38 protein-coding genes (1 of these 38 only partly in view) are annotated in these 57,671 nt (G+C 47.7%); 16 read left to right on the top strand and 22 right to left on the bottom strand.

Translation table 11 applies throughout. The features are described 5' to 3' along the window. The first annotated feature begins 178 nt into the window (after positions 1-178). Positions 179-913 (top strand): hypothetical protein, encoded by a 735-nt coding sequence (locus tag LCH85_00595; protein ID MCA0350467.1) that lies wholly within the window; start codon positions 179-181, stop codon positions 911-913. 261 nt (positions 914-1,174) lie between these two features. Next, positions 1,175-2,167, top strand: coding sequence for an ADP-ribosylglycohydrolase family protein (locus tag LCH85_00590; GenBank protein MCA0350466.1), 993 nt, complete (start codon positions 1,175-1,177; stop codon positions 2,165-2,167). Between the two features lie 84 nt (positions 2,168-2,251). Here the strand turns inward: LCH85_00590 and asnS are convergent, their stop codons facing one another. The 4 genes from asnS to LCH85_00570 form a co-directional block, all read right to left on the bottom strand. Further along, positions 2,252-3,595 (bottom strand): asparagine--tRNA ligase, encoded by a 1,344-nt coding sequence (gene asnS / locus LCH85_00585; protein ID MCA0350465.1) that lies wholly within the window; start codon positions 3,593-3,595, stop codon positions 2,252-2,254. Positions 3,596-3,699: 104 nt separating this feature from the next. Further along, positions 3,700-4,431 (bottom strand): hypothetical protein, encoded by a 732-nt coding sequence (locus LCH85_00580; GenBank protein MCA0350464.1) that lies wholly within the window; start codon positions 4,429-4,431, stop codon positions 3,700-3,702. Between the two features lie 548 nt (positions 4,432-4,979). Beyond that, on the bottom strand, positions 4,980-6,140 hold the full coding sequence (locus tag LCH85_00575) for a response regulator (GenBank protein MCA0350463.1): 1,161 nt from the start codon (positions 6,138-6,140) through the stop codon (positions 4,980-4,982). Next, positions 6,137-7,456: a hypothetical protein gene (locus tag LCH85_00570; protein ID MCA0350462.1), complete on the bottom strand. Its 1,320-nt coding sequence runs from the start codon at positions 7,454-7,456 to the stop codon at positions 6,137-6,139. The genes LCH85_00575 and LCH85_00570 overlap by 4 nt, the downstream gene beginning before the upstream one ends. Positions 7,457-7,691: 235 nt before the next feature. On the opposite strand from LCH85_00570, the gene LCH85_00565 reads away from it, so the two are divergent. Beyond that, positions 7,692-8,258: a DUF305 domain-containing protein gene (locus LCH85_00565; GenBank protein MCA0350461.1), complete on the top strand. Its 567-nt coding sequence runs from the start codon at positions 7,692-7,694 to the stop codon at positions 8,256-8,258. 155 nt (positions 8,259-8,413) lie between these two features. On the opposite strand, the gene LCH85_00560 is transcribed toward LCH85_00565, so the two are convergent. Then, positions 8,414-10,639 carry a hypothetical protein gene (locus tag LCH85_00560; protein ID MCA0350460.1) on the bottom strand — a complete coding sequence of 742 codons (2,226 nt, stop codon included), beginning with the start codon at positions 10,637-10,639 and terminating at the stop codon, positions 8,414-8,416. Position 10,640: 1 nt separating this feature from the next. Further along, positions 10,641-12,830 (bottom strand): AAA family ATPase, encoded by a 2,190-nt coding sequence (locus LCH85_00555; protein MCA0350459.1) that lies wholly within the window; start codon positions 12,828-12,830, stop codon positions 10,641-10,643. Between the two features lie 302 nt (positions 12,831-13,132). Here LCH85_00555 and LCH85_00550 point away from each other — a divergent pair, with 302 nt between their 5' ends. Genes LCH85_00550 through LCH85_00535 form a run of 4 tightly spaced genes read left to right on the top strand, consistent with a single transcriptional unit; the run spans position 13,133 to position 21,671 of the window. Beyond that, positions 13,133-14,746 carry a hypothetical protein gene (locus tag LCH85_00550; GenBank protein ID MCA0350458.1) on the top strand — a complete coding sequence of 538 codons (1,614 nt, stop codon included), beginning with the start codon at positions 13,133-13,135 and terminating at the stop codon, positions 14,744-14,746. Between the two features lie 4 nt (positions 14,747-14,750). After that, positions 14,751-15,839: a hypothetical protein gene (locus LCH85_00545; GenBank protein MCA0350457.1), complete on the top strand. Its 1,089-nt coding sequence runs from the start codon at positions 14,751-14,753 to the stop codon at positions 15,837-15,839. Next, on the top strand, positions 15,830-19,069 hold the full coding sequence (locus LCH85_00540) for a hypothetical protein (GenBank protein MCA0350456.1): 3,240 nt from the start codon (positions 15,830-15,832) through the stop codon (positions 19,067-19,069). Before LCH85_00545 ends, LCH85_00540 begins: the two co-directional genes overlap by 10 nt. After that, positions 19,059-21,671, top strand: a complete 2,613-nt coding sequence (locus LCH85_00535; GenBank protein ID MCA0350455.1) for a DUF3962 domain-containing protein — start codon at positions 19,059-19,061, stop codon at positions 21,669-21,671. The genes LCH85_00540 and LCH85_00535 overlap by 11 nt, the downstream gene beginning before the upstream one ends. 196 nt (positions 21,672-21,867) lie before the next feature. On the opposite strand, the gene LCH85_00530 is transcribed toward LCH85_00535, so the two are convergent. After that, positions 21,868-24,426: a cellulose-binding domain-containing protein gene (locus LCH85_00530; GenBank protein ID MCA0350454.1), complete on the bottom strand. Its 2,559-nt coding sequence runs from the start codon at positions 24,424-24,426 to the stop codon at positions 21,868-21,870. A gap of 425 nt (positions 24,427-24,851) precedes the next feature. On the opposite strand from LCH85_00530, the gene LCH85_00525 reads away from it, so the two are divergent. From LCH85_00525 to LCH85_00515, 3 genes are all read left to right on the top strand, one after another. Then, positions 24,852-26,441, top strand: coding sequence for a hypothetical protein (locus LCH85_00525; GenBank protein ID MCA0350453.1), 1,590 nt, complete (start codon positions 24,852-24,854; stop codon positions 26,439-26,441). A gap of 257 nt (positions 26,442-26,698) precedes the next feature. After that, a complete protein-coding gene (locus tag LCH85_00520; GenBank protein MCA0350452.1) occupies positions 26,699-28,720 on the top strand; it encodes a cellulase family glycosylhydrolase in 2,022 nt (673 codons plus the stop codon). Positions 28,721-28,800: 80 nt separating this feature from the next. Continuing rightward, positions 28,801-30,537, top strand: coding sequence for a discoidin domain-containing protein (locus tag LCH85_00515; protein ID MCA0350451.1), 1,737 nt, complete (start codon positions 28,801-28,803; stop codon positions 30,535-30,537). A gap of 208 nt (positions 30,538-30,745) precedes the next feature. Here LCH85_00515 and LCH85_00510 read toward each other — a convergent pair whose 3' ends face one another. Both LCH85_00510 and LCH85_00505 read right to left on the bottom strand, forming a co-directional pair. After that, entirely contained in the window at positions 30,746-31,357 is a 612-nt protein-coding gene (locus LCH85_00510) for a hypothetical protein (protein MCA0350450.1), read from the bottom strand. Next, a complete protein-coding gene (locus tag LCH85_00505) occupies positions 31,332-31,763 on the bottom strand; it encodes a hypothetical protein (GenBank protein MCA0350449.1) in 432 nt (143 codons plus the stop codon). The genes LCH85_00510 and LCH85_00505 overlap by 26 nt, the downstream gene beginning before the upstream one ends. A gap of 417 nt (positions 31,764-32,180) precedes the next feature. Between LCH85_00505 and LCH85_00500 the strand changes: the two genes are divergently transcribed. Then, the gene (locus LCH85_00500; GenBank protein MCA0350448.1) at positions 32,181-32,516 is read left to right on the top strand and encodes a hypothetical protein; all 336 of its coding nucleotides are present in this window, start codon (positions 32,181-32,183) and stop codon (positions 32,514-32,516) included. A 120-nt stretch (positions 32,517-32,636) separates the two neighbouring features. Here the strand turns inward: LCH85_00500 and LCH85_00495 are convergent, their stop codons facing one another. The 3 genes from LCH85_00495 to LCH85_00485 all read right to left on the bottom strand — a co-directional run bounded on the left by LCH85_00495 (position 32,637) and on the right by LCH85_00485 (position 34,214). Further along, positions 32,637-32,789 carry a hypothetical protein gene (locus LCH85_00495; protein MCA0350447.1) on the bottom strand — a complete coding sequence of 51 codons (153 nt, stop codon included), beginning with the start codon at positions 32,787-32,789 and terminating at the stop codon, positions 32,637-32,639. A 122-nt stretch (positions 32,790-32,911) separates the two neighbouring features. Beyond that, positions 32,912-33,652, bottom strand: coding sequence for a hypothetical protein (locus LCH85_00490; GenBank protein MCA0350446.1), 741 nt, complete (start codon positions 33,650-33,652; stop codon positions 32,912-32,914). Further along, positions 33,642-34,214, bottom strand: coding sequence for a sigma-70 family RNA polymerase sigma factor (locus LCH85_00485; protein ID MCA0350445.1), 573 nt, complete (start codon positions 34,212-34,214; stop codon positions 33,642-33,644). Before LCH85_00485 ends, LCH85_00490 begins: the two co-directional genes overlap by 11 nt. Before the next feature lie 341 nt (positions 34,215-34,555). Between LCH85_00485 and LCH85_00480 the strand changes: the two genes are divergently transcribed. Next, positions 34,556-37,639 carry an N-6 DNA methylase gene (locus LCH85_00480; GenBank protein MCA0350444.1) on the top strand — a complete coding sequence of 1,028 codons (3,084 nt, stop codon included), beginning with the start codon at positions 34,556-34,558 and terminating at the stop codon, positions 37,637-37,639. Positions 37,640-37,803: 164 nt separating this feature from the next. On the opposite strand, the gene LCH85_00475 is transcribed toward LCH85_00480, so the two are convergent. The 7 genes from LCH85_00475 to LCH85_00445 form a co-directional block, all read right to left on the bottom strand. Next, complete coding sequence (locus LCH85_00475; protein MCA0350443.1) at positions 37,804-38,664, bottom strand: PPC domain-containing protein; 861 nt, start codon at positions 38,662-38,664, stop codon at positions 37,804-37,806. Positions 38,665-38,833: 169 nt separating this feature from the next. Then, a complete protein-coding gene (locus LCH85_00470; GenBank protein ID MCA0350442.1) occupies positions 38,834-41,101 on the bottom strand; it encodes a TIGR03986 family CRISPR-associated RAMP protein in 2,268 nt (755 codons plus the stop codon). Beyond that, entirely contained in the window at positions 41,085-41,666 is a 582-nt protein-coding gene (locus LCH85_00465; protein MCA0350441.1) for a TIGR03984 family CRISPR-associated protein, read from the bottom strand. The genes LCH85_00470 and LCH85_00465 overlap by 17 nt, the downstream gene beginning before the upstream one ends. Continuing rightward, on the bottom strand, positions 41,644-43,161 hold the full coding sequence (locus tag LCH85_00460; GenBank protein ID MCA0350440.1) for an RAMP superfamily CRISPR-associated protein: 1,518 nt from the start codon (positions 43,159-43,161) through the stop codon (positions 41,644-41,646). Before LCH85_00460 ends, LCH85_00465 begins: the two co-directional genes overlap by 23 nt. A 1-nt stretch (position 43,162) precedes the next feature. Further along, positions 43,163-44,734, bottom strand: coding sequence for a hypothetical protein (locus tag LCH85_00455; protein MCA0350439.1), 1,572 nt, complete (start codon positions 44,732-44,734; stop codon positions 43,163-43,165). Further along, positions 44,731-45,366 carry an RAMP superfamily CRISPR-associated protein gene (locus LCH85_00450; GenBank protein ID MCA0350438.1) on the bottom strand — a complete coding sequence of 212 codons (636 nt, stop codon included), beginning with the start codon at positions 45,364-45,366 and terminating at the stop codon, positions 44,731-44,733. Before LCH85_00450 ends, LCH85_00455 begins: the two co-directional genes overlap by 4 nt. A 1-nt stretch (position 45,367) precedes the next feature. After that, positions 45,368-47,041 (bottom strand): hypothetical protein, encoded by a 1,674-nt coding sequence (locus LCH85_00445; protein MCA0350437.1) that lies wholly within the window; start codon positions 47,039-47,041, stop codon positions 45,368-45,370. 449 nt (positions 47,042-47,490) lie between these two features. Here LCH85_00445 and LCH85_00440 point away from each other — a divergent pair, with 449 nt between their 5' ends. Continuing rightward, complete coding sequence (locus LCH85_00440) at positions 47,491-48,876, top strand: hypothetical protein (protein MCA0350436.1); 1,386 nt, start codon at positions 47,491-47,493, stop codon at positions 48,874-48,876. 174 nt (positions 48,877-49,050) lie between these two features. Here the strand turns inward: LCH85_00440 and LCH85_00435 are convergent, their stop codons facing one another. Next, the gene (locus LCH85_00435; protein ID MCA0350435.1) at positions 49,051-49,983 is read right to left on the bottom strand and encodes an RNA methyltransferase; all 933 of its coding nucleotides are present in this window, start codon (positions 49,981-49,983) and stop codon (positions 49,051-49,053) included. Between the two features lie 102 nt (positions 49,984-50,085). Continuing rightward, positions 50,086-51,636 (bottom strand): glycoside hydrolase family 43 protein, encoded by a 1,551-nt coding sequence (locus LCH85_00430; protein MCA0350434.1) that lies wholly within the window; start codon positions 51,634-51,636, stop codon positions 50,086-50,088. Positions 51,637-51,732: 96 nt separating this feature from the next. On the opposite strand from LCH85_00430, the gene LCH85_00425 reads away from it, so the two are divergent. Both LCH85_00425 and LCH85_00420 read left to right on the top strand, forming a co-directional pair. Further along, positions 51,733-52,380, top strand: a complete 648-nt coding sequence (locus LCH85_00425; protein MCA0350433.1) for a class I SAM-dependent methyltransferase — start codon at positions 51,733-51,735, stop codon at positions 52,378-52,380. Positions 52,381-52,557: 177 nt separating this feature from the next. Continuing rightward, the gene (locus tag LCH85_00420) at positions 52,558-55,335 is read left to right on the top strand and encodes a DUF4982 domain-containing protein (GenBank protein MCA0350432.1); all 2,778 of its coding nucleotides are present in this window, start codon (positions 52,558-52,560) and stop codon (positions 55,333-55,335) included. Here LCH85_00420 and LCH85_00415 read toward each other — a convergent pair. Further along, positions 55,332-55,934: a TetR/AcrR family transcriptional regulator gene (locus LCH85_00415; protein MCA0350431.1), complete on the bottom strand. Its 603-nt coding sequence runs from the start codon at positions 55,932-55,934 to the stop codon at positions 55,332-55,334. The two genes, LCH85_00420 and LCH85_00415, sit on opposite strands and share 4 nt — an antisense overlap. Before the next feature lie 176 nt (positions 55,935-56,110). Here LCH85_00415 and LCH85_00410 point away from each other — a divergent pair, with 176 nt between their 5' ends. Next, a protein-coding gene (locus tag LCH85_00410) for a cytochrome P450 (GenBank protein ID MCA0350430.1) crosses the window boundary here: on the top strand, positions 56,111-57,671 show its 5' end (the start). It continues 1,601 nt past the right edge of the window; only the first 1,561 of its 3,162 coding nucleotides appear in the window; its start codon is at positions 56,111-56,113; its stop codon lies beyond the right edge, outside the window.

Raw genomic sequence — 57,671 nt, 5'->3', positions numbered from 1 at the left:
CAAATCGCTGAAGGCAGTATAGAAAATGATTGTTCAAAGATTATGAAGAACTTTCGAGCAATCTATGAGGGATAAGCCCAATGGCTGAGGGCAATCGGTCTGAGGGCTATGGCTAAATCGCTCAAGCTTGGCTATACTGCCAGCAGATTCAAATTTATTTCGTGAGGAGGATCATCCAATGGCTAAATTAAACCAAATCATTGCGGTTGAAAAAGGGGTAAAAAGCCGCTCATTTTCGGAGTTGACCGAAGCTCACCAAGCTTTACAAAAACAAGCACTCTTAGCTGGAATTAGCCGCACTTATCGCCCAAAAGATGAAGAAGGTGAACAATTACCGCCTGAATCAACCAAAGTGCAAATGCGAGCCGAAGAAATTATTCGCCAAACTAGCGCGATTTTAACCCGTTTATTTGATGTTACTGCCACCAAAGATTGGACAAATTGCGTTGCCAAAGCTGATGTAGTCGTTGATGGGCAAACCTTACTTAAAGATGTTCCAGTTGCTTATTTGCTCTTTTTAGAAAAACAATTAGTCGATTTGCAAACCTTTGTGCGTAAATTACCAACGCTTGATGCTGCCGAAACTTGGAATCTTGATCAATCGAGCGATACTTGGGCAACCGAGCCAGTTCAAACCGTGCGTACCAAAAAAATTCCACGCAACCATGTTAAAGCCGAAGCAACCGAAAAACACCCAGCCCAAGTCGAAGTCTATTATGAAGATGTGATCGTTGGTTATTGGCGCACGATTAAATTCTCAGGGGCTTTGCCAGCTCGTCGTGTCAATGAATTGCTCGAACGGATCAGCAAATTGCAACAATCAGTTAAATTTGCCCGCGAAGAAGCCAATAATACCGAAGCTGTCGAGCAAAAAGTCGGCGAACGCTTCTTGAGCTACTTGTTTGGGGCGTAGCATTTAGGGTTCAGGGGCCAGCGGTTAGGGGTCAGATGTGATCCACGAAGGACATAAAGAGCACGAAGGCTGATTTGGCTATAGTCTATGGGCTTTTGGCTATCGAGATTCTTGTGCTACCACCGCATGCTCCGATAGCCTTTAGCCTACGGCCTTGGCCCCTCATTGCTATGGGCTTTTGGCTATCGAGATTCTTGTGCTACCACCGCATGTCCCGATAGCCCTTAGTCTTCAGCCTAGAGCCTCATTTAAGGTTCTACAATGCAAACAACCATTCCTTGGCAACGCTATGTCGCATGTTTGGTCGGCGCAGCGATTGGCGATGCGCTTGGCACAACGTTAGAATTTCAGCGCCCAGGTACATTTGAGCCAATTAGCGATCTGCTTGGCGGAGGCGTGTTCAATTTGGCTCCCGGCCAATGGACAGACGATACATCTATGTTGTTGTGCCTTGCAGAAAGTCTAATTGAATGTCAGGGATTTGATGCACTTGATCAAATGCAGCGGTATCGGCGTTGGCTCAAAACAGGCCATCTCAGCAGCACTGGTGGCTATATCGATAGCGGGCGCACCATCCGCGAGGCAATTAATTACTTTATTCAAACAGGCGATGCTTTCGCAGGCGACCAAGATCGTTGGTCGGCGGGTAATGGCTCGTTAATGCGCATTGCGCCAATCGCTCTTGCTTATGTCAATAATCCTCAACAGGCTGATGTTTATGCCGCAGCCAGTTCACGCACCACCCACGGCAACCAGGTTGCGATTGATGCCTGTCGTTATTACGTTGGCTTAATCATTGGTGCGTTGTATGGGTTGCCCAAGGCCCAACTTTTAGTCCCCAACTATCATCCAATCCCTGATTATTGGCAACAGCACCCACTTAGCCCTGAAATTGCCGAAATCGCCAGCGGCTCGTTTAAGCAACGCCAACCACCAGAAATTGAAGCTTTGGGCTATGTGCCACGCACGCTTGAAGCAGCGTTATGGGCGTTTTACCACAGCAATTCATTTGAAACAGGCTGTTTATTAGCAGTTAATTTGGGCAATGATGCTGATACGACCGGAGCAATTTATGGGCAACTTGCCGGAGCCTATTATGGTGAAACGACGCTGAGTTTGCCATGGGCCAATAAAATCGCCCTCAAACAAACAATTTGGAAGTTTGCGGTTAAATTGTATCTTTTGGCCTTTTTTAACCACGAAGGACACGAAGCGCACGAAGGGTCAGGATTAAAGTATAATTTTAATGCCTGACCCCTAGCCCTTGAATCCTGATCCCTCTGCGACTCTGCGTTAAAAACTCCCGATTCCCGATCTCCAACAACCGCTCCCCAAAACTTATGGATAAATCCGGTACAGTTGGCGTGGGAAAGGAATCGCCTCGCGGATGTGGCGTGTGCCTGCTAGCCAAGCGACACAGCGTTCGATCCCCATACCAAAGCCTGAGTGCGGCACACTGCCATAACGGCGCAAATCCAAATACCATTGGTAATCGGCGACATCAAGGCCATGTTCACGAATGCGTGCTTCGAGCAACTCGGCATCGTGAATCCGTTGTGAGCCACCGATAATTTCGCCATAGCCTTCGGGCGCGATCAAATCGGCGCAACGCACCACTTCAGGGCGGCCTTCGGCTGGTTGCATATAAAAGGCTTTGACCTTGGTTGGATAGTTGTAAATAAATAATGGCTTATCAAACAAGCTGGCCAAATAGGTTTCGTGGGGAGCGCCAAAGTCATCGCCCCATTCCAAATCAGCTAGTGGTGCATTATCGGGAGCAACGGTTGCTCCAGCGGCCACACCTTGCTTGATTTTTCCAATCGCTTCGTCATAGCTAATGCGAGGGAATGGTGGCACAATATTTTCGAGCTTCGAGGTATCGCGCTCTAAAATTTTGAGATCTTCTTCGCAGCGATCAAGCACGCGTTGGACGATATACGAAACGAAATTTTCTTGTAATTCCATATTATCGTCTTGATCAGCAAAGGCAAATTCTGGCTCGATCATCCAAAATTCGGTCAGGTGGCGACGCGTTTTAGATTTTTCAGCCCGAAAGGTGGGGCCAAAACAATAGACGCGGCCAAAGGTTGCCATACCCGATTCAACATAAAGCTGGCCAGTTTGGGCCAAATAGGCATTACCCAAATCGAAATATTCGGTGGCAAACAAGTCACTGGTGCCTTCAGCAGCGGTTGCCGTAAGAATTGGCGAATCGTAGCGCACAAAATGTTCGCTATTCAAATATTCTTGGGCCGCCGCAATTACTTGTGCACGAATGCGCAGCAAGGCATGTTGTTTGGCGGAGCGCACCCACAGATGGCGATGTTCCATCAAAAATTGGGTGCCATGCTCTTTGGGGGTAATTGGGTAATTTTGGGTTAGATGCACAATTTCGATATCAGTAACATCTAATTCAAAACCCAAGCTCGAGCGTTCGTCGGCGCGAAGTGTACCATGGATATAGCACGAAGATTCTTGAGTTAATTCTTTGGCTCGCGCAAAAACTTCTTCGCTGACATTCTTTTTAAACACCACACATTGAATGGTGGCGGTACCATCGCGTAATTGAATAAAAACCAACTTGCCTTTTTCGGTTTTATGATAGACCCAACCAGCAAGTTTGACCGCTTCGCCAACATGGTCGGCGCTATCGCGGATATACATCGAGGGCAGCAGTGCCATAGATGCTCCTTCCAACAAAACAACACAATGGCGATGCACCAAGGCACCGCCATATTTCTCGCAATAATACCATGTACTGCCGCAACCAACTACTTGAGAAGCAATTATGCCGATTCATCGCCAGCATCAAGTATTGCCAACTCTTCGGCAGTCGGGGTTTGCGAAACCACCTTGCCAAAGATTTCGCGCTCTTTGTTATCGCGAATCATAAAGGCTCGTTTGCGAGCTTCTTCTTCGCCATACTTGCGCACCGACACCGAAGTTCGATGGATTTCATTCGGGCGAGGACACCAAGTTATTTCGTAGACATCGCGCAAATAGACTTCGCCTTTGCGGTTGCGATCCTTGCGGCGTACTCTGGTTACACCAATTTTGCCCGTGGCGTTGCGGCGACTAACCGTGACCACCGGACGATCAGTTCGAGGCTTGCCCAATTCACGTTCAGCCTCATCGCGGAAGTCTAGGGCAGCAGCTAAAGCGCCTTCGCGACCATCGTAGAGCATATCACTGAAGAATTTAACTCGTTGTTGGCCTTTGTAAAACACCCGTACATACCAGCCATGCGTCCGCTTGATCTCACGATCAATCCGGCTGATGCCTTTGTAGTGTACCTCAGGGTCAACCGTTTCAATGTGGGGTCGCCCTCGTTCGCGCTTGATCGAATCGCGATACTCTAAAGCATTGCGCAGCGCATTACCAGAGCCATTGAACGCATTGTCGCTGAAAAACTTGCTGAACAGTTCACCGTCGATCCTCACCCGCACCCACCAACCATACGAATTGGCCTCGACGTTCTCAATCCGTCGGATGTTTTTGTACTTTTGTTGTGTTGCCATATGCATCCTTGTCCGTTGGTGTAGAGCCTCCAAAATACAGCTCTCGTGCGGCCTAAAGCCGTAAAACCTAGCACGATTATAACCTGAAAACTCGTTCTTGAATCTATGCAGTTAGCCCTATCTACATGGGTAGCTTTTGGATCACCACAGTTGGTACGTGGCTTCCTAGCAACTATGGGCAGTTAGCGGGCGAGTGGGGGATGTAAAATAAATCGTTTCAATCCTTGTGGTGAGGGTCTCGATCACCTCATGGATAACACTCGCAAAAAGTGGATCGTAGTTGGTCTAGCCTACATACCATTGTAGCACATTGGTATGACTAATTGCAATATTACGTCAAGCAAGCATCAGTAGCCTTGATCCCAGTGTTTGGATGCGACAATAGCTCTGTAAAAAACGTTGCCAAATCACCTCCCACCGTGGGGTATTTTGCGGGTGATCAATTGTTATGCCCAAAATCCGAGTTAAGCATAACGATTGGGATGGTTCATGGATTGCTCAATCATAAATGCACAAAAGAAATCAATTATGTCAAATAAATAATTTCCTCATGACACGAGGCCATGTTTTTCCAGTCGATAGAGCAATTGATGGCGTGATAAACCCAATAATTCAGCGGCGCGGGTTTTATTACCATTGGCTTGTTGCAAGGCCTGTTGCAATAAACTGCGTTCGACTAATTCAAGTTGCAAGCCGTTTGCGGGCAAAGCAATCGGTTCAACCGTGGCACTTGCTAAATCACGTGGTAAATGTTCAGGCTGAATCCGCTGGCCTTTGGCCGCCAAGCTAGCTCGTTCAAGCACATGGCGCAATCCTGGCAAATTCGCGCTCCATTGGCTTTGTTCAAGCTGCTGGAGCGCCTCAGAACTGAGCATTGATTGGCCCAGCCAATACTCGGCCAACAAGCCAATATCACTGCGGCGCTGGCTGAGTGAGGGGAGATGCAGCGTTGGAATCATTTGATTCGGCGCTTCAAGGCTGGTCAGAAGTACACATGCCGCAAGTTTTCGAGCGAGTAGCCAATCCAACCAGCCTAACCCATGGCGAATAATGATACTGCCTTGGCCCGCCTCGGCCAGTGCCGCCTCAAGCATTGATTCGTTCAACAATGCACCATCAAGCTCAATCAGCGGTGCATGCTGGCGCTGGCTGATAGCATGGGCATACCGCGCTAAGTGAGCCTTGCCCACGCCCGCCTCACCCACCAAAACCAACAAGGGCAAGCGATCGATCATGCGTTCAAGCTGCTCGCGGCAAGCCACCCATGCAGGATGGCTGCCGATCAAATCATTGATCATGCGCTGTTGCTGTTGTTGGCGCAAACGCCGTAGTTCTTGTTGTAGCGCAGCGCGTTCCAAAGCTCGTTGTAGTTTGAATCCAATTTCTTCCAAATCAAAGGGCTTGCGCAAATAATCAGCAGCGCCCAATTGCATGGCCTCAACCGCGCTGGCCACCGTGCCATACGCCGTCAAGATCAAGACAACGACTTCAGGCCAGCGCTCGCGCAAGCGGGCCAAGGTTGCCAAGCCATCCATGCCCTTCAACTTGAGATCGAGAATCACCACATCGGCAGGTTGGCGGCTCATCGCGGCCAAGCCATCGTTGGCATTCGCGGCTACCACCACGTCGTAGCCTTGGTCGCTCAAGGCCTCGCTGAGCACCCAGCGCAAATTGGCTTCATCATCGATAACTAATAGGCGTTTGGTCATTGCTCAGCTCCTTGGTTCACAAGCGGCAAGCGTAAATAGGCTAATGTGCCGCGATCGGGCGCAGGCTCAAGCCGAATTGATCCGCCATGTTCGGCTACGCTGCGTGCCACCAACGCCAAACCCATGCCCGTACCTTCATCGCGAGTTGTAAAAAATGGATCGAAAATCCGTTCGCGAATCGCTGGATCAATCCCTTTGCCTTGATCTTGGATGCGAATTTCGAGCTGGTGGGCCACAACCAAGCTCTGAATCTGAATAATTTGACCAGCTTGGCTGGCTTGTAATGCGTTCAACAAAAGATTTAATAGAATTTGCCAAATTGCATCGCGATCAGCTTCAATCGATAATTCAGGCTCGACGCTAGTTAGTTGGAGTTCAACCCCATATTCTGTGGCCAAAGGCTGACAGGTAGCCACAAATTCAACTAATAATTGGTTGATCGCCAAAGGCTGGCGCTGTAATGCTTGGGGATGAGCATAATCTAACAGTGAACTAATCAGTCGATCCAAACGATCAACCTCGCTATTAATGACGCTGGTATAGCTTGCCAAATGTGGTTGTTGAGCCAATTTGGTTCCCAGCAGTTGGCTGGTGGCTCGCACCACGCCCAAGGGATTACGGGCTTCGTGGGCCAAACCACCAGCCAACTGACCCAAAGCTGCCATCCGTTCAGCCTGACGAATCCGCTCAGCGATGGCTTGTTGTTCGCGAATATCTTCAAACACCAAAACCGCGCCAATCGGCTGGCCTTGCAGATTATGCAAATCGGAGCGCCGCACGGCCAAGGCAATTTGATTGAGTTGGATTTCGCTGTAGCCATTAGTTTGGGGCAGTTGAGCAAGGGCTGGCCTTGGCTCTAATAATGCTTGAGCGGTTGGATTTTGCAATTTCAACTGGTGCTGCTCGATGGTTGCCACGCCGACAGGCAAACTTGTCAATACATCGTGAATATACACATGCAAGGCTTCGGCTCGACTATGGGCTTGCTGTTCGCGCTCGGCCAATGTGCCAACCAAAGCTGCAACTAGCACCAGTGTCGCCATTTCGAGGCCATTATCAAGCAAACTGTTGGCCGCATGCGCATCGAGCCAATGGGCATGTGGCAGATAAACCAATGCAGTGAACAGCGCCAAGCCCATGCCTGCCCAACGACCCCAGATCACCGCCGCCACACCAACAGGCACATAATACAAACTGCGATAAATCGAGTGGTAGGGCAATAGATGGGCACTGGTCAGATAATGCAGCGCCGTGATGATCAACTCGCTGCTAAGCACAAACCACAGCCAATAGCGCTGCTTAATCGATTGAAGCATGATCAGCCTCGTCGTTTAAAGGTTGTTGCTTTTATTGTAAGTTTGTTCTGTTCAGCAAACAATTTTTTACAAAATTTCGATAATTTGATTGCTAAAACCGTAGCAAATGCCACAATCTGTAGCAAATGCCACAGCCCAATGCCGCAAGTTTAGCTCAAATTGACCAAAATTGGCCTGTGCGCAGCAATTTGGCTAGGCTAAAGCTAGTTCAAGTTTAGCTGAAAGGAACCACCAGATGCGGCGATTTATGATGTTTCTCGGTTTATTCGCAGTTTTAACTGGTTGCGGTGCAACCAGCCAAACCAGTTCAAGCACCAATGATCATGGCGCTGATCACGCTACCGAAGCTCCAGCAATGGATCATGGCAGTATGAGCATGAGCGATCTACAATTTCTTGATGGCATGATCGAGCATCATCGCGGGGCAATCGCCATGGCCAAGGATGCTCAAAGCCAAGCCAGCGATCCACGGGTGCAGGAGCTAGCCAAGCAAATTATCGCAGCCCAAGAGCCAGAAATTGTGCAATTGCAGGCCTGGCGCAAAGCATGGTTTGGCGATGCGCCAGCTAGCGATTTAAGTGCGCTGCATATGGGTTCGATGGATGTGCCAGCAGGCAGCAAAAGCTATGATCGCCGCTTTTTAACCGCCATGATTAGCCATCACGATGGGGCGATCGCCATGGCCCAAAGTATCAAAGCGAGCACCCAACGTGCCGAACTCAAAACCTTCGCCGAAGCGGTTATCACAGCCCAAACCGCCGAAAATCAACAAATGGATACTTGGTTGCAAGAAATTAAGTAGGGGCTAGCTAGGGGTTAGGAGTCAGGGACTAGGGGTCAGGGATTAGGAACTTAAATACTTACTTCGTGCTCTTCGTGTCCTTCGTGGATCAAACCCTGACCCCTGAATCCTGACCCCTAGTCCCTTCGTGTCCTTCGTGGATCAACCCCTGACCCCTAAGGAATTAGCTTGATAAAACGCAATAATGCGCCTTCTTCACCAGGCTCGCCGAGGGTCACCGTGCGCACAAATTCGGCTTGCTGGCGACTAATTGAGCCAGAGTGGGCAATTTCATTGCGCAATTTATACAATTGCATCAAATCACTCACTACAGTTTTAAAAGTGGCTTCGCTATGACCAAATGCCATTGCCCGTTGAATAAATATTTTCCAATTAGGATCGTAGCGTTGATTCTTTAATGCATGGTTAACGGTGCCAAAGGTAAACCCTAGGCTTTCGAGCGGGAAGCCTTTATAACGCAACTGCTGATTGCCACCACAGCCATAATACAAGCGCTGTTTGAGTTCATGCTCAACCGCCCGAACATATTGAACTGCCACCGCCGCCCAATCGCTAACTGGGTGTTTCGAAAACTCGCTCCAAGCAAATTCGCCAGAAACCAACATATCCCAAACTGATTGTGGCAGGCCATGTTGATGTTTTTGATAATTGGCATATTTGCCAAACACCCAACCTAATTTGTCTTCAATCGACTGAATATCGGGCTTGATAAAGGCACGATAGCTATCAACCAGCTCGCCAACCCGCTCAAGCAACTGTTGACGAGCTACATCAGCCTCTCCATCAGTAGCCTCAACTGGTACTTGCTGATTCAAATGCTGTTTGAGTTGGTCAATCGCTGTTTGGAGTTGGTCTATATTCAATACGCGTTTGACATATGGCGGTAATTGCTGAATTTGAGCTTGCATAATATGGCAACGTTTGGGGTTGCGCAGACAATCATTCACAGGACTTACCAGATCAACTCGCGATTGATCAATATGTGGTTTGGGGCAGAAGATCAAGCCTTGATTGATCGGAATGGTTGGTTGGCCCTGTTGCGGTCGCCAAGTATCAACGTCGGGCCACGCTCCATGGCAATCGATAGCTGGGCGCTCAGGCAAATAGCCAATTGCATATTCGAGAATTGCGATGATGCCCTGCTCAAGTTGGGCCTGGGCTTGCATTGGCCGAAGCTCAAAAAGTTGAATCTTGGTATCGTTGAATACAATTCCATGATAACGGTCTGGATCAGGCTCAACCGTCGTTTTCAAGCCTTCAATATTTGGCAGAATCAACGCGCCATGATGAGCATCGATCAGTTGTAAATCGCCAAGCATGCGTTTGATCGCACCCGTCGTGCGGCTAGGAGCATTGGTGGTATAACATTTGGCATCAAGAATGACGCTTGGCTCTTGCCAAATCGTGCGTCCATCATACGCAACCTTCAAGCTATTGCGGCGCTTGATCAAATAATCAGGCCGTTCGCCAGGCGCACCAATCCAAGCAAGTTGGGCGGTTGGGGCACGATCGTAGATTAATTCATATTCGTGATCGCGCCATTTAAAGTGTAACTGCAAGCGATCAACACTGACAATTGGCGCAATTAAACAATCCTTGATTTTGAGCAAATCAAGGATTTCTAAGGCTAGCCAGAGTTGATAGAGCAAACCAGCTTGCTCAGCCTTGCCCAAACTGAATGCTGAGGTCGCGCCACTCGCTTGAATATGCAGTTGTTCAAGTTTTTGCAGCCAGACCACCAAATCACGGTAGGCATTCTGCGAACCTGTTGCACTAGCACTTACCTCGGCGATCAGTTCTGGCAAATTGGCCAACTCCGATTCGCGATTAAGTTCTTGCAGATGTGGGCGAGCCAACTCACGCTGAATTCGCTCCAATAATAGGTTGAGATCACGTTGTTCAAGCTCAGTCAAGGGCACATCGCTGAGCATGGTTTCGCTCAAGAGTTGTTCAATCAATTGGCGATAGCGTTGTAGCCCAGCCACGACCAAGCGGTTTTGGGGTGTTGCAAAGCTTCGGCTGCGCAAGGTGGTTTGAAAACTCATCGGCGGCTGATCAGGGAATTGATTCCAGGCTTGTTGCAATGAACGGCCCCAATTAATTTGGCCGCGAATTGGCGAATGTTCGTTGAGATGTTCGCGGGTAGCCTGAAAGCTCATTTGGCGATGAATCCGCGCTAAAATATCATCAAAGAGTTCATCAGCCAGCACCAACACTTTGGTAAGCAGATCGTAGGCTTGCAACAAGGCAATCGGTGGCAAGCTGCTGGCTTGATAAAATTCGCGAAACCGCCCATGAAAGGTTGTTCGATCATGCTGGAGCAGCAGCCGCGCAACCCGCCGTTGCAACTGGGCAGTTAATTCGTCAAGCATTATTGGCATATTAAATCGCCCGCTCTAACAAAAATTGCCGCAAACGTTGCTCAAAGGCTGGCAAAGCAGCGCGTGATTGGTCAGTTTGAAAAATTGCAGTTAAGTTAATTGTTTCAAGTTGGCTTAGGTTCTGCTCAACCAGTGAAGCAATTAAGCTTTGCTCAAGGTAGGGCTTGCCGTCGGCATCACGCACGCTGTGCAAGGCCAATAACTGCGCCGTCCGACGCTTGATACTGATCAATTTACCCAATATTTCGCGATATTGCTGGGCAAAGGCGTTGGCATCGCTGGTTTGCAAGTAGACTAGCAATACTTCAAGTTCATCGGGAAACAGAATTTGCAGTTGGTCGGCGAGACTATCGGCGAAGGCTGCGGCTAAACATGCTCGCCAGGCAGGTTCATCATTGGTTGGAATATTTTGCAGCAAGCCAGCGCCCAAAAATGCGCTAGACCATGCAATCGCTTGGGCCGTGCCAAATTGCCGATACAGCCGAATAACTTCAAATAAACGCCAGCCTTCATCGAAAAGTTGTTCAAGCACTCCAGCATTTTGCCATTGCACAACCCACGGCTGATCAGTCCCTTCAACAATCTGAATCACGCTGCTTAAATCGGCCCATGCCACCTTGGGCAAGCGCTCAAGCACAATTTTGAGCACGCTGGCTTGCTCGGCTGCTCGCTCTTGGCGGGTCGGCGGTAGCACTTCTACAAACACAAAACGCCGTTTCAAAGCTTCGCTCATTTGGTTGAGAAAATGGCGATCAAAGCTGTTGAGTGTGCCGATAATCCGAAAATCTTGGGGAATTGGCAGTGGTTGCGGGCCTAAACGGGTAGGCACGGTCAAACTGCTTTGGCCACCGCCAATCGCCGTCAGCGCTTCACCCAATGCTAAATCGATTGGTGCGCGATTAAATTCATCGATCACCAACCAAACCCCGCGATATTCTTCGGTTTGGCCGCGCCATGAACGTTGCACACGATGGCGTTGGGCTTGTTGCCAGGTTCGAGGATTATTGAGGTCAAGCTGCCAGTTGGCCAAAATGGCGCTAGTCAGTACCCCATAGGTCATCGCATAGCGTAATTGCTCGTCATTGGCAAGAACAGGCTCAATCCCACCAATGACGTGGCGTGGTGTCCATTCATCGGTCGCAGTCGCAATCTGTACAGCATAACTGGTAATCGTTGATAGTTCATGCTGAATGGGCGAAACTGTCGCTGAAAATAGGCTAGGATTCATGGTTTGAACCGTTTCATCCATCCAGAGAATTCGTGGTAACAGGCTCGCAAGTTGCGTTTTACCTGTCCCTGGTGGGCCACTCAAAATCACGTTATAGCCTAATACCAACGCTTGATAGATCCGTTGAATCGTCTCGCGGTCAATTAATAAGTGCTTGCGGATAAGATCGATTTGTGATTGCAAGCGTTCAGGCGCTAAAGCGACTAATGGTTCATCAGGAAAGCTCATAGTTACTCCTTCTAACCAACCTACGAGGTATTGTTGTTGCTGGGTTAGCCAGCTTAAAAATCGCTCGCTCCAAAAGTCGCTGCTACGTGCCAAGGCTGGCACAGTCGCGGCAATCTGATCAATCGCCGCCTGAGCCGCTTGGTAATCAGTGTGAGTACTAATTTGTACTTCATCGTTAGTAAGCCGTAGATTGTCAGTGAGTGGCAAGGCTTGGTGGTCGATTAGAATTTTCAAGCCTTCGCGTAACGATGGCCATGTCACCAAAATATCGTTAACCGGGTCAAGCCAACGGGCTAGCAAGGTTAATAAATAGGGCATAAAGCCCGGCGCTGCTTGTTTACCCCGTTCAAGCTCTTGATTGAGAGCACGCATGTAGGCACTAAAATGCTCGAAGCGAATAGCTACATTCTGATGATTAATGCCATCAAGGTGTTCACGCAGCTCTTGCTCAACTCCAGGCGGATAATTCAAAGCCAGCTTATTTAAGGTCATAGACCAAAAATTAGTTGCCCCCCAATTATCATATTGAGGGTCACGCAAATGCAGATTGAGTTCATGAGTCATCGTTTTGAGATCAATCTGGCCTTGAATAAAGCGATCAATAATTGCTTTGATGATTGGCATGGCTTGGCGACGGCGTTTCCCCAAATCTTTAGCCAAATTAAGGGCCGCTGCATCGTTTAAATAATGTTGGGCAATTGTGCGCAACCGCTGCGCTGGGGTCATTGTTGGCATAGAATTCCTCAATCAAATTAAGCTTAAACTACCAACTGCTATAATCAAACGCTGATCAAATCCAACAATCAATAACAGTAGATTATAGATCAAGCACTATAATTAGTCTTTAAATAAGTGTCATCTTGCATTCTAGCTGATAGAATGTTATGTGTTAGTATTCCTAACAACAAATAAAAGGGTTAATCGCAAGAATTCAAATCAGTATACATGAAGCTTAATGCACATTTGTGCCTATGGTAGTGGCTATACTAAGGCAATTGGGTCTAAGCTACAGTGTAATTAATGTGTGAGGAAACGATATGATCGAGCCAGATTGGATCAGTCCTAGCAGGCTGCGGCCTTTATTCTATAATGATCCAGCAGTAGTATGGTTAGAACACCATGGGGCTAGATACGGCTTCTTCCCTGATGATTCAAGCTATGCCTTGATTAAGTTGTTAGAGCAAAAGGGGAAACAATTCGAGGCAGCTTGGCTCAGTCGTTATGCTTCAGCTGCGCCCAATATCTGTGGTCTTACATCAGGATTAGCCGATCCAGATAGTTTTAATCAATGGCAGACCTTGATTGAACAACAAATTCCGCTGATCGCTCAGGCTCCCTTGATGCTAGCAAACCAAAAGCTCTATGGGATTGCCGATTGTCTGGCACATAGCACATGGCTGCTCGAACACTTTCCACAGCTTGCTCCAGAACTAGCCGATTTACCAGAACACTATCTAATCATCGACCTTAAATTCACCAGTAAGCTCACTACGCCCAGCAAAAAAATCGATTTGGCTTTTTATAGTGCCCAAGTTGAGTTTTATAGCTATATGCTTGGCCAGATTCAGGGCTATCTGCCACACATTGCCCTATTAATTACCCGCGATCAATTACTTGAACCAATGGTGATTCGCTTTCCACATGATCAACCACCCCAGCTTAGCCCTTCGTTAAAGGCCTATTGCGAGCAATATCGCGAGATTGTACTCAATCATGGGCATAATCTGCCATGGCGCCACGAGGCGTTACGCCCCAACTATGCTCATAGCAACGAACGCTGGGCTAGCGCCAAACAACAAATTATGCAGCGCGAACCAGATGGCTCAGTTGAGCAGGTCTGGTATATCGGAGCGGCTGCACGCCAAGAGTTGGCTGCGGCTGAAATTTATTCACTTAAGCAACTTTTAGCTGCTGATCCCAATCAATTGCCCAAAAAAGCCTTGCGCCGACGCGAACCAATGCTGGCAATTTTGCAGGCCAATCGTAGTCAGCAAGCCCTCAAACCAGCAACCGCACGGATCATCTCAGCGCAGCAGCATTTTTTTGTTGATTGTGAATTCTTTAGTAGTGTCAATGTCGATTTTGATCGGGAGTGGCCGCAGCTTCAGGGCAAACCAATGATTTTTATGCTTGGGGTGGGATGGCAAGAACAGGGAGTTTGGCACTATCGTGATTTTATCGCTAGTGAAGAAGAATTTTCTGCTGAACGCCAATTACTTGAGGATTTTTGTGCTTTTTTAGCCCAAAAAAGCCACAACCAACTTGATCAATGTTGTTTATATCATTGGAGTCATGCTGAGAAAACTGCAACCAACAATGCGATTATCCGCCATCAACTTGCAGATAACCATCCATTATGTCAGCTTAATTGGTTTGATTTAGAGCGTCATGTAATTACCCATTGCTGTGCCATCCCTGGAGCTTGGAACTATTCCTTAAAACCATTTGTCCAAGCATTAAGTTGCTACGATTCCCGATTTAGTGCTCCTTGGCCCAACAATCTGAGCGATGGAGGCACAGCCCAAGTTATGGGATGGAACGCCTATCAATGCCCAAACCTATTGGAATCTGACGAAATGGTTTTACTCCGCGAATACCTCGAAGCTGATTGTTTAGGCCTATACCAAGTAGCTAAGTGGCTTGAGGGCTAATCGAATGCCAATTACACAGGATGAAATAACCATGCATCTGATCGCGAGCGGGGTAACAATTATGGCCCAGCGCTTCCGTGAACGCAATGATCTTTACCCATATCCTACATCGTTAGAACGTGGGTTAAATCGCTTAATCCTTGCCGCCCATCGCATGGAACAGCCAGCGCCTCAAGGTATCAATGAGCTTATCGAATGGTGCAGAACCAAGCCATTGCGCCAGTGGCCATTATGTTTGCCAGCCGCAGCAATTGGCGAGACGGATACCTTATTATTTGGCGATTACACCAGCAGTATTTGTGATGAATGGGCCTATGATGCCTCCGATGTTGAGGCTGAAGTTAGTGAACAACGCATTATGCTGGCGGTTCAGCAACTTTGTATCACAAATAATGACCAAGCAGGCTATGTTGCCTTTCGTCGTTTGCTGATTGAGCGACCTGTACTCACTGCCAAAGAATTTCAACACGCCTGCATTCAACCCAACCTCACCCTGATTAGCCAGTTCTTGCGAGCGGCGTATCAAGCAACTCCACTGGGTTGGTCTAGCAATGGTTTGTTTCATTGTTGCAAACGCTGTGGCAATATGTTGCGCCTCGATCGTCAGGCTATGCTCGTTTGTGAAACCCGCCAATGCATCGGATTCACACTCAAACTTGGCAAAACAATCAGCATTGATCAAAACCCATTCTGTCTGATCCGCGGGATTCAACAGTCGGTTCATGCCCCAGGCAAGACTGAAATGAGTTTATTCCAACGGCTCAAAGCCCTAAAGCTCAAGCTGGAATTATGGCCAGCATTTGATCGTTACGATTTACGCCTAAGTTTCCCGAGCGGTTTAGTTTGGGCAATTGACGTGAAAGATTGGAGTAATCCATTTTTATTAGCCCGCAATGTCAAACCATTTGCTGAAGAACCAGCCTGGAATCAGGCCTTCTTTGTGTTTCCGAACGAACGTCAAAAACGCCAACCAGACTATGTACGAGCATTTCTCAATCATGCGCAGCTCGATTCGCGTACTCAAGCGCTAACGAGCAAAAGTTTTATGCAGCGAGTTAAAAATCAACTTGCGCGGGAGGAGCCATGCGGGTAATTCATACATGGTATCTAGCACTCATCAAACAAGTAAAACCGCATTGGATTAAAGACCTTGGTATGCGCCCAAGCCACTTTTGTAGCGTAGAATTAGGCTTATTCTTTATGGAGCAAGTGCTGCCAAACGAGCCAATCGGCAGCCTTTGGGCGGTACTAACTGGCTATCCCTACCCGCAAATTAGCGCGGCCTACTTGAGCCAAACGCAACGCCAAATCGTGCGTTCAATTCGCTATTACCTGCCATTTTATCGCAATCGAACAGGCTGGAACAAAGCGTTAAACCTGTATATGCATATTCCAGCTCAATTACGTGGCTATCAGCTTGCTTTGAACGATCAATCGTTGGTTCGACGACAACCAGCAATTGCTGTCGATCGTTGGAGCATTTATCAAGCCACATTAAACACACTGCCAAACTATCGTCAAGCAGCGATTAAGTGGGCCAGCCATGGGCATTATCGTTTTGTGCATTATCAACGCCAGATTGCCCTTGAAATCCCTGCTGATTTGGCATTACCAACCCTGCCCAGCCCTCAACAACTCCCACAGCGCCCAGCAAATCCACCGATTCAGATTGCATGGCAAGAACTAGAGAACACCGCTAAATGGATGGATGAGCGCCTCGGGAGCTTCCAACAACAGCATTTTGCCCGGATTCAACGGGTACGGCTCGAAATTATTGATCAATCGAAAACGAAGCTTGAAGCAAGCACAACCCTCACACTTGAAGCTATAACCCATCTCGTTGGGATGGTTAGTGCTGGAAAATCGACCTTGATGGAGGTTTTAGCAGTTTTGGTTGTGCGCCAGAATCCTCAGCACCATGTTACGCTGGTGCTGGGAGATGTGATTAATGTGTTAAATACTGCCCAAATGTTTGATCGTTTGGATATTAAGGTTGCCCCCATTTTAGGCAATTCAAACCGCGAAAATCACCTACACAAACTTCATCAAACCCAAGCGCAACAAGCCAATCCATTTCAGCATAAAGGCTTTGAATGGCTCAGTACCAGCTGCCTGGTTGATGGATTGATCAACCAGGCACAGCCAATCGGTATCCAACGCCGACCTTGCCTACGGCTCGAACCACTCCAGCAAACCAATCAAGGTGATCAAACTGATGAAGCCGTTAGCCCGCCAAGTAAAGAGGTTTGCCCGTTCTTCAGCAAATGCACCTATCATCAAGCGCAACGTGATTTGCTGACAGCTCAAATTTGGATCGCAACCCCCGCTAGCCTTGTATTTAGCCAATTTAGCCCACAAATTATGCCTGAACGAGTCCGTTTTGCCGAACTTGTTGTTCGGCGTAGCAACCTGATTATTATTGATGAAGCAGATCGAGTCCAAGTTCAACTTGATAGCATGTTTAGCCCTAGTCAAAATCTCATTAGTCGATCAAACGATGCTTGGCTCAACCAGCTTGATCAACACCTAAGCCGCCAAATGCATAGCAATGGTCGTAGTCAATTAGCCAATACACAGGTTGCGCAGTGGTGTCAAGCCCATGATTTAGTGCAAATTGCAGCAAATCGGGTTTATTCCATTATTTTGCAATCAGGATCATTACAGAAACGACTACGTTCTGGCTATTTCACAGCCTGGTCGCTTTTTCAAGACCTTTTGAGCAAACTAGCCCTTGATTCAGCAGATACAGAGGAACTTGAACGGATTTTCGAAAAATCACTTGATGATCCATTTGGTGAGCAAACGAAACATCCATTGGTAGCGATCATTCAAGCCTGCTTAACCTTAACTGACGCGTCCTTGATCGAACAATTATTAAGCGAATGGCTAACCCAACAAGCGCCAAATCACCAACTTAATCAGGTTCAATATGCCGATAGCATCAAACTACTCGATCTAAGCTTGATGTTACTAGTTTTATCGCACAAACTTCATTTTTTAATTCGTGAATGGCAGCATGTTGAGACTGATCTTGCGCTTGATCAGACAAATCCTGATATTTTTCATCGACCACCCGATGATTATTTACCAGAGTTACCAACTGCTCCTATGGGAAATATTCTTGCATTTCAATATCTTCAATCAAGTAGTAATGATCAAGTAGCAGGAACATTACGATTTTTTCGTTGTATGGGAATTGGCCGTTGGCTTTTATTACATTTTAATCAATGCTTTCTCGACAGTAGCAATTCAAAACCGCATGTCTTATTACTATCCGCAACCAGTTGTGCCGGTACAGCGCCTGGCTTCGATATTCAATTAGCAATTAATGGTATTTTGAGTACCCCCGACGATGAATTGGCTCAGATCGAAGCAAGCAGCTTTGAATACAAACCAATACTTGATCGCGAGCAAAAACCAATTCGAATCTCGGGATTAAGCGACGATGCTCGCAAAAATGCCCTCAAAATGTTAATTCAGCAGCTAATCAAACCAGCGCTATTCAATCGGCAGAGTTATTTAGAAGCTGTTCAAACCAGGCTACCTGCGCAGCGCCAACGCATCATGTTGGTGGTTGGCAGTTATCTAGAAGCCTTTCAATTGCACCAAATGATTGAGCAAATTCGCCCTGACTTACGCGAGAAGGTTGTTCACCTAGTTCCAGATCAACACGATGCTGATGATTGGTCTGAACTACCAAACATTCAACGTGGGATGGTCTATCAATTTGCAGAAACCTTAGCATGGATATTAATTGTGCCGCTATTGGCTGTCGAACGTGGGCATAATATTCTCAATCAACACTATCAGGCAGCAATTGGGGCAGTATTTTTCCTAATTCGGCCACATCCTCGCCCCGATGATCTTAATTTTGCAATTCACTCAATTAATCGTTGGGCAGTTGAAACAATTAGGCAACAACTCGAGCAGATACCGCGAGCAACGCTTGATCAACAGGCTAGCAATTTCCGCCATCAAGCATCGAAACAGTGGCGTACTTTATTAACCTTGCCAATGCGTTATAGCACACTGCCACAAGCTGAGCATATCGCAGTTACTTGGAGTCAATTAGTCTCAATTTGGCAAGTAATTGGGCGTTTAGTTAGGGGTGGAGTTGCAGCTCAAGTGTTTTTTTGTGACGCAGCATTCACCATGGCTGATGGCTCAGAAAAACGCCAGACAAGTTTATTGCTAAGCATGATCGATATTTTACGGCCTTATTTCAACGATAATCCTTCGCTTGAGGCCGTAATTATTCAACGATTATATGCACCTTTATACAAAGCTTTAGTTACTATGAAAGGAATTGAGCATGATGGCTAAGATTATTGAAAGTTGCGCTTTTCGGATCAAACCAGAGCAAACAACGCTATTACATACGTTCTATAGCTTAAAATTTCCTCAATCGTGGAGCAGTATTCTCCGTGATCTCACGGCAAAGCATACCAATCGTTCACCCAATCAAGTGAAAATCCCATTGCATACGCTGCATCAAGTATTCCGAGTTTTAATTCCTGATATCATCAATATTGGGCGGAATGTGACGTATTCAGAAAATATTTGGCTCTATGCCCGATCAAACATTGATCCAGCAACATTAGTCAATATTATTCATGCTTGGGCGAAAGTGACGTTTCATTCTGTTTCTAAAGATATATTAAACTATGCTCTCACTAATATTCAAACTCATCATATTCAGTGGGAACATAGTACAATTAATTTAGCTGAATGGACAACAAACGCTTTTAATACAGCACAAGCGGCATTTCCACACCATTTTGCTTTACTCCCAGAGGTTATCGCCGCAACTATTTGCCAAGAGGGTCAGATATATTATGGCGATGAACCATTAAATTGGCGTAGAGCATCTTTACCACCCGGCAATAATGGAGCAGAATTAATCTCATGGCCACCTTTAGCGCATCGTGGCTCATTTTACTCAATTTTATTTACCTTAACTGTTCAAACAGTTCCCTATCAAGCATATCCAGTCATTTATTGTGATATGGGATTACGGCGTTGGGCGAGTCCTAAGGCTCGCTTGGCTTCAGGTGAACGCAGCAGCGTCTATATTTTAACTGATACACCATATTTACCAAGCATGAGCAACCTAGCCAAGCAATTTCAGGTTGCTACAATCCGTTGTATAAAAAATAATGACCATTACGAATTTATTTGGACTAATAATATCGTTGAGATTCTAACCCAACTTAATGCCCAAAAAATTGTAAGCGATCCTAATCAACTGATGAATAACCCAACGCATTACCTCCAACAGCGTGATCATGCTATGGCAATTGCTTATAACACGCGCATGCCGATGTATCATACCGTTGGTTCAGGGATAGCCATGCCTGATCGGGCCCAAATGCTTGAACAACTTGATGATAGTCTTGGTCAATACTTTGAGCGAATTCCAGCGTTTAAGCGGGTTAACACCAAAAATCGTGAACCAAAACGCCAACCAAGTCAACTTTCTGCCCAGATTAATCGTTTGGCAGCGATAACCAATCGGCAATTGGCAATTGAAATTTATGCTGACGATCAGGAGATTCAAACCACATTTATCAACACGATTCAAGCCGCATTTGGGATAGCGAATCTTCGTGAGCAACCAACTCAACGCATTGAGCAACTGACCTTAACGATCTCAATACATCCGCTAAATAGCATGCAACGGCCCTTAGATGTAGCAAATCGCAAGAATTTACGTGATCACGTGCTGAAAGCAACCGAACAGCGCATCATGGAAATTCGTCAAAAGCTTAAACCTGCACAAATTCCAACCTTAGCATTAATTGAAATTTTGCCGAAAACTGCTTATCGTCATACAAAAGGCAGTGACCCCAAAACAGCAATCCGTCAAGGCTTTGCCCAGACAAATCGGGTAAGTCAATTTATCACCAAAGCTATTGAGGTCGAAATAGACGAAGAGCCTACTGAGCAGGAAAAACCCAGCAATCTGGCCCATCGCGCCTCTAGCAGTCTGCTTGATGGAATTCGCCAAGTGGGATTGAAAACTGGTATTCCGAAATTTAAGGCACTCTCAGAGCCATTAAATCTGATTGGACTATGGCTGATTAATAAAAACAGCAAAAAGCTAGGTCAAGAACGCTACTTATTGCCAGTGCTGGTGCTCTTAACTCCAGATAATCCTGTCCCGTTGGTCATGGCCCCTGGGTTTAACGATTGGGTACCGTACCGCCAAGCGTTAATCGCAATTGCCAATGATCAGGTGAATGCACAAAAAACCTGGTCGCATTTCCAAAAATATGCTGAACCATTTATCCAACACCAGCTTAAATCCATCCTTGATCCCAATCAAGCAAGCTTATTGATGTGCCAAGCCCAGAATATTCGTCGTACATGGAGCTGGGCAAGTAACACCAATATTTCGCGTGACAGCCTCTTCTTTGGTAAACAGCCGCTTGAGCAAGCTCACGATTGGCCAGGGTTACGCATTATCCGCGTTCGCAGCGATCAAGGCCATGAAACACCCGAATGCTATGCCTATCAAGATGGCGGGGTTGGTGGATCAACTGGATTATTCCAAGTTAACGAGCGAGTATTCGCGAGTTTTCATGGAAAACCTTCCCAACAAAGAAATTTGATCTATCGGATGTCTAAAATTTCGGCTTGGGGGCCTAAAGGCAAACCAAAAACAAAACGACCACAACCTTCAAAATTAGCATGGAATCCCGCCTGCTACGAATTAACTGTAGCAATGCTCCAAAAAGATGATACTCCAATAGATTGGGCAATGGCCGTTCACAAATTACGCCAACATGCCCTCGATCATAACGATGCCACCGCCCTACCATTACCACTCCATCTGGCCAAGCAACTTGAGGAATATAGTCAAACACTCGAACTCGATTTGGATGACGATGATTTAATCTATACCCAATTGGATTCCGACGAATAAATTATGATCGATCAAAGAATAAGGGCTAGGGGTCAGGTTTTGACGTAGCTAGCGAGTGGGGTCAGGGGCCAGTAATTAGAGGTCAGACGTTATAAGTGGTTGCATAATGCAAATCTGGCCCCTTGTCACTAAATCCTGACCCCTCACTCTTCGTGCTCTTCGTGTCCTTCGTGGATCAACCCCTGACCCCTCGTTACTAATTCGAAACCCGATTGCGCATCTTCAGCGCATCGAATAGCTCAATATTGCGATCGAGATCGGTTTCAAGCTCGACATGCAACGTATTCAACATCAAATTCATTAAAGCTTGACGCTCGGCTGAGGTGGTATAACGCGCTTGACCATTCAAAAAGGCCGGCGTGCCAACTTCCAACGACCAATATTGGTTGGGGTAAGCTGTGCGCATGTTGTATGGCTCATCGTGGAACGACAAACGAATGCTATAGATCGAGAGCTTTTGGGCTTGATCGTACACCACTTCAATGATATCGCGTTGCGGGTGGCCATAACCACGGCCTGGGCGTTGTTCATTATTATAATGACCATTACGTAAATCGAACGATAAGCCCGATGGCCCGACCCACCAAATCATGGCACAATCGAGGTAATAGGGAATAGTGCTGGTATTTTTGAACTGAATCACTTGATACCAAAACCCCGAATTTTCCTCATGCAGTTTGGTCGTGGCCTGCATCGGCGCATTGCTGCTAAAGCCTGGCCCCATCGGCAAACCACTGATTGGGTGGGTGCTCGTGCGAATCGCATTCAACACTGGATTATTGGGATCGTACAAAATACTCGAATCGACGATTGAGCTAAACGTCCAGCCAAGGTTATTTTCATGAGTTGGCTGATCGTGGCAACGGTCGCGTTCGGCTTTTTCGGCTGGCACATAGGTACGGGCATCGGTTGGCCAGCGGGTTTGCATAAAGCCAGCAGGGGCAATTGCATTGACAGGGCCAGCGGTTTCAGCCCATGGATTGCTGCTATTTTTGTGGAAGGTAGCGGCTTCGGTTTCTGGTCCAAGCAGCATCAGCCGTGGCAACAACTGACAAATCGCATTCTTAGGAAAGTTTTGATTGACCAAACGCTGGACATGGCCCAAGGCTTGGGTTCCCAATTCGCCCAAAGTTAATGTGCCATTGCCAACTTTGCTCTGAATGGCGCTGATATTCACGCCGTATAAACTGGCTTTTTGGGCATCAGTCAGGCCGCCATCAACTGGCATGTTGTTATGGCCGCCGCTGCCGTCACTCGGCAAATAATCAAGAAAATCACGATCGATATAGAGTTGACGGTAGGTCGGGCAAAGCTCGGCAATCGTGGTTGCAGCAGTAATACCATTGGGCGCGATGGTTGGGGTTGCGCTGGGAATTGGACTAGGCGTGAGCGTGCCAATCACGGGCGTGGCGGTATTGGTTGGGCGCGGAGTAGCAGTCGGGGTGGTTGGGTTGCTAGCGCTACAGCCGATGCGTTGAGTTGCCAAGGCCACATCATCAAACCAAATATTATGGGTAATATCATCGCCGCCGTAGCTTTCCCAGCCTAGGCGGAAATCGACTAAGCGTGGTTGCCAATTGGCACGAGTACGCCAAGCTTGGTCAACATCAGGCGTATCGACCCCATCAACCCGCATGCCTTCAACTTCGCTGCCGTTGACCCAAGCCTGCAAATAGCCATTAGCACTATCGATCTTGAATTCGACACATGTCCACTGACGGGGCGGAATCGTAACCGATTTGGCGATGCCTGCGCTGCTCATCGATGGGGCGGTTGCATCATCCGATTCGCGATTCCAATCGAGCACACGTTGCTGGCCGCCCAAGCGCAAATCATTATCAGCATCGTTGCGATCTTTCAGGGCCATTAATGTGATGTGATGGTCGGGCAAAGCTAAATCTTGGCGCACATAAAAGCGGCCATACAACAGATCGCCAATACTTTCGATCGCGGTGGTATTGCCAAAGAAAGCATGATCGCAGAAATTGCTATGGCCATGGACCATAATTGATTTGCTGCCGCTATTGGCGTAGGTATTATCGACCATCACTGAGCCATGGCCAGTACAATCGGGATAGAGCGCTTGCCAAAATCCACTGGGATCAATGCCGGTTTGGTTTTCAAAATCGTCGCAGATAATTGCGCCAATACAGCTATTGTTGTTGGGCGTTACGGTTGGAGTAGTTGGCGCAATCGTTGGGGTATTCGATGGACGTAGAGTGCCGGTTGGTGGCGTTGGGGTGTTGGTCGGTGGGCGTTGGGTTGGGGTGTTGGTATGAATGGGATGGGTTGTCACAGTATTGGTTGGCGAAGTCGTTGCTGGAGTAATTGTCACACTGGTTTCGCCACAAAGCACCCCATTCAAGGTAAAACTAGTGGGAATGCTATTCGTCCCACTGAACGTTGCTTGAAAGCCAACATTAACGCTACCCCCACTGGAGAGTGAGCCATTCCAAGCGGCATTTTGCACGCTGACGGCGGCATTGGTTTGAGTCAAAACGCCGTTCCACAGATTGACAATTCGCTGATTGCTAGCAAAGGTCCAACTCAATTGCCAAGTTGTAGTTGCCGCCAAATTATTGGTAACGGTCACATCGCCAATAAACCCATCGGCCCATTGATTGATCACCTTATAGCTGACCACGCAACTGGCTGCTGCCGCGCTGGGCGTGGCCGTGCGATGCGCAACACTAAGGCTAATCAAGGCGATCAACAATACCAACAATGTTCCACGAGCATACATTCGTCGTAGCATAAGCTTGCGCCTCCTTGCGATATGTGCTGGGTTTTCAACAGTGCTAACCCAACAGCCTCGGCTTGCATTCTTGGAATCGGTCTCAAATTCAAAGAAACAAGTCCTAGTGGAATTATTTGGAAGGGGCAGCAGCGATGGTTACGGAATCGCTCCCAAGATAATTGTAAATATTCATTAACGAATGTAGTAGTTTTGGCGCTATTTGTCAATAGTTTTTAATGAAAGATTTTTAACCAAAGCCAGGCCATGCCAATGTGATCCACGAAGCGCACGAAGGACACGAAGCCAGAACTAGTAACCCAATGACAAAGCTCTTTAAATGTCCATTTAACGTCTCAGAGTTCCTAATCAAACGCCACTTTTCATCCATTTGGTTGGACTATGCTGAGAGTATTGGCGAAATCTAGCTTGTTTGTGGAGGGTGTATGCTGGCATGGCTTAAACGAATTGGTTTTGGATGGTTGCTGTTGGTAGGGTTGAGTGGCTGTGGCAATACGCTACCTAGCGAATCAATCACTAACCGTTCAGGCGGGCAGCCAGTCGAATTAGCAACTGAACAACCTCAATCAACCGTTATCCCAACCCTAACCGAGGTGGAAACTCCAGTAACCATGGTCGATCCAACGATCACAGAGGTAATTGAAGAACCAACAATCACTCCAGATATTCAGCCAGTTCATGGCTATAATGGCTCACGAGAAGCATGCGAAGCCAACTATGAGCGAATTCCACTTGAGCCAGCGACTGAGCAGGCTGTCCAAGCCGCCTTTGCTCAAACCCAACTCAGAGGTAGCGCCGAGGTTTATGGCCGCGCCGATTGGCAAACCTGTTCAGACGCAATTGCTTGGATTATGTATAGTCTTGAGGTTGAGGTAGCTCCAGAAACCGATCAAGCAACGCTGCTCGAATATGCTCAAATCCTTCAGACGCTGATGCAGGATCTCCAAAATCAGCCAGGGCTTCAGTATCCGATATTAGGCGCAAGCATCTATTGGCGTTTTGGCGAGGATAGCTGCTCGTGGGATTATGATTACGCCACGACAATCAATCCTGATGGCAATGCTTGGTATTTAAAATATACGTCATCGACCAAACAAACTGATGTTGGTGACCCGGTTTGTAAGGTAGCTGAAACGCCTGCTCCAAGTAATTATTGTTTTCCGTCGCGATACCCCGAACCATTATCTGAAGCCGAATTGGCTCCGCTGCAAACTGCCTTGGATCAAACCCAAATTGTGGGCTACGCCACGGGCTATTGGTTACGGACAGGGACGAGCTGTAATTATCAATCAGCTCGCTTGGGCTATCATTTCTTCATTGATCGACCTGCTGATGAGACCATGCAAACCTATGAGGCGATTGCCCAGCAACTTCAGGCGATTATTGTTGATTCACGCCAAGATCCAAGTTTAGATTATCCGGCGCATATGCTGGTGATTACCTGGCGTGGGATCAAAGGTGGCTGTTCATGGGGCTATGATTACGCCGAAGATGCCCAAGGCCATGTATGGTATCCACGCTTATCGCCCTATTTTGGCTCAGATTATGCCCGCTCAGTTTGTAAGCATCAAGAAGTAGTCGAATCAACGATTCCACGACCGACCAATAGCCCATTATTCACTTGTGGTGGCTCGATCAATTTTGGTACCTCCGCAGTTCCACGCTATGCTGAAGACCAGGTTCGCCAAGCGCTGCAACAGGCTGGAATCGAGGCAAGCGTGAAAATACGCGGGAATAGTGAAGGTAATGGCTGTCATTATGGCAACATAAACATCAGCTATTCAATCACGCTTGATCGACCAACCAACGCCGATCAAGCCCAACTTGAGCAGCAAGTGGCAACCATTCAAAGCATTCTTGATCAACAGCAGTTTGAAATTAGCGTGAGTGGGCTGAGCATCACTTGGCAAATGGGTGAGCTTGAGTGTGCTTGGTTGTACACCTATACATGGCAAGATGGCGATTTTGGCTGGGAGTTTAAGCAAGTTTGGCCTTATCCTTGCCCACAAGAGTAACTACAGCTTCGGTGGTGCGGTGGTTTGTCAATCCAATCACCGCACTCCTCGAACCCTGCTCCTTCTAGCAAATTCTCGCTAAGCCAAATCCATTAATAAAACTTAGTGCATTAACTTGACAAAGTATTAAATTGTGTTAAGATTCATGCCATCGGTATCGTTTCCGGAAACGATACCGAGTTATTCCCGCAATTGAGCGCCCGACTTGTCCAAGCAGTGTTGTACGACAGGCAGACAATCGTTCAAGGAGGAACAGCATGAACAAGCTGAGTAGGCTGATTATTGTTCTTGGTCTTATTTGTAGTATTTTTGCTCAACATTCAGCAGCGCCCAAGGCCCAAGCCGCATTTGGGGCTGGCGATTTTCTCAAGGCCAACGGCGCGACCGTGCGCAATAATTCCGGTAATGGCGCTGTCGTCACGCTCAAAGGCACCAACCTCGGCGGCTGGTTGTTGCAAGAAGGCTGGATGTCGCCCTTAGGCTACCCCGCTTTGCCACGCACCAACTGGACTGCTAGCGGATCAGCTGGTGGAGCCGCCGCCGCAATTGATGGCAACCCCGCCACCCGTTGGACCAGCAACGCCCCCCAAGCCAATGGTCAATGGTTCCAAGTCGATCTTGGCGGCAACCAAGCCGTCGAACGCGTGACGATCGATGCAGGCTCCTCAACTGGTGATTATCCCCGCCAATATCAAGTCCAAGCTTTTGTTAATAATGCATGGCTCACGGTTGGCAGTGGTAGCGGCACCAGCCAAGTGGTAACCGTCCAATTCAATAATACCCAAGTAACCCGCCTGATTCGCGTGCTCCAGACTGGTTCAAGCGGTAGTTGGTGGTCAATTCACGAATTCAACGCCCAAATTGCTGATGAATTTAATTTGCGCCAAGCCTTAACCAACCGCTTTGGCACAAGCACCACCGATAGTTTGATCAACGGCTACCAAGATACTTGGATTCAAGCCAGCGACCTCGATACCATTAAAGCTATGGGTTTGAACATGGTGCGTGTGCCAATCCATTGGCTGGTGCTGATGAACACCAATGGCACGATGAAATCGGATGCTGAATCGTTCCGCAAGCTCGATTGGCTGATCAGCGAAAGCAGCAAACGCAATTTATATGTGATGCTCGATTTGCACGGCGCTCCTGGCGCAGCCTGCCCATGGCATTCATGTGGGCAAACGGGCACCAACCAACTCTGGACCAACCCCACCTATCAAAATTGGACGGTGCAAATTTGGGAACGCTTGGCGACCCGCTATCGTGGCAACCCAACCGTAGCCGCCTACGATTTGCTCAACGAGCCATTGCTCAGCAACGGCGAAGCTGAGAACGAACAACAAGTACGCCAAAAATTCGATTTCTTTGATCGTTTGTATGATGCTGTGCGCGCCAAAGACCCCGACCATATGATCGTGATGGCAGCTTTCTACGATTGGTATCAAGCCTTATCGCCCGCAACCTATGGCTGGACGAATGTGATGTATCAATTACACCACTACAACTTTGATACGGTCACTGATTGGAATGTAACCAATAATTTCATTCAAAGTGCCTTGGATAAATACGCCACCTTCACTAAGGATTGGAATGTGCCGGGCTTTGCTGGCGAATATTGGTTCTCAACTCACTACGATTTGTATGAAAAGTTCATGTCTGGCTTGAATGCATTGAATGTTTCCTGGACTAACTGGACATACAAGGTCAATGGCGGCGGCAACTGGGGCTTCTATCAAAATAACACTCAAGCCGTACCAGATCTATTAAATGATAGTGCTGCCACAATTGCCGATAAATGGTCACGCTTCAGCACCAATTATTTCCAACCAAACACCCAGTTTCAAAATACGGTGCGAGCTTATGCGCCAGAAGGTTCGTGGGTTGCGCTGCAAGCCGGGGCCAACAATAGCTATGTCAGCGCCGATAACTATGGCAACAATCCCTTGGTTGCCAATCGCCCAAGCATTCAAGGCTGGGAAAAATTCCGCATGATCACCAATCCCGATGGTACGGTTTCGTTTATGTCAATGGCCAATAATAAATATGTGGCCGCCGATTTGAACAACGGTGGGCGCTTGATCGCTCAATCACGCGGGGTTTTGGGCTGGGAAAAATTCCGTCGCGTCGATCTTGGCAACGGAACTTTTGGTCTACAAGCAATCGCTAACAATAAATATGTCACCACTGATCTGAATAGTGGCTCACCTGTGTTGATTGCCAATCGCGATGCGATCGGTGGCGCATGGGAAGCCTTCACCTTCGTTGCGACTGCTCCATAGCAGTAGCCTCCTCGCAAGTGCCACCAATGAGCCGATTGGTGGCGCTCCCCCTACCTATTAATTAAAAGGAGTAGCTGATAATGAATCGTCAACGCGCCTTGAGCATGAAGGTTTATTTGCTGTTGGCTTTGATAATGCTGGCTGGGAGTTTTGGCGCTGGATTTGATCAACCCAAATCAGCCCAAGCCCAAATCGCCTATAAAATTGTGGGCTATTTGCCATCGTGGCAAGGCAGCGTCAACGGCGCTCAAATTGATAAACTGACCCACATTAACTACGCTTTTCTGTTGCCCAACAACGATGGCAGCCTCAAGCCAATCGAAAACTCCAGCAAATTGCAAGAGTTGGTAGCGGTTGCCCATAGCAAAAACAAAAAAGTGCTGATTTCAGTTGGTGGTTGGAACGACGGCGATGATAGTGCCTTCGAAAGTATCGCCGCCAACGCCAGCTATCGCACAAATTTTGCCAATAATCTGAATAATTTTGTCAACCAATACAATCTCGACGGGGTTGATATTGATTGGGAATATCCTGAGGCTGGCGATTTTTATTTTGAAACGATGTCAGCAATTCGCAATCGCATCGGCTCGGGCAAATTGTTAACTGCGGCAGTCGCTGCAACCAATGCTGGCGGCTCAGGCGTAACTAGCAATGCCATCGACATTATGGATTACATTACGCTCATGGCCTACGATGGTGATGGCGGCGCTGGCCATTCGCCCTATAGTTTGGCCCAACAATCGCTCGATTATTGGAGCACCAAAACCAGCAATAAAGCCAAATTGATCTTGGGCGTGCCGTTTTATGCTCGCCCAGGCTGGTATGGCTACAACACCTTACGCGCTGGTGGTTGCTCCGCCGATAGCGATAGCTGCTGGTATGGCGGCGCAACCCAATATTACACAGGCCGCCCAACCATGCGTTCCAAAATCGATTTGATGAAAAGCAAAGGCGGCGGCGGGATTATGATTTGGGAATTGAGCCAAGATACGGCTGTTACCAGCAGCGATTCCTTGCTCAAAACCATCGCCGACCATTTGGGCACGCCCAGCACACCAACTGGCAATGTAGCGCTCAACAAAGCCGCAACTGCTTCATCAACCGAAAATAGCAGCTATGGCGCAAATCTCGCCTTCGATGGCAACAGCGCCACCCGTTGGTCGAGCACATGGAGCGATCCGCAATGGCTACGGGTTGATTTAGGCGCAGTGTATGCGATCAAACAAGTTGTTTTGAAGTGGGAAGCAGCTTTTGGACGCGCCTATCAAGTGCAAGTTTCCAACGATGGCAATACCTGGCATTCGATCTCTAGCACAAGCAACAGCGATGGCGCAACCGATGATTTGGCAGTTTCCGGCGTTGGCCGTTATCTGCGCGTTTATGCCACAACTCGCGCCACCGAATGGGGCTACTCACTGTGGGAAGTTGAAGTTTATGGCAATGCGTTGGCAACCAGCGCTTCATCAACCGAAAGCGGCGGCAGCACGAACAACGCGATTGATACCAATAATGCTACCCGTTGGAGCGCTGGTTTGCCCCAAGCAGCCGGCCAGTGGTATCGCGTCGATTTTGGCAATAGCCAAAGTTTCAGTCAAATCACGCTTGATGCAGGTACATCCTACGGCGATTATCCACGCAACTTCCAAGTGCAGGTTTCCAATGATGGCAATAGCTGGGCAACCGTAGCCACTGCCAGCGGCACAACTCAAGCAGTAACCATCAACTTCGCCGCTCAAAATAGCCGTTATCTGCGAGTATGGCTCACCAGCACTGGCGGCGGTAGTTGGTGGTCAATCCACGAATTAATTGTGCGCTAAACTCCGAGGGGTCAGCAGTCAGGAGCCAGAGGTCAGGGTTGATATTTTATTAACCACGAAGAGCACAAAGGGCACGAAGCTATCGTGATTAATGATCCACGAAGAGCACGAAAATGATTAGGCTATAGGCTATTGGCTATGGGCTATTGGTTTGGGAAAATCCTCATAACAGATAGCCCATTGCTTATTATTTAATTTACTCGATCAATCAATTTTGGCGCAGGTTTTGCTGAAACCACCACTGATCAGCCTCGGTCATGGCTTGATTTAGCCAAGGATAACTGACCAATAAGGGTTGAAGCGCATCAAGGATTATCCAAAAACACTCAGTGGTTTGATTCTCTAGCCATATACCGCGAATCAAAGCCACGACGTGCGCTTCATAACCATGATCAGCGGCATAATTGGTCAGCTCTTTGAGTACCATATCAAGATACATTGGCTTAATTGATGCTGCAAAAGCAACTGCTTGATCAAAAGCATCATGTTTAAGCAAAGCTTCGCAAACCCAATAACTATTATTGCCTTGGCGCGATATCCATTCGTCAGAAATATGATGGTATGCTCGTACTACATTGGCGAGACAATCAAGATATTTTTGACGCTGGCCTTGTTTGGCATAGGCTGAGCCAAGGACGATTAACTTCTCAATCAGCAATGTAGCCCAATCTGGATCATCAATATACTTAAGGAGCTTAACCTCAGCATGTTCAAGCAATGCCAATGCTTCATTCGCCCACCCATATTGGTGCAACACGCCCGTCGATATAACTAAAGTATATTCATAGAGTTCCTCAAGGGGAGCATTTTGAAGCATCATCAGTGCTTACAGTAGCGGTCAGCTGAGTGGCTGGCGGATCAGTAGCATCCATGGTCAGCTTAGCCAAATACAATTCAGCCTGATAGCGATCGGAACGATCATTTAATTGAATTGCATAGTTCAACAGTGGCTGCACATAGGGTAGATGTTGCTGGTTGGTAGCAACTCGGATTAGGCGCTGAATCGCGTGTTTCGCCAGTTCTGCATCGGTTATAGCATAAACAAAGGGGATTGCTAATCCAATCTGACCTTTTTCCGCCAGATCTGCCGTTATTACAAACCACGCAGTATTGCGCTCATGCACCATGATTGCTCGTTCAGCTGGCTGGTCTATACAATCTTTGAGGTAAGCATACAACAGCCGCAGGTTTTCGGGTTGGCTGATTATCGGTTGATCATTAATCATGGAACGCTCCTCTCCTAGAGTGATCTACGAAATGCTGAAACTATAAAGAGCCTACAGCCCTCCAAATTTAGCATTTTTAGTTATGCATTGCGAATTACATTAATTATCCCGTATCCTTTTATCGCCCGCACCGCTGCGTTAAACTCGTTTGGCTCGTTGGATCAACCACAAACTTATTGGAACAAACCCATAGTCCTCGACGTTAGCATCAAAAGCTAATCAGCAGTTGAGGAGCGAGCTATGCGCCGATTTGGATGGATGTTTCTACTGATACTAACAGTCGGATGTAGTGTAAACGCGAACAATAGCCAGCCGCAGCCAATCGTCACCGAAACAGGCGAGCATATAACGATATTTCCCGATTACATTGCGATCGTTGTGCCTGGCTATGAGCTAACGTGTCTTAATGATCCGATCGTGTCGATGCAGACGGCTAATGGCTGGCTACCGCTTGAAGATTTTATTATGCAGCCGCATTATCTTGATGATAAATTCAAGTTTGTTGCTGGAATGTGCGATGTTGTTGTCTGCGATAAGATCGATCACGAACATCCATTGACGATTGGTTTACCGCTCTACCAGCATATTGGCGAACGTAAATATTTGCTCGATCAAACAGGCACTATCGAAATGCGACCAGCCTATCGCACGGTCTCTCCAACCCAAACGGTCAAGCTTGATCTAACCTATTTTCTCGATGATGCTTGTAGCAAACAACAGACCTCTAGTACAATCGTCGATTTATCAAATTAGGTCGAAAGCTTGCCCCACAAAGCAACCCAACGTATTAAAACCACGAAGAGCACGAAGCTATTGATCTTTGCGCTTCTTCGCGTTCTTCGTGGTTAAATGACCTACCGCATAGCCCGCTGGTTAGTCAGCGTTGATTGCCTCAGCGACGGTCTCACGATCAAGTTGAACGCCACAATCGGGGCAGGCATCGTAGCTAAAGCCCGTACCACCATCGTGTTCAACGTAATTCAAATCGTACTCGGTGCCACATTCGCAGGTTGCTGCTAAGTTCATAAAGCCTCCTAAAATTGCATTGGGGCCGATCATTGCCCGTTTGATCATACTGCAATTGAGGCTGACCATGCAAATGCTGCTCAGCACAACCAAGCGGCGATGCTGAGCAGCAATCAGGTGATTTATTCCATTCCGGCTGCGAGATCAATCAACTCTTGCTTGCTAAGCTGTGATGACGAGAGCATATACGAGATATCGCCAATTTGCCAGCGCAGGGTTTGGGCATCGAACGACGAATCCCATTCCGAGACAGTGCCTTTGACGATAAAGCCGCCCTTCACATATTCGCCACTCACACTCCCGACTTGCACAATCTCAACGTTGGCGCTAGCCCCAATTTGGATGTAGAGTGGCCCACGTTTGGCATTCAACGAGAAATGATTATTGCCTGCGGAATCTTGATAATCAATATGCACAAACATGGTTGGTTGCGCACCCGTCACCCGAATTGTTGATTGCTGGACAGTCGCTGGTAGCTGCGTCGGCGTGCGAATATCAAAACCAACTAGCGCCGAGGCTTCTTCGAATGTCACCGCCACAGAAGGCATAAGCGGGGGATTTTGCGGCGACTCGATCGTATCCGAGGGGGCACGATACAGGCCAAAAAACTCACTCAATGCTGCGACAAAGCCACTTGGTAAGCTAAACCAAAGTAGCAGCATAACCCCTGCCATCAGCATGCCACGCCAATACCAGTTGGCTCGCCGCTTCGGTGCTTTCGCCTCTAGCCACGGGGCATTGGCCTGGCGGGCATGAAATGCTTGACTCGGATGCTCACCAAAGTCACGTAATAGTTTGGCGATTGCTTGGCTGGTTGGTTCGTCATCAACGGGCAGGTGTTCGTTCGATCGGTTATGCGTCATGGAAAAGCTCCTCGGCTAAAGTTGCATACTGGGTTTGCAGAATCCGCAAGGCGCGGTGGATGCTCACTGATACGGCGTTTTCGGAGCAACCAAGGTGTTGGGCTATCGTTTGAACACGCCAGCCCAAAAAGTAGCGCATAATCAGATGATCACGCTGGGTCAGCGAGACATGCGCTAATAATTCAAGTGCCAAATGTTGGCGTTCACGCTGAATAGCTTGTTGCTCGGGAGTCGGCGGCGGTGAGCGATCAAGCTGCGCCCACAGTCGGCCCATCGCACTCGTGGCCCGCCGTTGTTGGTCAATCACAATCCGCCGCGCAATCGTAATAATCCAGCCTAGTGCGGCCTGATCGTCGCCGCTAAATCGCTGGCGCTGCTTCCAAGCTCGCGCAAACGCTTCGGCGGTGTAATCTTCAACATCGCTCTTGGGCTGGCCATGCAGCATATACACATAGCGAAAAACCACAGCATGGGTTTGTTGATAGAATTGGGCAAAGCTGGCCGGGTCTACCAGCGGATGCGGTGCTGTAAACACATCACGAACCCGCGTTATCAGATCCATAGGCGCTCCTTCATGCGTTCAAGCGATAGTTTATATACAAGGAAACGCAGCAGCCCCAAAAATCTTACGAGCAGCTATGATCCACGAAGGACACGAAGGGCACGAAGACCGAAACCGCGAAGCACGCGAAGGACGCGAAGGGAGATAAGGAAGTTGGGCCGATCAACTGCCTGCATTGCCACCCAATCCCTGCGCACCATCCAACCAACATTCGGGCGATTCGTGTCTCTTCGTGGTTAAAAAAATGCTCTATGCTCTATGCTCTATGCTCTCTCTCCGTTGCTCTTTGCCCAGCTCTCGCGTACAATAGTGCTACTTCTGTGTGTATGAGGGTTGAATCAATGCTGTCGATCAAGCCAAATCATAAGGCGGTGCGCGAGTATTACGCCAGTTTGCGCAGTTTGGCCGAGGCCCGTGCCCAACACGAGGGCGCAGTTGCTCCCGCGTTTGCGGCTTTGCTCCGCGCTTGCGCTAGCCAGATGGGCTGGACATTGGTCGAACAGTATTCGATCCGTTTGAAAAAAAGCTCGATTCGCGCCGATGGTGCCTTGCTCGATAGTTTTACCTTGATTCGCGGGGTCTGGGAAGCCAAAGATAGCGGCGATGATTTGGCAACTGAGGTGCGTAAAAAGTTCGCCGCTGGCTATCCCGCTGAAAATATTTTGTTTCAGGCTCCCCAACGGATTATTCTTTGGCAAAATCAGCGCCAAGTGCTCGATGTCGATATTAGCCAGCCCGATGCCTTGATCGATGCGCTGTTGCTGTTTTTCAATTATCAGCCACCCCAGTATTTGCAATGGGATCACGCGGTCGTCGAGTTTCGGGAGCGCGTGCCCGAACTCGCTCAAGGTGTGCTGCGTTTGATCGAGCGCGAAATCAGCGAGAAGAATCAGCGTTTTATCACGGCGCTTGAGCGTTTTATGGCCTTGGTGCGCGAGGCGATCAACCCCAATATTTCGGTTTCAGCGGTTGAGGAGATGTTGATTCAGCACTTGTTGACCGAGCGGATTTTTCGCAAGGTGTTTAATAATCCCGATTTTGTCAATCGCAATGTGATTGCCCGCGAAATTGAAACCGTGATTCAGGCATTAACCTCGCGTTCGTTCAATCGCAATGATTTTCTGCGTGAACTCGACCGTTTTTATGGGGCAATCGAATCGACCGCCGCCACAATCGAGAATTTCAGCCATAAACAGGATTTCTTGAACACGGTCTACGAAAATTTCTTCCAAGGTTTTTCGATTAAGGTTGCTGATACCCACGGGATTGTTTACACCCCCCAGCCGATTGTCGATTTTATGGTGCGCTCGGTCGAGGAGTTGTTGCGGCGCGAATTTAACACCTCGCTCGGCAACGCGGGCGTGCATGTGCTCGACCCATTTGTTGGCACTGGCAACTTTTTGCTGCGGGTGATGCACGAAATTCCCCGCAGCAAATTGCGCCAAAAATATGCCGATGAATTACACTGCAACGAGGTGATGTTATTGCCCTACTACATCGCTTCGATGAATATCGAGCATTTGTATTATGAATTGACCAATAGTTATGCCGAATTCAATGGCATTTGTTTGGTCGATACCTTTGAATTAGCTCAAGTTGGCGCAGGCCAGCAATTGGGCTTGTTTGTGCCCGAAAACACCGAGCGCGTGCTCAAACAACAACAACAAGATATTTTTGTGATCATCGGCAACCCACCTTACAATGCATGGCAAGTTAACGAGAATGATAATAATAAAAACCGCAAATATGAAATTATCGATCAGCGTGTAGCTACAACGTATGCACGCGACTCTTATGCAACGCTCAATAATTCATTGTATGATCCATACGTCAAATCTTTCCGTTGGGCGGCTGATCGCATTACCCGCAATGGTGACGAAGGCATCGTCGCATTTGTAACTAACAATAGTTTTATTGATAGTTTGGCCTTTGATGGAATGCGTAAACATCTGACCCAAGATTTTGATGCAATTTATGTGCTTGATCTTGGCGGTAATGTGCGCAAAAATCCCAAACTTTCCGGCACAACCCACAATGTGTTTGGTATCCAAGTTGGGGTTAGCATCATGTTTTTGATCAAAAAGCGTGGTGTCAGCAAAAACAGTAACGCCACAATCTGGTATGCCCGCACTGGCGAAATGTGGAAGAAACAGGAAAAATTCGATCTGCTTAATCAGGCTGAAACCATCTCGAAGATTGAATGGCAAGAAATTACGCCCGATAAAAAACATACTTGGCTTACTGATGGCTTAGAAGATGATTTTGATACCTTCATCCCTATTGGCAGCAAAGATGCAAAACGTGGTATGAGCAATGCAATTTTCACATTATATAGTCGCGGAGTTGCTTCAAATAGCGATAATTATATTTTCAACTTTAATCAAGAAGGTTTAAATAAGCGAGCAACTATAATGGTTGAAGCTTATAATAGTGAACGAGATCGCTGGTTAAGATCAAATAATCCAAAGGATATTGACCAATTTCTCAATATTGACGAATCAAAAATTAAATGGGTACGAAATACAAAAAGAAATCTTCTACGTGGTGCTAAAGCAACATTCCGATCAGAAACTATTCGATCTTCAATGTACAGACCATACACAAAACAATTTTATTTTTTTGAGAAGCTTTTTAACGAAGATATCTATCGATGGTCACAGTTTCTACCAAATGAATCTAGCGAAAATCGGGTAATTTGCGTTGTCAATGAAGCGCAAATCCCATTTTCAGCCCAAATCACTAACGTCATTCCTTGTTTGCATTATGGTGGGCGACAAACCCAATGCTTTCCATATTATGTCTACGACGAAGATGGCAGCAACCAACGCGAAAACATCAGCGATTGGGCGCTTGAGCACTTCCGCAGCCAACTTAGCGAGCCAAGCATCGCAAAATGGGATATTTTTTATTATGTCTATGGGCTGCTGCACTCGCCGCATTACCGCGAACGCTACGCCGCCAACTTACGCCGCGAACTGCCGCGCATCCCAATTGTGGCCTTGGCCAATTTTCAAGCCTTGGCGCAAGCAGGCCGCGAACTGGCCGAACTGCACATCAACTACGAGCAACAACCAGAATACAATTTACAATGGCTCGAAAACCGCGACGAACCGCTGAATTGGCGGGTTGAAAGCATGAAACTCAGCAAAGATCGCACGACCCTGCGCTACAACAACTTTCTGAGTTTGGCAGGCATTCCGGCGGCAGCCTTTGAATATAAGCTAGGCAACCGCTCGGCGCTCGATTGGGTGATCGACCAATATCGGGTCAGCACCGATGCGCGCTCGGGCATCACCAACGATCCCAATCGCCACGACGATCCTGAGTACATTGTGCGACTGATCGGCAAAATCATCACCGTCAGCCTCAAAACCGTCGAGATTGTGGCGCGAATTGGGGAGCAGAGCATAGAACATAGAACATAGAGCTTTTTTAACCACGAAGGACACGAAGGGCACGAATGGTGGTTGGATGGTACGCAGGGATTGGGGGCAATTCAGACAATTGCTCACCCCATCTCGCTTATCTTCCTTGCTTCGTGTTCTTCGCGTGCTTCGCGGTTTCGGCCTGCGTGCGCCTTGTGGATCGTTTAGGGTTTATACGTAACGTTTAAACGATAGGTTGGAGGTTTAGTGCCAGTCGAAGTTGCCCAATAGACCCCAATCAAGTAGTTGGTATTACCAGCGATTGGTGCATTTAAAAGCGCATCTGCTAGTTGCCCAGCATTGGTTGAGCGCAAATAGAGCAGATAATTGCCTTCCCCATCGCGGTAATAGAGATACAAATCGAGATCGTGTTGATCAGGCGTGGTATTTTCCAGCCGAATATCTAATTTTCCGCCTGCTGTTTGCGTAATGCGATAATAATCAAGTGCTCGCGCTGGCTCATCAATAAAATCGCTATTACACCACCCGCCGTTGGCATTAATTTCGCCAGCCGATTGAGGATAATTATCCTGAGGCTCATCAACGTGAATACACGATTCTAAAATCCCCACCACTGGATTCATAATCCGTGAACGAATAATCCCAATCGTCATGCGTGGTTGACCACTAATCACTGTATTGGCGGCATCCGAGCGTAGCTCAACCTGAAAGGTTTCGTAAGGTTCCCAATACTGAGGGCTGTTGTTATAGATATCAATGCGGATCAGGGCAAAACGATCAAGCCCAGTGATCGTTCCCTGATTTGCCATGATGGGAGCATAATCATCGGCAGGAGTTGCACTCTGCGCCTTGGTACCATAAATAAATTTAAGATTGACTGCCTCAGTTGGGCCAGCACCGACCACCTTAATTCGCAACCAAACATCAGTTCCTTCAGAAGTTGCAACATACAGGCGATCCCATTCGAGGGTGGCGGCCTGCGGCACATCGGGGTTGGCATAACTTGCGGCTGGCATAATCCCATGGATCAACAAAAGCAAAACGACAATTCTCACAAACTTCATACTCAGTGGTGCTCCTATCTAGATAAATATCAATTATAACCCATGGCATTGCCAACGACCAAAAGTTTAATCCATGTATTACCAAATACTAAAGCGTGAGCCAAGCAATATTTTGGTGGGGTATAAAATCAGCGGTGGATTGCACAATACCATCCACCGCCAAACCAAATTATTGAATTTTACGAATTTCCTGCACTGCATCGTCTTCAAGCGAGACAATGCGTACATCAACGCGCTTGCCATTATTGAGATGTTGGGGATTAATCGAATTACCGATAATTTTTGCATAGACGAGCTTTTTATTATCTAGTCGAACATCCCAAACCTGCCTATTTACCCGACCAACAATCGTTCCAGAAACAGTCTGATTGACTTTGAGCGGCTTCTCAGGTTTTTTTGGTTTAATCGGGGTTCGCTTGATCACACGTAATGGGGTAGGGAGCACTGGGCGATCCCGATATTCATTACGCTTTCTACCATCCTCTTTCCGCTCAATTTCCATATAGCGCACAAGTTCGGCCCATGATCGTGGCTCAGTTTGTTCAAAGCGTGCTACATCCCATTCGAGCATGGCAAGCAATTGCTGGATGCGTGGGATATGATTGAATTCGCTGAAGCCGCGCTCTTGCTCGCCGCTGTGTTGCAGAATATAAGTACAAAAGGCTTGCTGCTTAGCCAGTAAATCCTGATCAATCCAATCGCGTTCAGCTCGCAGCCAAGTATTCTGGCCTTGATTAAACAACTGACTGTAGTGGGCTTGGCGGTTGGTGGTCGCAATGTGATAGTTAATTGCAATCGAGCCAAAGCCAAACGGCTTGCCCATACCCAGTTTTAGGCGATGGTTGGGGCTAGCCGCTAGTTCAAGCACATAGATTAAGGCTCCTAACTCCACATCGCTCAGATTTTCAAAGCCAATCTGAAATTGAAACTCGACTCCCGATTTGACTGGACGCATACGGGTGGTTTGGGTCGAATCAGCATTAGCATCAGGTTTATGCCGATCTTGAGCCGCAAATCGGCCATGATGCCAGTATTGTTTATAACCCCGAATGGTTGTGTCATTGCGATCGTCGCCATAATGGCGCAATGATTGACGGTCGGTTGCATCTTGGGTCAGGTAGTGTTGGAAGGTTGTGGGTTTTGGCGATGCTAGAATCGGCGGAGTAATTTCAGTATCCCATAGCTCAGCATCAGGCAGTTGCTGATTAACCAGCTTGGCATCGCTAAACCGTAAGCGGCTAGCATAACTCGTAATCTGGTTAGGCTCAACATTGACTTCTTGATGCACAAAACCAAACATCGCTTCGGCTAGATCAATTGGGGCATCATCACTACCAACCCGCAAATGCGGTGGAATCAAATCGTAGGGGCTGTTAGTATAGGGCAAGCGAAACATTCCGGCCCGCCCGAAAAAGCTAACTTTCTGTGGATTAGCGGGATCGACAATAAAAAAGATTGGTTGGTCATCGAGCAACTCCCCTTTACGCTTCCTTAACTTATCCCGTTGGGGAAATGCTTGAGTCTGCCATTGACTCAACTGATCTTCATCGTGAAAGCGTTGAAGTTGTTCGTTTTCTAGGCGAAACACCTGTTGCGGTCGTTGTTGAATCAAGACATATTCATGCTTTTTACCAGGCACATTGCCAGTTATCACTAAAGTTGCAGGTAGCCAATCGTTACCTTGAGGTTGGCTCAGGCTTACTTCTTTAATTTTATACTTATTAAGTGGTAAAACCCAAATCGTCGTATATTGATATCGTTCATTTGGTAACTTAGTGCTGCGATAGTTGGTATAGCGTTGCCAAATATGCTTTTCTAAAACAGCAATTGGAAGCTTATAAAATTCAGTTTCTTCAATCACCCGGCTATTATCAGCTTGCAAACGTAAAAAACCAGCCCGCACTTGGTTGGTCATGCGCTGACGGTAGTGCATACCTAAGTTTGTAGTATCAACACTTCGAAAAAATAAATACTTGCGGGTGACCAAATCGATTTTGCTATGGCTCACAATTTCGACCAAGCTGCGCATTAAGCCGCGTAAACTGCTCCCAGGAATGACCGCACGTTGACCAGGTGAGGCAAAGAAATCGGGTTTATTTTTGGTTGGAGCGGTACGGGCTTCATTCGATTGCTGTTGCTGCTCAACTTCTTGGATTGAATCCTTGAATTGCCTAGCATTTAACCCACAACGCACATACAACGGCGTTTCAGTTCTGAGGGTGCAAGTAATTGTGCCGGTATGCCGATCGGCAAAATATTGATCGTGGCGCACCAAATATTGAGCCTCTTTCGGTTGGTGTTCAGCTTTGATCACAACCCGCTGTTGCTCTAAAACCACTTCGGCAGGCACAGCTTTTTCGGGCAGCGGAATAAAATTATAGGGCGCAAAGGCCTCACGGGCATTAATCTCATGCAAATGTTCAGGAACGGTCGCCATGCTCAATCTCCTTAGCACTTAATTCGACTAAACGGCTGGCTCGAATATAGGCGGCTCCAGTATTGGAATCAAAATCTAAAATATGGCGCACCTTCAAGCGAGCGGGCCGATGCTTAGGTTGTTGGTCATCAGCTTGCCCAAAATAACGATCTTGCGGCTCAAATAGCAAGGGTAAGGTATGTTGCATGCCTTGAATCCCATCGGTTAATCTGGTAAAGCCGCTAAATGTTTTGGATGGTTCGCCAGCGATGCCCCATAGCATTTGCCATTCATCAATATATTCGTCTGATTCAACAGGATCAGTAATTACCACTGCTTGCCAACCGTTCGTATTTGGCCACAGCAATACTTCAGCCTTGGGGCCAAAGATTCGGCATTGTTGCAAGGTATCAAAGTTGAGTTTTGCAGCATCACAACCCAACTGGAGTTTGCCATGCTCAAATTTGCCCCAGATGACACAATCAAGGCTATGGGCCAATAACCATTGGCAGTAGTTGATTTCGGCTTGGGTTTGCAACCATGCCACCAAATCAATCTGTGGCTCAATTGGGATTGGTTGAAACATTTAAGCCCTCCTCTAACAAGCTAGCAACAAACGCTTGTAATGCATCAGCAGTTTTTGGCTCAAGCATTAATTGGCCATCAGCTTGGCGAAAATGATAAGCCTCACCGTTAATCCACAGGTTGAATGCCTGTCCAGTCAACACACCGCGCCCGATACTTTGCTCGCCGCCAACCGTCAAATCACCCAGCCAAAGATCTTTTATCACCAATAAGAGCAACCCAAGATCATAATCCTTAGCATCTTGAATTGTTAGGTCGAGGAATATCTTGGTCTCTGGCAAGCCCCAAACTGGTTGTTCAGCCAATAAGGCACTCGGGAATGGCCCACCAGTAAACCGATCAACCGCGATCCGCGTTTGAATATAATCGGTATCTGCTGGGTAAATTAAACTATCGTGAACGCGCACCCGACTTTTTTGAGCCTTACTGGTTCGTGCCTTGGCATCAGTTGCCACATAGCCAAATAATGCTGAGATCAATCCATCAGGAGCGGGCAGAGTTTGGGCGTTGTTTTTGAGGGTTGCCAAAATCTTCTCAGCTCGATGGCGGATAATGCCAGCCCAACTGGTGCCTGGAATCACCGGATAGAGCTTGCCATCGGCTAACCGGGTTTCGAGGTAGCGATCATCTGGTGCATAAGGGTCACTGCTCGCCGAACGAATCAGCAACGATTGATCAAGCCCAAATTCAACCTGAATCTGGCATTGGTTTCGAGGCAATTGAGCCAATGGCAGATCTAAGCCTGCACCGATACTTGGTCCAGTATAGTGGGCTTCTGGGGGCTTTGCCCGATCAAACTCCAACCATTGCAACATTTGCCTAGGCTCAGTCAAACGATAATGCCAAATTTGCCAATTGGTGACTTTGCACAAGCCTAAACCCCGCTGTTTACGCATACCCAAGGCAATCTGTTCAGCTTCCAAGCCATATAATGCTTGGGCCAATAGTTCAAGTCGTTGTTGATTATAATTAATCGAATCATCCCACTTTGGGTATTTCTTTTCAGCATCGAACGGCACTTCATGGAGCAACTCAAAATACAAATCGAAGCATGTGCCAGCCGGCAACAACTCCAGATCATACTTAGCCCCAGCGCTAGCAGTACGGGTGGCTCCATCAATCCGCACGCCATCGCGCACCATCGATGCGACAATCGTGGTGCTCAGCGCATCGCTCACCAAGAGCGCACTTTGATCGCCCTCACTCGCTTCATGCGATAATTCTGCCCCAAATAACGCAGCAGCATCATAGCCAAACTGCTTCAAATAGGCTCGCAGTGCTCCAGCAATCGAGCTACCTGGAATTAACGCACGAGCCTCAACCAAATCGCGCAGCAAGGCCATATCGGTTGGTAAATCGCTCGCACCATTACTAATTAAGGTGGGCGATTGCAATTCAAGCCGCCCATGAATCAGCGTTCGTGCAAAGATATAGCGGGTTTCACGGTCTTTATAGAGTAAGTCTGGGTTAGTGGGCACATAAAAATCAAACGCCATCTCAACCTCGCTTTTTCAGTAAAGGCTGCTTACGAGCCATCGTTACAATTGCAATAATCAAGCGGGCATGATATTCCAAAGCAAGTTGGGGAGTGAGTTGCGCTAGATGATCGCCAAGTTGTAAGCGCTCAACCTGCCAGCGCTTAAGTAGTTCAGTGATGTCAAGTTTTAGCAAGGTTTCTAGTGATTGACCATTAGCCAAGCTAGTTGCGCGTAGATGCTGACGAGCAATTTGGGCAGTTTGATCAATTGTCTCTCGAAATATCGCAAAAACCGAATCAACAGAGGTATTCGTTGTTTGATGCAGTGCCAAGGATTGAATGTGGGCTAGTAAGTCTCGACACCATAACTCAACTCGCCCCAATAAACTATTGCGTGAATCCGATTGGTGCTTGATTTGGCAATCCCCAATCAATTCGATTAAGCGTTGATCCAGCCGTTGGCGCAACATTCGCTCACCCATCAGCTGTAAAAGTTTGCGCGATTCTGGCTCAAAGAAGTTCATTTGGGTCGATGTTGTCGGCAAAAGCCCGTCATTGGAGTTAAAGCTCGGCTGGTGGTTTTGCAAATTAACCACATGATCTTGCAATGCAGCATCAAGGCTAATCCGGCCAAAGCCTTCATTGCGCCGTTCGCCAATGCCTTGCTCAACGAGGGCTAGCCAATCGGCGCGAGCCTGCTGCCAAACCAACACACTACCAGCTGCCAAAGCCGGAGTTTGCGGCAAGGGCAAGCCCCAAGTGCGATTAAAACCACCAAGCACGGTATAGCGTAATTTTGAGGCCTTGAGATCAAGTTGGCCTGCTTGCAAGCCAAAACTTGCCGCCAAACCACTGGGGTCAGCGCCGATTCGACCATATTGGCCATACTGATCGCGAATAATTGCATCACTCAACAAGGTCATGGTCACGGTTTCAGTTGTTGGAAGTGGATTGGTTGGAACATATGGCAATTCATGCCACGTTGGATCATGGGTTACCTTGATAATATGACTTTCGCCATAACCAGCACTACGAGCTTTGCCCATGGATAAGCGCGATTGGGCACGCAATAAATCTTCAAGCACCTGGAGATGAGCAACATCACCAAGGATAATTGCCCGAAACCGCTGATTTGGAGCAATTGCCACATAGCGATACACCGCGCCACTGCCACGCAGGCTGCGCCCCTTGGCCCGATTGCGGGTGGTGTGAATATTCAAATGGCGCACAGTATCGAAGGTATATTGCTGTCCAAACCATTCATATCGAGGTTCTTTGGCTTGTTTAGGTTCAGCGTCAGAGGCTGCTTGATCATGCACGTCGCGTTTCTGAATCATTGGGAGCATACGCTTTTTAGTGGTTGACTCAAGCGGGTAGGCATGTAAAAAGCGCACCCGATTACTAAAAAACAACTGATTACGTGGGTCAAGTTGATATTCAGCGCCTTTTGATTGCAGATAAAGGCTAATTAATGCTCCACGCAAAACACTGCCTGGAATATAACTAAAACTGGTAGCACTATTGGGGTCGCCTTCAAGGGCACTGACCAAGACTGGCTGCTGAGTCACGAGATCAACAATCAATGCATTCATGCCGGTTTCTCCATAACATCAGGCAACATGACAAGGCTCAATTCGCTACCATCGTGAGCGAACAGGCGACATTGAACTTCACCACGGCCACGATTACGGCTTGTTCCAAGGTGGCGCAAGGCATAACAACCAGCCAGCAAGATCGATTCTTGTGCTTGAGACAATGCTGGGCAGGTAATTGGGCTAATAAATGTAGTAGTCCGCAGAATCACCCGCATTGCTCGTAAAGTATAGGCATCGGCAATACCTTTATCATCGATCTTGGTTTGGCGGCGCACACCAGTTAGGCTGGTTAAAACCTCATGGGGATTGAGGTGCGCCTGTTGAATCGCCACGCGAACGAGATCGGGAAGACAGGCATCGCCAACGTATAATAAACCGCTAGCATCGGTTATACTCCCACCAATCCCAAAGAGCTTATTGCATTCATGCTGCAAAAATTTACCATTAGGATGGATGGCAATTAAATTTTCGCACTCTTCACGCCATAAACCCTTCAAGGTGCGCCCACGCAAATAGGGCAACCCAAAGCAGTCCTGTTCAACTTCCACATCAACCAAGCCCGCAATGCCATCGCCACGACCAAAGGTGGCATCGCTTTTCAACTCAATTTTAAGATAATACAGGCTCATGCTATGCCCCCTGTACTTCAGCCAATGGCGGATAATGCTCCATTAATTCGATCACATCAAAATAGCGGGCAAGCTGCTTAGCAACGGGTCGCGATTGATCGAGATCATCAACGGCCCACGCCTCCTGATGCGCTAAACCTGCGAATTGGGGTAACGTCAACGGAGCACGTAAATTAGTTTGCCACTGCTTAGTAGCCTGCGAACCTTGACGGTTGATATCTTGAAAGGCAATTAATTTATTCCGTCGTTCTTGCCAAATCGGGCTAAAATCTTGGACTGCCTGTTTAACATTCGCCCATGTTCGCCATGTTTGAGGAGTCTGCTCAAGCATTACTGGCCGCAACGTCAACGATTCAATCGCGCTTAGACTATATTCTGTATTCCGCAATGCTTCGAGCTTATCGATGCGACCACTTGGGGCGATTTGCCAATCCAAAGCGCTCGATTGTTTCTGCGAAACGGTTGCGCTTAGTTGCTTAGCTGAGGCACATAGTTCCTCAGCCAAGTCATAAGCGCGAGCAAATGGATAATGGGTACGAAAAATCGTAATTCCCGCACAGGCACTCAGTTCATGTGGAAATGAACTACTTTCTTCAGGGAATTCTTGTTTCAATTTTTTGATTAATTCCCTGCTCTGCTCAGTAAATTGTGCTAATAACACTTCCGTCACATGAAAAGCTACGCGAGCATCGCACACAAACGTAATATCATCGCCGCCATAGACCAGTGGACGCAGCGGAAAAAATGGATTTTTGGTATCACGATCAATCTCTAAGTGATGAGTTAATTCCTTGAACGCTGGATCACGCAGATTATCTCCCAGAAATTTTACCGTCGCATTCATCGCATCAGCACCCAAACGATTAATTAACTGCGAAAGGGCACGATAAAAATTAATATAGCGCTGATTGGTCGTTTTGATCTGGGCCAAACCACGAATCAGATTACCAATCCCATTACCATCGGCATGGATTACAGCTAAATAACTATATTTACCAGTCGTGCGACCAAAATCATCAAAATCACGAGGAATGCTGTACTTTTGATTAATGAGCTTAAAAGCATCTATTTGGTGCAATAGATCCGCCATGGCCGGATCGACGGTATCCCCAGTTTTTGAGGCAAGCTGGGTTTTAGTCACGATCTCGCGTGCAATTGGATAATCACCTGGATCGCGAGGAACGCCATCGAGCAGATTGCGCTGTTGGGTTGCAACCAAACCAGTTGATCGGCAGGCTACTGTTACGCCCAAACCAAGCGTGGCAGGTGTGGTGTTATAGGCATTTTGCGCCCGTTCGCAATCTTCACGAGCTTGTTTGATATAGGTTTTAATATCATAACTATCAGGCGAATAAGCAAATTGAGCAGACATACCAACCGCAAAGCGCAACCCAGCTGCTTCCTTGAGCATCCTCAAGCTATACTGACGTACCCATCGTTTGGCATTCACCTGAGAATAAAATACAATACAAGCATGCCCACCACCAGCAAAAATCACCTGCGCCTCAATCTCAGGTGGATCAATCCAGCCAATAACAGCACCATCAGGTTTGGATGTAGCCCGTTTGATGCTATAGGAAGCGCCAATATTCTCACGCAGCCGGTTACTACTAAAAATATACGTTTGAATTCCACTCGTCTTGAGATACACAACTACTGCTTCTACTTGGGTCATACCAATACCCTTTCTACTATCGACAAACTATTGACAATTGTAGGATCAATCTGATAATAGCAAGCACTAGCTTAGACAATGAATTGGCATTTATGGTTGACACAATCTTACAGTTATAATGGTATAGTTGTAAAGGTTAATTTTTACATCTATACCCATCAGTCAGGGCCAATCTGGGTCATCAGGCTATACCAACAATAGGACTCTCACCACTGATTTTCGTTAGGATGGCCGTAAGCTGGCGCTGGCATACTACAAACAAATCCTTCCTCCTCACACACACTCTTCTCTCCTACAAGCGGCCCAACTGGGCCGTTTGTGGTTTTAAACGCTTATAAGATTTGGCAGGAATGGTAAAATGTATTCAATAAATATCAATACTATGTAAAATAAAAGTTTAGACACGCTTGTTCGAACTATATCCTACGCTAGCATAAGGAGCCTTATCAATGCACGCCGACGCTGAATCACAACCACCATCCCCTGCCCAAAACAACGATGCGCCACAGCAACAAGCTTCAGCCATTAATATTGATAATTCTCCAGTTGGGGTTGCCGCTGGGATAAATTATGGAAATATAACAACCAACAACAATACGACGAACAATACAACTAACAACAATACAACCAACAATACAACCAACAATACAACCAACAACAATACAACTAATATTTTCTACAACGCTGAAAAGAAACTGCTTGAAAAATCGCCACCAAGAGTTTGGTTACCAACAAATAAAAGCGAACTATGTCAATACTTTGAAATCGAACTAAAATTACGTGGCATTGTTACAAGCAGCGAATATGCCACAGATTACGATTATTATGCGGTGTGGTTCAATCAAATCGAGCCTGCTCAGGAGGATAATACACAATTATCGTGGATTCAAAATAATATTGCTCAACAAAAAGGCGTTTTTTCCGAAAAGCCAGCTGGGATTCATCCAAATTACCAATATATTTGCAAAAGCCTGGTTAATTCAGATCAAATTAAATCAATCGATAGTAACCATACTGCCCAAGCGCATGCCAGAATAATTGCCAAGCAACTTATAGCTACCAAATTTCAATCTAATTCAGATCCAATAGTTCTTGAATTTCAATCAGAACAGAGGGCTATTCCGAAAATTGAGGCTGATTTGGTACTTGATTGGCGCGATTATCAACAAAATGTCAATGCAAAGATTGATACATGGCAACGAGGTCAAGAAGCATTATATGATCTTAGAGCATGGATCGGTGCTGCGCATCCACTAACGTTGAATACTCAAAACTTAGGCTATTTCCCAGCATTGATGTTTGGGGCAACTTTTTATCTAGCCACCACATATCGGCTAAAAATAATAAACTTCAGTAATAATAATAAATCGGAATGGGAGTTATCTTTAGATGAACATTCAGTCGCTGATTTAGAATATTCATTTCATATTTCAGATAATAATTCAAAAAATTGTATATTAAATATCTGCACTGTAAGAACGCAAAATTCGGATAAAGTCATCAAAGCAATGGATAATTATACCAACAATCATATCGATGACCTTGGCTGTGTGCTAAAAATATACCCAAACAACAAAAAAATAACCATTACCGACTCAAAAGATGCATCAGCTATCGTCAATTTCATTATCGACGTAGTTGATATGCTACCAGAATCCTATCGTACTCATCAACTGCTTATTTCAGCGCCGGTCGCCTTAATCGTTTTATTGGGCCAATGCCTCAATGGTCGTCAATCATGGTTCTTCCACGAACATATAAAAGTCGTTGATAGCTATCAACTAATCGATTTCCCAATCATTGCCCAAGCTACGCCAACTCGCTCGATCAGCTAGGGCGCTCGTTAATTTAACGGTAAGCTGACGCTGGCATACTATGGTCAAATCCTTCCTCCTCACACACACTCTTCTCTCCTACAAGCGGCCCAACTGGGCTGTTTGTAGTTTTAGCCATAAAAATCCGACTAGCTTAATCAAGCCAGTCGGATTACAAATTAGGCCAAATTTAGCTTACGCCAAGCGTTGTTGACGAAACATTTCATACAACACAATGCTAGTCGCCACCCCTAAATTCAGCGAATCGCAGGTGCCAGCCATGGGAATGCGTACCAAGGTATCGCAGACGCTTTGCTCGCCAACCGATAAACCCAAGCGCTCGCTGCCCATCAGCAAAATCGCCGGGCTTGGGTAGCTGATGGTTTGGTATTCTTGCTCAACATCGGGAGTCGTGCCAATCACATGATAGCCATTGGTTTGTTTCCACTGGGAAAATTCATCGAAGGTTGTGCGCACCATGCGCAAGGCAAACAACGAACCCATGCTGGCGCGAATCGCCGCCGGATGATACGGATCGGTCGTGTCGCCGATCAAAATCAGGCCTTCGCAACCAACTGCATCACAGGTACGCATAATCGCGCCCAAGTTGCCAGGGTTACCAACCCCATTCAGGGCCACCCAAGGTCGATCAGTCAATTGAACATTGCTCAGCGGCTCTTGCTGCAATTTGACCACGGCCCCGATACCTTGCAGATTTTCTTTGAACGAAATACCTGCAAAGGCACTTGCCGAGAGTTCAACCATCTGTTTGGCAGCTTTGCGCAAAGCGCTGACAGTGCCAGCAGAGTGCTCGGTACGCGAGAGCAATTCCAGCGAGATCGCCCCAATTTCCAGCGGCAAACCAGCATTAATTGCTTGAGCAACGATTCGCGCCCCTTCAATATAGTAGGTTCCCGTTCGGTCGCGGGCATCGCGCGAGCGTAATTGCCGAATTTCTTTGACAATATCAGGCAAAACGGTTTGCTCAAGCTCCACGGTTGGTTTTTGCCCTTGCGGCGTAGGCTTACGCGCTTGATGCGAGCGTTCTGTGCGTTTGGCAGGCGGTCGAGCAGGGCGTTGTGGGTTCGTCGTTGGCGGGCGTTTAGGTTTATTCGATTTACGAGTCATGAGCGCTACTTTCTCCCACAGTAGCAGCATGATCGCCCACTGGGGAATGTATTTTAACCGAAAAACTCAACGCCCGCCAAACATTCAGCCGAGAACAACCAACTACTCGGCGATTTCGCGGTATTCAAACCAATCGAAATCGGCCACGGTTTGGCTGGTTTGGCCTTGGCTACTGGCATACAAGCCAATCACTGTGCCCACAAAACCACCAGCAACCGGCGTGCTCAAAAAGCGACCATCGAGATTTTCGAAGACTGGTTGCCATGCATCGGGCTGCTCAGCCACAAAAAAGCTATATTCCTGTCCATAGGCTACAATCCGCAAATAGCTGCGCTGGCTGGCGATTGGCACTTGCGCCAAACATTCTTGCTCGCCATTGCGACACACAATCAGGCTTGCTTGCTGCTCACCAGTAATGACAAATTGCACCTGATAGTTATGATTTTGAATCAGCACCATGCCGGCTACTTCTTGCGGCTGCTGTGGCTGAAACTCCAGCACAGTTTGCGCTAAAAAGTTCATATGTTGCTGCCGTCGCCCAACAAAGCTGGGGTTGACCATTTGATTAATTTGCTCAGGCCGCAGCTGCATGCGCAACCAACCAACTCGTTCGCTCAAGCTCCACCACTGCGAACGCGGCGTGCGCAAAAACATCCAATGCATGGCTAAATTTTCGCCATCAAAATGGTCGCATGCGGCCTGAACTGGCCAGCGTTGCAGCGGCAAATCGGGCGCGGGGTAGCTCAACTCAACTTTACCAGTACCAGGGCTGATAATTGGCCAGCCTTCTTCCCAACGCACTGGAGTTAGAAAAGTTTCGCGGCCAAGGTTATAAAATTCGCCGCCATATGGGCGCATGGCTAGCAGCACCATCCACCATTCGCCATTTTGAGTTTGCACCAAATCGGCATGGCCAGTACCCATCACCGGATAATCACGGCCAAGTTGGCGATGAGTCAGAATTGGATTGGCGCGATAGCCTTCATAGCCTTGGGTTAATTCGCTGCTGCGGGCAATCGTCACGGCATGATTGTATTCCGTACCAGCCTCGGCAATCATCAAATAATACCAACCATCAATTTTGTAAAGATGCGGACCTTCAGTCCAAATCACACCTTGGAGTGCTCCCCGCCATAGCACCGATTGCTCTCCAATCAATTGCATTGTGGTCAAATCAAGCTCTTGTAGCCAAATTTCACATTGGCCAACATAATCGGGGTTGGCTTTGCCACGATTGCCCACATACCAAGCCCTGCCATCCTCGAAAAAGAGCGAGGGATCGATCCCATCAGCGTCGAGCCAATAGGGGTCTGACCATGGACCAGCTGGTGATTGAGCAGTCACAATAAAGTTGCCATGGCGCTCTTTACCAGCAATCAAGGTGGTAATCATGTAAAACGTGCCATCGTGGTAGCTGATAGTTGGGGCAAAAATTCCTGCTGATGGATGAATTTCGTCGAGGTTGAGCTGCGAGGGGCGGTCTAAAATATGACCAATTTGCCGCCAATGCACCAAATCGCGGCTATGATGAATCGGCACGCCTGGAAAATATTCAAAGGTCGAGTGAATCAGATAATAATCTTCGCCTACCCGACAAATTGCTGGATCTGGATAAAAGCCCGTCATGATTGGATTGTGAAAGCGGCGTTGCATAGTGTTCCTCACACATGGAAACGTTTTTATTAGTTATTTTTTAGCAGAAATTTGTTAAGATGCAATTGAAAGTTTTAGGTGTTTTGGGAGCAATTAATGAGCGATTTACCAGCTAGTGCGCGGATCTACAACAACAATCTTTTAAAGTTCTATGATTTTCTAGTTCATGGCATCTCCGATAGTTTTATTTGGCGCTGCCCCAAGCCCAATTTAGTGCAATGGTATCGCCAACATCTCGGCAACCAGCACTTGGATATTGGGCCAGGCAGCGGTTTGTTATTGCGCGAAACCCTGAATCGACAGCAATTAAGCAAATTGGTGCTGCTCGATGTTAATCCTGAGTGCTTAATCCAATCGTCAGCTAATCTGAGCGAATGGCAACCGCAAGCCGTTCGCGCTTCGATTATGCAAGCATTGCCATTAACTGAGCAGTTCGATTCGATTGGTTTGGGCTATATTTTGCATTGCATCGCTGGCACGCCTGAAATTAAAAGTGCAGTGCTACAACGACTAGCTGAGCTGTTAACTCCCAATGGTGTACTGTTTGGTGCAACAATTTTAAGCGCTAGCGAACCATTCCATAGCGCTACGGCCCGACGGTTGATGGGTATTTACAATCATCGCCAAATTTTCGCCAACCAAACCGATACCCTCGCCAAACTTGAAACGATGCTGCAACAAGCTTTTCAGCGCTATGAGATTAAGCGCATCGGCAGTGTGGCGCTCTTTGCTGGCTGGCGTTGATCATTGCTCCCACTCGCGCAACAATCTTGGCTGATTCTGAAATACAGGCTATTTTTTAGAAGAACTTTAGTAAAATAGCCTGTAGACTTGCTGGTTAAAGTATCGCGTTAGCGTAAGCTTTGAGCAACTAAGCGCTGCTTGGCAAACAACGATGTACAGCAGCATGGAGCATCAGCGATGATTAGCAACCCACCCCGCGAACGAATTCTGTTTGATCAAGGCTGGCGTTTTGCCCTCGGCCATGCCTTCGACCCCGCCCAAGATTTTCAGCTGGATACAAGTCATTTTTCGTTTCTAGCCAAGGCTGGCTATGGCGACGGCGCGGCCTCAGCCAAGTTCGACGATCGGGCTTGGCGTTTGCTCGATCTACCCCACGATTGGTGTGTTGAATTGCCCTTCGATCAACGCGGAACTCACAGCCATGGCTACAAAGCGATTGGCCGCAAGTTTCCCGCCAATAGCGTTGGCTGGTATCGCAAAACCTTTGTAATTCCCGCCGACGATCTTGGGCGACGCATCAGCCTCGAATTCGATGGGGTGCATCGCGATTCTAAAGTTTGGGTCAATGGCTTTTATCTGGGCAACGAGCCAAGCGGCTACACCAGTTTTAGCTACGATATCAGCGATTATCTGAATTATGGCGGCCAAAATGTGGTGGTAGTACGCGCCGATGCCACCACTGAAGAAGGTTGGTTTTATGAGGGCGCTGGCATTTATCGCCACGTTTGGTTGAGCAAAACCGCCCAAGTGCATGTCGCCCGCTATGGCACATTCGTCACTAGCGAAATTCATGAAACTAGCGCCACGATCACCATTCAAACAACCGTTGTCAACGCAAGCCAACATCCAATCGAATTTAGCTTGCTGGAAACAATCAGCGATCCTGCTGCTAGCAATGTGCTGCAAGCCCAAAGCGCCAATTATCAGCTGGCGGCTGGCCAAAGCGCTGAATTCAGCCACCAGCACCCGCTCAACAATCCGCAACTCTGGGATCTTGCCAGCCCTCATTTGTATCAATTAACCACTACCGTGCTGCTCGGTGAACAGGCAGTTGATAGCTATCAGACAACCTTTGGCATTCGCAGCATTCGCTTTGATCCTGATCATGGTTTTTTCTTGAATGGGCGTTCGGTCAAATTAGTCGGCAGCAACCAGCATCAAGATCACGCGGGAGTTGGCACGGCTATTCCCGATAGTTTGCAAGAATATCGAATCAAACGTTTGCAGGAATTTAATCATAACGCGATTCGGACCTCACACAACCCGCCAACCCCCGAATTCCTCGCTGCCTGCGACCGTTTGGGCATGTTGGTGCTGAACGAAAATCGTTTGATGGGCACGAATCCTGAGCATTTGCGCCATGTTGAGCAGCTAATCAAGCGTGATCGAAATCATCCTTCGGTCATTTTGTGGTCGTTGGGCAACGAAGAATGGGCGATCGAGGGCACAATTATCGGCGCACGCATCGCTAGCACCATGCAAAACGTTGCCCGCCAATTCGACCATACCCGCCTTTTCACAATCGCTTGTAGCGGCGGCTGGGATACGGGTATCGGCATGGTGACCGATGTGGTTGGCTATAATTATATCTTTCACGGCGATATCGATGCCCATCATGCCAAATTCCCATGGCAAGCGGGCGTTGGCACCGAGGAAAGCAACACCTATGGCACACGCGGGATCTACCAAACTGATGCCAGTCGTGGGCATTTAGCGCCTTCTCCCAGCGGTGATGGCTACGCCGATACGGAGTTCGGCTGGCAATTTTATGTCAAACGACCATTCTTGGCTGGGCTATTCTATTGGACTGGCTTTGATTATCGTGGTGAGCCAACACCCTTTGAATGGCCAGCGGTCGCCAGTCAATTTGGCTTTTTTGATCTCTGTGGTTTCCCCAAAGATATTGCCTACTACACCAAGGCGTGGTGGGGCCAGCAACCTGTTTTGCACATTGGCTATCACTGGGATTGGCCAAATGATCTTGGTCAAGTGAAAAGCTTTCCGATTTATAGCAATTGCCAAGAAGTTGAGTTATGGCTCAATGGTCAGAGCCTTGGCCGCCGCCCAATGCCCGAAAACGGCCACCAGCAATGGGAAGTTGCCTATCAACCAGGCGAATTGGTAGCGCGTGGCTATAACAACGGGGTTGAAGTGCTCAGCACTAACCTGCGCACCAGCCAAGCTGCCAGCCAAATTCAACTAGTGCTCGATTATGGTCAACTACAACAAGCAGGCGATCTAGCCGTTGTAAGCTTGCAGGTTTGCGATGATCATGGCCAAGTTGTGCCAACTGCCAATCAGCTGCTCGATCTGCAATTAACCGGTTCGGCCAAAATTTTAGGGGTTGGCAACGGAGATCCAGCGAGCCACGAGCCAGAGCAATATCACAATAGCTATCAACTTTGCCCAATCCAGATTAATGCCGAGCAAACTGTGGCCGAGTTGAGCACAGGCTTGGAGCGAGCGCTAGGAGCCGAAGCCCAAACTTGGCAACCAGCCTTCTTGCATCACAACGACGATCAACAGGCTAATCCTCAGGCCTATATTCTGTTGCGTGGCAGCTTCGAGCTACCACAGTACAGCGCTGCCAGCAGCATTCGCTTGTTCAGCAAAAGCATAGCCCACGATTACAGCATCTATATCAACGGCCAATTGATCATCAGCGATATTGCGCTTGAGCAGGGCGATCAAGCGCTTGAATTAAGCCATGAACTGGTGCATCCAGGCCAAAACGAATATTTGGTGACTGGGCGCTGGATCAAAAAAGCCAACCCCTGGACGTTCCCCAATCGTGAGCCTGGCGTAGTGCAGGTTATCGAGCCAGCCGCCGCTTGGCAACGCCGCGTCTTCAACGGCCTAGCCCAAGTTATCGTGCAACATACTGACGGCGACCAGCCAATTAGCCTTAGTGCCAGCAACCCTGAGCTGGCTACGGCAACGCTTAAGTTCGATTAATCGTCAGCAATTGGGCGAGCCAGCACTGCTTCCAGCAAGGCAGTAGCTGGCTCCTCAATCTCCAACAATTGCTCAATTTGATCGCTCTCCATCGCCTGCAAAATTAATTCGTTAATCCCCCCAACAATTGCCATCGCCAAGGCTGGGGTAATTTTACGTTTTTGCGGCGAATCATAGTGTTGGTCGGCTCCGGTGGCTCGCAGCAAATCGGCAAAGCGCTGGTTAGCCGCCCGTCGCACCTGCAAGCCGCGCGTTCCCGCCGCCAAAATCTCAATAAACAACGTGCGCATCAATAACGGATGCTCTTTGATCCGTTGTAAATAAGCCCGATGAGCACAGCGCACCCGCGAATGCATATCGTGAGCACCCTCGATCGCCCGTCGAATCACCTCGATTAATTGATCGGTGGCAGCCGTATAGAGCGCCAACAAACAATCCTCTTTGCTAGCAAAATGTTGGTAAAAGGTGCGCTTGGATACTCGCGCCAAACGCACAATATCGGCAATCGTTGTTTCGGCATAGCCTTTTTCGGCCACCGCCGCCGCCATCCCATCCATTAGGCGGCTACGATATTCGGCCTCTGTTACTTGTTCGGTCATAGCAACCTCGTCGTTGAACCACTCGCTACTCATACTAGCTTAATTTCTTGGTACTTGACAGTACCAGAAGCTGATGATAGCATAAATTCAATTGGTACTCAACAGTACCAAGAAGCATATTTGATAGTTCGCGGCGACCTGCACAGGCCAGCATTGCAGCAAGGGAGGCTCGTTTTATGAGTATTTCCAGCCCAATTCGTTATATTCCCCAACCGCCAACCCGTCCAATCGTCGGCAATGTGCCCGACATTGGCATGGAAACGCCTGTCCAGAATTTGATGAAACTGGCTCAGCATTATGGGCCGATTTTCCGCGTGAGTTTCCCAAATCGCACAGTATTGGTCGTTTCTTCGGCTGAACTTGTGGCTGAAATTAGCGATCAACAACGTTTCGATAAATTATTGCATGGGCCATTAATTCAAATTCGCGATTTTGCTGGCGATGGCTTGTTTACGGCCTATACCGAGGAAGCCAATTGGAGCAAAGCTCATCGTTTATTGATGCCAGCCTTCGGGCCAGCCAGCATGCGTAATTATTTCGACGACATGCTCGATATCGCTGACCAATTATTTACTAAATGGGAGCGTCAAGGGCCAGAAACCGATTTTGATGTGGCTGATAATATGACCCGCCTGACGCTCGATACGATTGCCTTATGTGGTTTTGGCTATCGGTTTAATTCGTTTTATCAACGCGAAATGCACCCATTTGTTGAAGCGATGGTGCGAGCCTTGGCCGAGGCTGGTGCTCGCGCTCGCCGTTTATCAATTCAAACGAAATTAATGCGCTCAACCCAGCGCCAATATGAAGCCGATATGCAGTATATGCACGGCATCACCGATGAATTAATTGCTAAACGGCGCAGCTTGCCAAGCAACGAAGTTCCCAACGATCTACTGGGATTAATGCTCAATGCCAAAGATTCGATCACCGGTGAAGGCTTAGATGATGCGAATATTCGCAATCAACTGGTGACATTTTTGATTGCTGGCCACGAAACTACCAGCGGCCTGCTCTCGTTTGCAACTTATTTTCTGCTCCAACAACCTAAAATTTTGCAACGCGCTCAAGCCATCGTCGATCAAGTGCTCGGCGATCGCCTGCCACGCTACGAAGATTTGGCCAAACTGGGCTACCTCGACCAAATTTTGCGCGAAACCTTGCGACTCTGGCCAACTGCGCCTGTTTTTGGGGTTTATGCCAAGCACGATACCAGCATTGGCGGCTTTCCAGTTAAGCAGGGCGAAAAATTCATCGCCTTGTTGCCAACCTTGCACCGCGACCCCAAAGTTTGGCACAATCCCAACCAATTTGACCCCGATCGCTTTGCGCCCGAAGTACGTGAACAAATCACTGAGCATGCTTGGAAGCCGTTTGGCAATGGCCAACGCGCCTGTATTGGGCGTTCATTCGCCATGCAAGAGGCCACGTTGGTTTTAGCAATGATGCTGCAACGATTTGAATTAACGCAACCGCAACCCTACCATTTACATGTCAAAGAAACTCTGACGCTCAAACCTGAAGGCCTGACCGTTCGAGCACGGGTGCGCAAAAACATCGTGCGCAGCGCCAAGCCAACTCAGCCAAATGTAGCAATTCAATCAAGCCCCAATCAAGCTCAGCACAATACCCCATTGCTCGTGCTGTATGGCTCTAATTCTGGCTCATCTGAAGCCTTTGCCCGCCGAATAGCCAGCGATGGTGAGGCACGCGGCTACCAAACTACCGTGGCCGCCC

The organism is Chloroflexota bacterium (assembly GCA_020161265.1).
Lineage (GTDB): Bacteria > Chloroflexota > Chloroflexia > Chloroflexales > Herpetosiphonaceae > Herpetosiphon.
Note: the sequence above shows the minus strand (reverse complement) of the source record. Positions and strands in the feature narration are given on the sequence as shown.

Coding starts and splice junctions, on each gene's coding strand:
- LCH85_00595 (MCA0350467.1), top strand. CDS start 179: ATGGCTAAATTAAACCAAATCATTGCGGTTGAAAAAGGGGTAAAAAGC.
- LCH85_00590 (MCA0350466.1), top strand. CDS start 1,175: ATGCAAACAACCATTCCTTGGCAACGCTATGTCGCATGTTTGGTCGGC.
- asnS (MCA0350465.1), bottom strand. CDS start 3,595: ATGGCACTGCTGCCCTCGATGTATATCCGCGATAGCGCCGACCATGTT.
- LCH85_00580 (MCA0350464.1), bottom strand. CDS start 4,431: ATGGCAACACAACAAAAGTACAAAAACATCCGACGGATTGAGAACGTC.
- LCH85_00575 (MCA0350463.1), bottom strand. CDS start 6,140: ATGACCAAACGCCTATTAGTTATCGATGATGAAGCCAATTTGCGCTGG.
- LCH85_00570 (MCA0350462.1), bottom strand. CDS start 7,456: ATGCTTCAATCGATTAAGCAGCGCTATTGGCTGTGGTTTGTGCTTAGC.
- LCH85_00565 (MCA0350461.1), top strand. CDS start 7,692: ATGCGGCGATTTATGATGTTTCTCGGTTTATTCGCAGTTTTAACTGGT.
- LCH85_00560 (MCA0350460.1), bottom strand. CDS start 10,639: ATGCCAATAATGCTTGACGAATTAACTGCCCAGTTGCAACGGCGGGTT.
- LCH85_00555 (MCA0350459.1), bottom strand. CDS start 12,830: ATGCCAACAATGACCCCAGCGCAGCGGTTGCGCACAATTGCCCAACAT.
- LCH85_00550 (MCA0350458.1), top strand. CDS start 13,133: ATGATCGAGCCAGATTGGATCAGTCCTAGCAGGCTGCGGCCTTTATTC.
- LCH85_00545 (MCA0350457.1), top strand. CDS start 14,751: ATGCCAATTACACAGGATGAAATAACCATGCATCTGATCGCGAGCGGG.
- LCH85_00540 (MCA0350456.1), top strand. CDS start 15,830: ATGCGGGTAATTCATACATGGTATCTAGCACTCATCAAACAAGTAAAA.
- LCH85_00535 (MCA0350455.1), top strand. CDS start 19,059: ATGATGGCTAAGATTATTGAAAGTTGCGCTTTTCGGATCAAACCAGAG.
- LCH85_00530 (MCA0350454.1), bottom strand. CDS start 24,426: ATGCTACGACGAATGTATGCTCGTGGAACATTGTTGGTATTGTTGATC.
- LCH85_00525 (MCA0350453.1), top strand. CDS start 24,852: ATGCTGGCATGGCTTAAACGAATTGGTTTTGGATGGTTGCTGTTGGTA.
- LCH85_00520 (MCA0350452.1), top strand. CDS start 26,699: ATGAACAAGCTGAGTAGGCTGATTATTGTTCTTGGTCTTATTTGTAGT.
- LCH85_00515 (MCA0350451.1), top strand. CDS start 28,801: ATGAATCGTCAACGCGCCTTGAGCATGAAGGTTTATTTGCTGTTGGCT.
- LCH85_00510 (MCA0350450.1), bottom strand. CDS start 31,357: ATGATGCTTCAAAATGCTCCCCTTGAGGAACTCTATGAATATACTTTA.
- LCH85_00505 (MCA0350449.1), bottom strand. CDS start 31,763: ATGATTAATGATCAACCGATAATCAGCCAACCCGAAAACCTGCGGCTG.
- LCH85_00495 (MCA0350447.1), bottom strand. CDS start 32,789: ATGAACTTAGCAGCAACCTGCGAATGTGGCACCGAGTACGATTTGAAT.
- LCH85_00490 (MCA0350446.1), bottom strand. CDS start 33,652: ATGACGCATAACCGATCGAACGAACACCTGCCCGTTGATGACGAACCA.
- LCH85_00485 (MCA0350445.1), bottom strand. CDS start 34,214: ATGGATCTGATAACGCGGGTTCGTGATGTGTTTACAGCACCGCATCCG.
- LCH85_00480 (MCA0350444.1), top strand. CDS start 34,556: ATGCTGTCGATCAAGCCAAATCATAAGGCGGTGCGCGAGTATTACGCC.
- LCH85_00475 (MCA0350443.1), bottom strand. CDS start 38,664: ATGAAGTTTGTGAGAATTGTCGTTTTGCTTTTGTTGATCCATGGGATT.
- LCH85_00470 (MCA0350442.1), bottom strand. CDS start 41,101: ATGGCGACCGTTCCTGAACATTTGCATGAGATTAATGCCCGTGAGGCC.
- LCH85_00465 (MCA0350441.1), bottom strand. CDS start 41,666: ATGTTTCAACCAATCCCAATTGAGCCACAGATTGATTTGGTGGCATGG.
- LCH85_00460 (MCA0350440.1), bottom strand. CDS start 43,161: ATGGCGTTTGATTTTTATGTGCCCACTAACCCAGACTTACTCTATAAA.
- LCH85_00455 (MCA0350439.1), bottom strand. CDS start 44,734: ATGAATGCATTGATTGTTGATCTCGTGACTCAGCAGCCAGTCTTGGTC.
- LCH85_00450 (MCA0350438.1), bottom strand. CDS start 45,366: ATGAGCCTGTATTATCTTAAAATTGAGTTGAAAAGCGATGCCACCTTT.
- LCH85_00445 (MCA0350437.1), bottom strand. CDS start 47,041: ATGACCCAAGTAGAAGCAGTAGTTGTGTATCTCAAGACGAGTGGAATT.
- LCH85_00440 (MCA0350436.1), top strand. CDS start 47,491: ATGCACGCCGACGCTGAATCACAACCACCATCCCCTGCCCAAAACAAC.
- LCH85_00435 (MCA0350435.1), bottom strand. CDS start 49,983: ATGACTCGTAAATCGAATAAACCTAAACGCCCGCCAACGACGAACCCA.
- LCH85_00430 (MCA0350434.1), bottom strand. CDS start 51,636: ATGCAACGCCGCTTTCACAATCCAATCATGACGGGCTTTTATCCAGAT.
- LCH85_00425 (MCA0350433.1), top strand. CDS start 51,733: ATGAGCGATTTACCAGCTAGTGCGCGGATCTACAACAACAATCTTTTA.
- LCH85_00420 (MCA0350432.1), top strand. CDS start 52,558: ATGATTAGCAACCCACCCCGCGAACGAATTCTGTTTGATCAAGGCTGG.
- LCH85_00415 (MCA0350431.1), bottom strand. CDS start 55,934: ATGACCGAACAAGTAACAGAGGCCGAATATCGTAGCCGCCTAATGGAT.